Source organism: Polaromonas sp. (assembly GCF_029945895.1).
Lineage (GTDB): Bacteria > Pseudomonadota > Gammaproteobacteria > Burkholderiales > Burkholderiaceae_C > Polaromonas.
Genome location: NZ_JAQSDL010000090.1, coordinates 113,916 through 157,338, shown reverse-complemented (window position 1 = coordinate 157,338; position 43,423 = coordinate 113,916). Strand labels below are relative to the sequence as shown.

Genomic DNA, 43,423 nt, shown 5'->3' with positions numbered 1-43,423 from the left:
CCAGCCCGCCGCCCAGCACCGGCAGGCTGCGCACGCTGGCCGGGTAATTCGAATAACGGTCCACACCGACCAAGCGCTGGCACTGGTCCATCGCGCAGACACTCTCCGTCAGGGAAGGCAGCAGGCTGACAATGCGCTGCGGGCTTTGCACGAAGCTCACGCTGACACCGCGGTCATCGGTCAGCTGCAGGGCGCGGACTGGCGCCACGGCGGCGCAAGCCGTCAGTAGCAGAAACAACAGGGCCTGTTTCATGGCGAGCCCTTGAGCGTCAGCGGCAAACCGGCGGCCATCAGGGTGACTCGCTCACAGGCCTGCGCCATCTCCTGGTTGAGCCGGCCCAGCGCATCGACAAAGGCGCGCACCTCGCGCCCGAGCGGAATCACACCCAGCCCGATCTCGTTGCCGACCAGCACAAGCGGCCCGGGGCAGCTTTCGATTGCTTCCAAAAGCATAGCTGTCTGCGCTTGTGGGTATTGGGCTGCAACCATATTTTCCTTTGAAATGTCGGCCGGCATGAGCCAGTTGGTGAGCCACAATGTCAGGCAGTCCACCACCAGCAAGGTCTGCGGGTTGCTGTGCGTCGTGATGGCCTGCGCAAGCTGCAGCGGCTCCTCGACGGTGGACATGCCGGGTACCCGCTCGGCCCTGTCCTGCTGATGGCGCGCAATGCGTTCACGCATTTCCTCGTCCCAGGGCTGGCCGGTGGCGATCAGCACCGCACAGTGTGCGGGGGACTGCGCGAGCCAGCCCTGCGCCAGCCTTTCGGCACGGCGCGACTTGCCGCTGCGCTGGCCGCCGAGGATCAGTTCGCTGCGAACCATGGAGACGTTATTCATGGGTCGCACTCCAGTCCAGAACGATGCGGTGCAGCTGCTCCACCCCGTCGGTCAGCGCGGCCGGCCCGGGCTGCAGGATGTCCGCCGACTTGATCTCGAACAGCTGCCCGTTTTTGACGGCGTTGATATTTTCCCAACCGGGGCGCGCCGCAACTTTTTCGGGCCTGAACTTCTTGCCGCACCAGGAGCCGATGATGATGTCCGGGTTGCGCGCAACGATCTGCGCGCCATCGGCAATGATGCGGTCCCTGCCCATGGGCATGCGCGCCAGTTCCGGAAAACAGTCGTCGCCACCGGCCACACCCAGCAGCGCGGAGACCCAGGCGATGGCGCTGATGTGCGGCTCGTCCCACTCTTCAAAAAACACGCGGGGCCGCCGCCTGAGGCCGGCCGCCACCTGGGCGATGGCGGCCAGCCTGTCCTGCATGGCCTGCATCAGCTGCAGGCCGCGCTCGCCCTGCCCGACCATGGCCGCGACCTGGTACATCATCGAGAAAATTTCCGCGATGCTGCGCTGGTTGAACACTGTGACCTGCACGCCCTTGCGGATCAGCTCAGCCGCAATGTCGGCCTGCAGGTCCGAAAAGCCGAACACGCAGTCGGGTTGGAGCGCCAGGATCTTGTCGATTTTGGCGCTGGTGAAAGCGCTGACGCGGGGCTTCTCGGCACGGGCTCGCGGCGGCCGCACTGTATAGCCCGAGATGCCGACGATGCGGCTCTCTTCCCCGAGCAAGTACAGCCACTCGGTGGTTTCCTCGGTCATGCAGACAATGCGCTGCGGGCCGTAGTTCATGGCTGCGGCTCTGCTGAAAAAAGCCGGGCGGTCGCGGCCGGGCAGGAGGCGAACCAGGCGTGGAAATAACTGGCCCGCACAGACCCCGTGACATACAGCGCCTCCCCCTCGCCGCGCAACTGGCGCCCCGGCGCCGCTTCGGTGCGGGTGGCGGGCTGCAGCGGTGTGGTGCAGGTCGAGTAGTGGAAGGTGTGGCCGCGCAGGGTGCCGCCGGCCACACCCAGCTGCTGCGGGCCCAGCGCGGCCAGGCGTTTTTGCATGCTGACGCTGCCGGGCAGCACACCCCACATCGCGTGGCGTTGGCCATCGACGGTGTGCAATGCCTCAAACAGCGCCATCATGCCGCCGCACTCGGCCCAGACAGGCTTGCCGGAGCGCACATGCGCAGCCAGGCTGTCCTTCATGGCGCTGTTGACCGCCAAGGCCTCCAGATGCAGTTCGGGGTAACCGCCGGGCAGCCAGAGCGCGTCGCAGTCCGGCAGGGCGGCGTCGGCCAGCGGTGAAAAAAACACCAGTTGCGCGCCGAGCTCGCGCAGGCAATCGAGATTGGCCGCGTAGATGAAGCAGAACGCCGCATCACGCGCCACGGCCACCGTGCGGCCCTCCAGTGCACCGGCCGGAAACCCCGACAGATCCGGTGCCTTGAAGGGAACCGCCCAGGCCTGCAGGTCGTCCCCGTTCATCTGCCCCAACGGGGTGGCGGCCAGCGCATCGGCCGCTGCGTCCAGACGCTGCATGGCGTCGCCGAGTTCATCGGACATCACCAGGCCCAGGTGCCGCTCGGGCAGCGTCATGGCGCTGCTGCGCATCAGGGCGCCCAGCCAGTGATCCGGCTCACGCAGGCTTTCCTCGAGCATCAGGGCATGGCCGTCGGAGGCCACCCGGTTGGCCAGCACGCCGGCAAAACGCAGGCCGTCCCGGTAGTGCTGCAGGCCCCAGGCCAGCGCACCGAAGGTGCCGGCCATGGCGCCGGCGTCGATGACGGCCAGCACCGGTAGGCCGAAACGCTGCGCCAGATCGGCCGCGCTCGGCTGCCCGTCGAACAACCCCATCACGCCTTCGACAATGATGAGGTCGGCCTCCTGGGCAGCGCTCTGCAGGCGCCGGGCGCAGTCGTCCTCGCCGGTCATCCACAGGTCGAGCTGGTGCACCGGCGCGCCGCTGGCCAGCGCCAGCCAGTAGGGGTCGAGAAAATCCGGCCCACACTTGAAGACCCGCACCCGCCGTCCCTGGCGCGTGTGCAGGCGCGCCAGCGCGCAGGCGACCGTGGTCTTGCCCTGGCCGGAAGCGGGGGCGGCGATGAGGACCGCGGGACAGCGGACGGGTTCGGTCATGGGCGGCCCTTCAAGTTGTTTACAGGGGGGCCCATTTCAGCCCGACGTACAGCGTACGGCCTCCGGTCGCGTAGGCCTGGGCCAGCTCATAGGATTTGTCGGCCAGATTATCGACGCGGGCCAGGAAGGTCCAGTCGCGGGCCACCAGGGTGCTCGCGCTCAGGTTGATCAGGCCGTAGCCCCCCAGCACCACGGTATTGGTGGCACTGTCATTGCGACGTCCCGAGAGCTGCGCCTCCGCGCCCAGCGACCAGGGCCCCACACGCGTGTCGGCCGCCAGCACGGCATGCTGGCGGGCACGCCGCGCCAGGGTCCGGCCGGTACCGAGATCACGCGGGTTCTGCAGATCAAGCGACGCCGACAGGCGGGTGTTGCCGAGCTTGTAGCCGCCCGTCAAGGTGACCCCGGAATACTCTGCCTGCGCGGTGTTGCTGTAGCAGGCCCGGTTCGCCAGCGCCACCGGCGCGCGGCCGTTGGTACAGGGGCCGGAGCCGGTGGTGAACGTGATCAGGTTGGACACCTTGTTCTGGTAGGCCACGATGCCAAAGCTGCTGGCGCCGTCCTCATAACGCAAGCCGAGCTCCTGGTTGCGGCTGCTTTCAGGCTGCAGCGTGGAAACGCCATAGATGCTGAAGCGGTGGTACAGCGTGGGCGCACGGAAAGCCGTGGCGGTTGATGCCGTGACGCGCCACTGCGGCGTGATGGCAAATCCGTAGCCGGCGCTGCCGGTGTTCTTCACGCCGAACTCGCTGTCGTCGTCGTGCCGCACATTGAGCTGGACCGCGTGCGGCCCGCTTTTCCAGCCATAGCCCAGTGCCAGCGCGTCCTGCGAGCGGCCGCGGTCTATCGGCGCGTTCTGCAGGTGGTCTTCCTTGCGCTCCAGAGCCGCCGTGAACAGATGGGTACCCAGGCGCAGCTCGTTGTGCAGCAGGTAGCTGCGCAGGTCGGTCACCGTCAGGTACGGCGAGGGTGTCGTCTGGTAACGGTCGCGCGAATCGGAAATGCTCAGCCGGGTGCTGTAGGCTTCTGTCCAGCGTGCCTGCCAGTTCAGGCCCAGCGTGTTCAGTTCGCGCAGGTTGCGGTCGTCGCGCGTGCTGGCGCTGTCGTACTGGGAGTTGACATCGTTGGACAGCACGGAGGCCTCCAGCCGGTGCGCGCGGTTGAGCTGGAAACCCAGCTTGGCGTTGGCCGAGCGGCTGCGGTAACCGTCGAGATCGGGGTTCTGCCCGGCGGCTGTGCGCGAATTGAAGCCATCACTGCTTTCATCGGCCAGACCGATCGAATAGTCAAAGGCGCCTTGCGAACCACTGAAGCCGGCGTCGGCCTTGCGTGTGCCGTGCGAGCCAAACCCGATGCCGACAAAGGGCGCAAACGGGCCCTCCCCGCGTTTCGTGAAGATCTGCACGACGCCGCCCAGTGCATCGGAGCCGTATACCGCGGCCGCCGGCCCGCGCAGGACTTCAATGCGGTCGATCTGGCCGAGCGGAATGCTTTCCCAGGCCGCGCCGCCGGTGGCCTGCGAGTCGATGCGCACGCCGTCGATGTACACCGCCGTGAAGCGCGATTCCGAACCGCGCAGGAACACGCCGGTGGTGGTGCCGGGTCCGCCGTTGCGCTGGAACTCGACGCCCGGCAAACGCGCCAGCACATCGGCCAGCCCGGCGGCGCCGCTGCGTTCGATGGTGTCGCGGTCGACCACCGTCACGTCGGCGAGCAGGTCGGACAGCGGTTGCGCCGTGCGTGTCGCGGTGACCACGGTCTCCCGCAGTTGCGGGGATGAAGCGGTTTGGGAAAAAGCAGGCCATGCGGCAGCGACCATCAGCGAAAGCGTGGCGGAGCGTGCATGTAATACACAGGTTTTCATGAGGAGAAACATTCAACAAAAGGCCCTCACCGGCTTCCCCGCCAGTGCATGAGCGTTAAAAACGCCCGGTCCAATGAAGGACGCGCGCGTTCACCTTGTTGGCCGGTATCCGGGCTGACGGAACTGCTCTCATCGCCTTCCCAAGCGCGTGTTCAGAACGCTCAGTGGCTGATGATGAAAGCTGAATGTGCCCGAGTCTGAATCAGGGGGCAGGCATTCGTCCGTTTTACCGTTGCGGGGGCAGCGCAGGTTAAAAATCTCGGCGCAATCGGCCCGGGCTGACCCGGTGCGGATGGCCTTGATTCCCTCCTGCTTCCCGTTGAACTGCAGCGTGTGAACCACACCGCGAGCACCAACAGGCAAGATTCTACGCGCCAGAACTGTGCAAACCCTACAATCGGCGCTGACATGTCGAACCCTACCCACATCGACCAGATCGCCGAACGCGTCGAGCGGCTCCTCCTGCGCTACGAGGAGTTGCAGCGCACCAATGCCCTGCTCACCGAGCAGGTGCATGAGTTGACGCAAGAGCGCGATTCGCTGCGCTCGCGCCTGAGTGCCGCCCGCGCCCGGGTTGATGCCCTGCTCGAACGCCTGCCGGATTCCTCGGCCCCGATGTCGGCGGCCGGTCCGGCCCATGGCAGGACACCCGTGGGATCGGATTCATGAAACAGCTTGACGTACAGATCATGGGCCAGAGCTACCTGCTCGGCTGCCCCGAGGGCGGCGAGGCCAGGCTGCTCGACGCGGTGGAAAAGGTCGATGCGGCGATGTGCAAGATCCGCGACGCCGGAAAAATCAAGGCACGTGACCGCATCGCCGTGCTGGCCGCGCTGAACCTGGCTTTCGAACTGTCCGAGCTGGAGGCCAATGCGCTGAAGGCGGCGCACAGCGCGCCGGCCACCGCCCCGGTCAGAGCGAGCGGCGCGGCCGTGTCGGCGGCCGAAGCCGAAGCGCAGCCGCAGCTCACGGCCCTGCTGCAACGCCTGGACAACGCGCTGGGCGTGGACGGCCGCCTGCTGTAAAGCGGTCCATCAGCGGCGGGCGATCGTCGCCCCCACGCCAGCGCGGCGCGCGCCAAACGCCTACAATCAAAGCGTCTGCGGTACGCACCGGGCTTTATATTTCCTTGTACCAATGCTCTTAGAGCACGGGCTTGGTAAATTGTCAGGCAGGCGTGATCGTCTCGCGTCAGACGAACCCGAAACCTGACTGCCCTCGCCCACCTGAACCCTGGTTCAGGATGACGGTCCGGTGGTATTCGCAGACACCTCTTTTTACCCGTTGCCACGCCCGCCGTCCACCCGTCCAACCCGCTTGCCCCGGCGAGCGCCTGCCCTTACCCCGCATGACCTTCGAACCCCTGCTCATTCTTGAACTTGCCCTGCTGGGCGTCGGCACCGGCTTTCTCGCGGGCCTGCTGGGCATAGGCGGCGGGATGCTAATGGTGCCCTTCATCACCATCATCATGGCGCAGCGCGGCGTGACGCCAGACCTGGCCGTCAAGATGGCGATCGCCACCTCGATGGCCACCATCATCTTCACCTCCATCTCCAGCGTGCGAGCCCACCACAAACGCGGCGCGGTGCGCTGGGACATCGTCAGGCGCCTGGCCCCGGGCATCGTGGTGGGCAGCATCATCGGCAGCCTGGGCGTGTTTGCCCTGCTCAAGGGCTCCTACCTGGCCATCTTCTTCGGCCTGTTTGTGAGCTTCTCGGCGACCCAGATGTTTCTGGACAAGAAGCCCAAGCCCACACGCCAGATGCCGGGCGCGGCCGGCCAGTTTGCAGCCGGCGGCGGCATCGGTTTCCTGTCGGGGCTGGTGGGCGCCGGCGGCGGCTTCATCAGCGTGCCGTTCATGACCTGGTGCAACGTCGCCATCCACAACGCGGTGGCCACCTCGGCCGCGCTGGGCTTTCCGATTGCCGTGGCCAATGTGCTCGGTTACGTGATCAGCGGGCAGTCGGTGCAGGGCCTGCCCCCCGCTTCCTTCGGCTACATCTGGCTGCCGGCGCTGGTGGTGATTGCGATCAGCAGCTTTTTCGTCGCACCGGTGGGCGCCAGGCTCGCGCACAAGCTGCCCGTGAGCAAGCTCAAGCGCGTGTTTGCCAGCATCCTGTATGTGCTGGCAGCCTACATGCTCTGGAAGGGCCTGAGCAGCCTGTAGCCCCACAGGCCATCAGCCATGCGCCTGGCGTGAATCGGCCGGCGCTTCGTCCCGCTCCTTCAAGCCGTAGTCGCGGATCACCTCGGCAATCCGCAGCCGGTAGTCCCTGAACATGGTGGACCTTCCGGCCGCCTGCGCGGCGCGGTGCGCCTCCAGGTTGCGCCAGGCCTGCAGGCAGGCTTCGTCGCGCCAGAACTGCAGCGACAGCAGCTTGTCGGGCTCGCTCAGGCTCTGGAAGCGTTCGATCGAGATGAACCCCTCCATCTTCAGCAACTCTGCCTTGAGCTCGGCGGCCCAGTTCAGGTAACCCTCGCGGTGCGCCGGATCGGGCCAGACTTCAAAAATAACCGACACCATGGAACGTCTCCTTCATTGTTCAAAAACAGGAATGCGGGCATTGGGCAGCGGCCGGAACCCGGTGCAGCGCCCGAAATAAGCATCAAATTGGCCAGAAGCCCTTAGCCAACGTGCGCTGGCAGCTACGATTTCAATAGCAATTGCAGCGCCGGGGCAGGCATGAGGACCGGCGCCGAAACCGACGCTCCGGCCGCCCTCACGGTGTACATCAAAACGGTCGGGCTGCGTGTTGAAGGTTTCGTCGCGGTTGGCGCTGGCCAGCACCAGCAGCAGGGCCTGGCCCGCCGCTATCGGCTGGCCCAGCAGTGTCAGCGCTTCGGCCGCGAAACGTCGGGTGTTCTGGATGGGCGCGGCCCAGCGCTCGACCTCGCACACCAGGGCGCGCATGGCTTCTGGTGATGCGTCGGCGGTGGCCGCCTGTTGCGCGTCCCGCGCGAGCTGCAGCGCCACATGGCCGAGCAGGCCCCTGCCCGCATCGAGGGCCTGCTGCATGAAGGCGATGCGATTGGCAGCCTGCGCCGCAGGCAGGCCCAGCGCCCGGCCCTGCGCCATGAGAGCCGCGGCCGCCTCGTCGGCCAACGCCACGGTCTGCGTATCGGCGCCGGGCGCAATGCCCTGCGTGAACTGCGCGGCCCAGCGACAGGTCGCCTCGCGTTGTCCTTCTGGCACACCGATCAGCCGTGCCATGGTCTGCACCGGCAAAGCGGCAGTGAAATCATTGACCGGCAGGCGTGGCCGCAGGTCGCGTGCGGCGTCTTCTGCAGCGCATGCCACGTCGGCCAGCGTCCAGCGCCGGGCCGCCCGCTCCACCTCGGGCTTGTGGACCGCGTGGAAGTCACCGTCCGTCATGCGCACCAGTTGCGCGAAGACCGCGCCGGCTGCCCCGCCTTGCAGTGCCCGCGGCACCGGCTCGGCCGGCGGGCGCACACGCAGCGCCGGATGGACCAATGCCGCGCTGACGGCGGCATGGCTGCTGGCCACCCAGAGGCCGAGGCGGGTGTCGAAAAACAGCGGGCGCTCCTGCCGCAGGTGGCGGTAGAAGGGATAGGGGTCGGGGTGGGTTACCGCCTCCACGGCGTCACGGGGAAAGGCGGACTCAGCGGCGGCATCATGGGAAAAAGACATGGCCCCAGTGTCCCCAGCGGCGCCGTCCTTGTCCAGCGCCAACAGTTTGGCTAACATCGAACCATGCCCGCTGAACCCGACATCACCCGCATCGCCGCCACCATCGGCGACGCCAGCCGCATCCGCATGCTGGTGCTGCTGATGGAAGGCCGCGCGCTGACAGCCAAGGAACTCGCACTGGGCGCAGGCATCGCGCCAGGGACGGCCACCACTCACCTGCAGCGCCTGCTCGATGACGGCCTGCTGGCCGCCACCGCGCAGGGCCGCCACAAGTATTTCCGCTTTGCCTCCGAAGAGGTGGCGCAGCTGGTCGAGTCGCTGATGCGTGTGGCGCCGAAACGAAAAAGCGACAAGCCCGAGGCGGGGGTTGAACCGATACGCCATGCCCGCTTCTGCTACGACCACCTCGCCGGCAGCCTGGGCACCGGCTTGCTGGCCATGCTGCTGCGCAGGCGCTGGCTGGAGGGCGACACCGGTGATGCGCGGAAGTTGCTGGTGACGGCAGCGGGCGAAAAAGCCCTGCGGACCCTGGGTCTGGACCTGCCCGAGCTGCGCAGCAGGCGCCGCCAGTTCGCCTGCACCTGCCTGGACTGGTCGGAACGCCGGGACCACCTGGGCGGCGCGCTCGGAGCGGCGCTGGCAAGCCACTTCACGCAGCAAGGCTGGATCACGCGAAAAAAACATTCGCGCGTGGTGCAGGTCACGACGGAGGGCGTCGCGCGCTTCAGCCGCCTGGGCCTCAAGCTGCCCGGCTGAAACTACTTCCCGAACGCTCAGGCCTGCAGCGGCGTCGGCATCACGACGATGCCGTCCTCGTCGGCGTACAGCCAGTCGCCGGGGTACACCCACACGCCCTGGATCTGGACCGCCACGCCGGCCTGCCCTTCATTACGTTTTTCAGTAGGCAGGGGTATCGAAGCCAGCGCGCGTATGCCGACCTGGCACTGCGCGAGTTCGGCGACATCGCGCACACAGCCGTCGATCACCACCCCCGCCCAGCCGTTTTTTGCAGCCGCGGCACCAAGGTTGCCACCCAGCAGCGCGCGGCGCAGCGAGGCGCCTCCATCAACCACCAGCACGGCGGGCACGCGGCCCAAGGGTGTTTCCACCAGACCGCTGCCATCGACTGCGGCCTTGACGAGTGAGTTGTCTTCAAAACACTTGATAGTGACGACCGGTCCACAGAAGCGGGAAACACCGCCAAAAGGCCGGAACACCGGGGGCAGGACGCGAAATCGCCCCGAGCTGTCGTTTTTATGAGCGTCGCACAAATCGCAGGTGGCAAAGCGCGGCGTGGTGGTGGAGCTGGTCATGGCGGTGTCCTTTCAGGGAGCGGGCGACGGCGAACATGCGGAAGGAAAACTGCCGCAAGCATACCGTGCAGCCGGGAACCTTGCGGGGCAAATGCTGTGTGCTGGCGCGGTGTTAAGCCAGCTTCCTCCGGTGCTGGGTGAGCACGTTCCGCGCCTCGCAGCGCAGCCTTTTCTGCCCGCTTTTTCACCCTCAACAAGCGCCGCGGCATGAGCTCGCGCGTGCACAGCGTCGCCCGGGGTGCGATGTTTTGGATCCTGTCGAAGTAAATCTGCAACATCCAGACCCAAAAAAATTGCGTTTTCCCTATGAAACCGCTGTTTTCTCCAGTAGCATCCCCCTTGCCAGTGAAGAGTAGTTATCTGCATTGGTGATTTATCAACTTCTAGAAGGAAAATCAATCATGGCAACTGCAAAAAAAGCACCGGCAAAAAAAGCAGCCGCAAAAAAAGCTGCACCGGCAAAGAAAGTAGCTGCGAAAAAAGCAGCTCCAGCGAAAAAAGCCCCTGCGAAGAAAGCACCGGCTAAAAAAGTAGTGGCGAAAAAAGCCCCTGCAAAAAAGGTCGTGGCCAAGAAAGCCCCTGCAAAAAAAGCGCCCGCCAAAAAGCGTACGCCCAATGCAGCTTTCATGAAGCCACTGACGCTGAGCCCCGCCTTGTCGGCCGTGGTTGGCGCTGCTGCGCTGCCCCGCACCGAGATCGTGCGCAAGCTCTGGGTCTACATCAAGGCCAAGGGTCTGCAGGACAAGATCAACAAGCGCATGGTCAACGCCGACGAAAAATTGCGTGCCGTTTTCGGCAAGGCGCAAGTGTCGATGTTCGAGATGGCTGGCCTGATCGGCAAGCACGTCAAGTAACTCGACGCAAAGGGTTTGACCTGCCTTCGGGCGGACCCGACCCGACAAAAAGGCCACGTGAGTGGCCCTTTTTTTTTGCCCGATTCAGAATCAAAACGGGTCGCACCCCTTATGGGACCTGCGCATCCAGCTACTTTTTCTGTAGCGCCACACGGGTGATGCCGCTCAAGGTGCCGCGCGTGCTGATGACTTCCGGATCCAGCATGATCTCGATCAGTGCGCCTTCCTTGCCCTGCAGCGCCTGACGCAGCGCGGCTTCGAACTCGTCGGTGCGCGTGATGCGTGTGGCGCTGTAACCGTAGGCGCGCGCGAGTGCGCAGAAGTCGGGGTTCTGCAGATGCGAGCCGCTGACGTGGCGCGGGTACTCGCGCTCCTGGTGCATGCGGATGGTGCCGTACATGCCGTTGTTGAGCAGCACGATGATGCTTTTGGCGCCATGCTGCACCGCTGTCGCGAGTTCCTGACCGTTCATGAGGAAGTCGCCGTCGCCGGCAATCGTGAAGGCCGTGCGACCCGACACGATGTTGGCCGCGATGCCGGCCGGCACGCCGTAACCCATGGCGCCCACGGTGGGTGCGAGTTGCGTTTTCAGACCCTTGACCAGTCCGTGGTGCGGGAAGAAACGGTGCACCCAGCTCGCAAAATTTCCAGCGCCGTTGGTCAGCACGGCGTCTTCCGGCAGCAGCTTCTTGAGGGTGGCGACGATGGCCGGCATGTCGATGCTGCCGGGCAGCACCACGCCGCCATTGGCCGGATCGATGTTGGCGAGATAGTCCGCGTTGGCGGACTCGGCCCAGGCCTGCCAGGGCACGGCGACGGGCGCGGTCAGGACTTCCAGCGAACGCGCTGCGGCGTTCATGGTGGCGTTGATCGCCAGGTCGGCCTGGAACACGCGATTGAGCTCCTCCGCGCTGGCGTGGATATGCACCAGCTTCTGCCTGGGCCGCGGCGCTTCGATCAGCGTGTAGCCACCGGTAGTCATTTCGCCCAGGCGCGGACCAATGGCCAGGATCAGGTCGGCCTCCTTGACGCGCGCGGCGAGCTTGGGGTTCAGCCCGATACCGACGTCACCGGCATACAGCGGGTGGTGGTTGTCGAAGGTGTCCTGGAAACGAAAGGCATTGCCCACCGGAAGCGACCAGTTCTCGGCAAACCGCTGCAGCGCCTGCGCGGCCTGCGGCGTCCAGCCCCCACCGCCGGCGATCACCAGGGGGCGCTCGGACTGCAGCAGCATTTCACGCAGCGTGCGCAGCGAGCCGGGGTCGCTCCAGGCTTCGACCGCTTCCACACGCGGCAGCGGCTGGGCGTCCACACTCTGCGTCAGCATGTCTTCGGGCAGCACCAGCACCACCGGGCCAGGCCGCCCGTTCATCGCGGTTGCAAACGCACGCGCCACGTACTCGGGGATGCGCCTCGCGTCGTCAATGCGCTCCACACGTTTGGCCATGCCTTTGGTCGAAGGTCCGAAGAAGCTGCTGTAGTCGAGCTCCTGGAAAGCTTCGCGGTCGCGCGTGTCGCTGGCCACGTCGCCGACAAACAGGATCATCGGCGTGGAATCCTGGAAGGCCGTGTGCACGCCAATCGACGCGTTGGTGGCGCCGGGACCGCGCGTCACGAAGCAGATGCCGGGGCGCCCGGTCAGCTTGCCATGGGCTTCGGCCATGAAGGCGGCACCGCCCTCCTGCCGGTTGGTGATGAAGCTGATCTGGTCACGACAGGCATGAAAGCCGTCGAGCACCGCGAGGTAACTTTCACCCGGTACGCCGAAAGCATGGGTGACGCCCTGGGCCACAAGGCATTGAACAAGAAGATGGCCGGCAAGTTGTTGTGTCATCTGGATATTGTGCCGCCTGAATAGGCCCCCACGGTCGCTCACTGCGTGTGGCTCCCTGCCCCCCGAGGGGGCCGCTGCGCCTGCGGACTGGCGGAGCCAGATCCGCGGCCCCTGCTTGAACTAAGAGCCAGCCACGGTTATTGGCCGGCGTGCTCCGCACCTCTCGCGGCCTGGCAGCTATTCCGGTGTTTTGTTGTCGCCGTCGGCGCCGCCGGCTTCGAGCGCCTGGCGGGCCAGCTCTTCCTCGCTCAGCGGCGGCGCCTCTTCCAGCGCTCTCAGTTCCTCCAGGAACTCCGGCGTGGGCTGCTCGTGCTCGAGCAGCACTTCTTCCAGCTTCTGCCGGCCGGTCTCCACATGCACGGAGGGTGAATGCAGTTCGGTCGGGGGCACCGGAAATTTTTCGCCCAGCGTGAATTTCAGCGCCTCGGCCTTCTCATCAACCCAGTGTGTGAAGTCACCGTCTTTGGGGGTGTCCGAATTTGTCATGACCATCTCCTTGCATGTCGGCACCGGCGCGGCTGGCCGGTCCCTGCTTCATTATGGAGGTACGCTTGGCGCAGTGCTGTCAGCCCATGAGCTCCGCAGCCGAAATTCTTGCCTTAATTAACCAAACAGTTAAATTAACCGCCATGCCAAGCCCCAAAAGCAAAACCGTCAAACCCGCCGAACCCCGCTCGCGCGACGCCGACCGTTCCCAGCAGGCGATCCTGCTGGCCGCCCGCGACGAGTTTGCGCAGCACGGCCTGGGCGGCGCGCGGGTGGACCGCATTGCCGAACGCGCTGACGTCAACAAGCGCCTGATCTACTACTACTTCAAGAGCAAGGATGAGCTGTTCCTGGCGGTGCTGGAGCAGGCCTACGCCCACATCCGCGAGGCGGAAACCAGACTGCACCTGCAGGGCATGCCGCCGGCCCAGGCGATCCGCCGGCTCACCGAATTCACCTGGGAGTATTACCTCGAACATCCGGAGTTCCTGACGCTGCTCAACAGTGAAAACCTGCACCAGGGCCGGCATCTGGCGATGTCCAGCCGGGCCCGGGAAACCAACTCGCCGCTGATCGAGACGCTCGCCGACATCCTGGAGCGCGGGCGCGCCGAAGGCCTGTTTCGCGGCGGCATCGACCCGCTGCAGCTCTACGTGTCGATTGCCGGCATGGCGTATTTCTACCTCTCCAACAACCACACGCTGTCGGCCATTTTCGGGCGCGACCTGATGGCACCCAAGGCCCGCCATGAACGCCTGTCGCACATGTGTGAAGTGATCCTCGGGTATGTCCTTAGAAACTGAAGCGGCACCGCGTTGACGCGCGCTCGCCATTGTTCTTACAATTCTTAATTCACTTAATGGTGAATTAGGCGTAAACTCCGGCCTGTTTGAGTCGCCGGACTTCCGTTTCTTCCAAATGCCCTTCAGGAGACAACCATGACTTTTGCACGCCGCGCCGCGCTGGCTTCGCTCGCTTCCCTTACCGTCCTGGCCGCGTTCTCGCCCCTGGCCGCCAGTGCCCAAGGCGCCTACCCGACCAAGCCGATCCGGGTCATCGTGCCCTTTGCCGCCGGCAGCACGACCGACATCATTGCCCGCGCCATCGCCGACAAGATGAGCCAGAGCATGGGCCAGACCCTGGTGATCGACAACCGCGGCGGCGCCAGCGGCACCATCGGCCAGCAGGCGGTGGCCACGGCGGCACCGGACGGCTACACCATCATGATCCATTCGTCCTCGCACACGGTCAGCCCCTCCACCTTCGCCAAGCTGCCCTTTGACACACTGGGTGACTTCGCCGGCGTGACGCCGATTTCCAGCACCCCCAATGTGCTGGTGATGTCGCCGTCCAAGAACATCAAGACGCTGCAGGAACTGCTGGTCGCCGCGCGCGCCAAGCCCGGCAGCATGAACTTCGCTTCCGCCGGCCAGGGCAGCGCCACCCACCTGAATGCCGAGAAATTCAAGCTTGCGGCCAAAATCGAAGCCACCAACATCCCGTTCAAGGGATCCGGTGAAGCCGTGACGGAAGTCATGTCCGGCCGCGTTGACTACTACTTCTCGCCGATTGCGCCGGTGATCGGGCAGATCAAAAACGGCCAGCTGGTGGCCCTGGCCGTCGGTTCGCCCAAACGCGCCAGTGCCCTGCCCCAGGTGCCGACCACCGCCGAAGCCGGCGTGCCTGGCTCCGAGTTCAATTTCTGGATCGGCATGATGGCACCCGCCAAGACGCCGCGCGACATCGTCAACCGCCTGCACGACGAAGTGGTCAAAGCCCTGGCCACCCCCGAGGTCAAGGAGCGTTTTGCCGCACTGGGTGCCGAGGCCTGGACCATGAAGCCCGAGCAGTTCGACAGCTACATCAAAGACGAAATCAAGAGCAACGCCGTGCTGGTCAAGGCCGCCGGCCTCACCCCCGCGCCCTGAGTTTTAACCCCCGCTACTGCCACGCCCGACCCTGCGCCGGGCCCGCCCTGAATCCTCACCGGGCCCAGGGTGCGGCCGCCGCATTTTTTACCGCCACCACAAGGACCCCCATGGCCACCCAACGACTAGGAATCATCATGCACGGCGTCACCGGACGCATGGGCATGAACCAGCACCTGATCCGCTCCATCGTCGCGATCCGCAAACAGGGTGGCGTCACGCTCTCCAACGGCGACAAGGTGATGCCCGACCCGATCCTGATCGGCCGCAACGCCGAAAAAATCGAGGCCCTGGCCAAGACCTGGAACATCGAACGCTGGGGCACCGACCTCGACCAGGCGCTGGCCAACCCGGACGACAGCATCTTCTTCGACGCCGGCACCACGCAGATGCGCCCGACCCTGCTGGCCAAGGCGATCCGTGCCGGCAAACATGTGTACTGCGAAAAGCCGATTGCCACCAACCTCAACGAAGCCGTCGAGATCGCGCGCCTGGCCGAAAAATCCGGCCTGAAACATGGCGCGGTGCAGGACAAACTCTTCCTGCCCGGCCTGCGCAAGCTCGACATGCTGCGCCGCGCCGGCTTCTTCGGCAAGATGCTGTCGGTGCGCCTGGAGTTCGGCTACTGGGTGTTTGAAGGCGACCTGCAGCCCATCCAGCGCCCGAGCTGGAACTACCGCACCGAAGACGGTGGCGGCATGATCCTGGACATGATGTGTCACTGGCGTTATGTGCTGGACAACCTGTTCGGCGAGGTCAAATCCATCTCCTGCATTGGCGCGACCCACATCCCCGAGCGCTGGGACGAGGCCGGCAAGCCCTACAAGGCGACGGCCGACGACGCCGCCTACGCCACCGCCGAGCTGATCGGCCACAACGGGGAGAACGTGATCGCGCAGATGAACATGTCCTGGGCCACCCGCGTGCGCCGTGATGACCTGGTCACCTTCCACGTCGACGGTACGCATGGCTCGGCGGTTGCCGGTTTGAGCTCCTGCCGCGCGCAGAGCCGCGTCACCACGCCGCGCCCGGTGTGGAACCCGGACGAGAAGCAGATGATGAATTTCTTCGACCAATGGCAGGAAGTGCCGGACTCGCAGACCTACGACAACGGATTCAAGATCCAGTGGGAGCATTTCATCCGCCACGTGGTCGAAAACGAGCCCTACAAGTGGACCCTGCCCGAAGGCGCCAAGGGCGTGCAGCTGGTCGAGGCCGCGCTCGAAAGCTGGAAGGAACGCCGCTGGGTGGACGTTCCCGCGCTACAGGTTTGATAGCTGCTTGCGCATACTCAGCAAGGGCTTGGGCCCGATTTGATACATAAAAGGTGATTTCATGGCGTTAACCCTTCAGTTGCCCGTTGCCGCGGGCGGCCTGCAGCCCTACACGCTGCAAGGCACCCCACCCGTTCATCCTCCTGCAGGCGTCAAGTTCAACCGCATCGCCTACTCGGCCGCGCACGTCGTCGCCGACCCGCTGGCAGTTAGCGACCCCTGGGTGAACTGCGCCATCGACTGGGATAGCACCATCGCCTACCGCCGCCATCTGTGGTCGCTGGGCCTGGGTGTGGCCGAAGCCATGGACACCGCCCAGCGTGGCATGGGCCTGGACTGGCCGACCTCGCTGGAGCTGATCCGCCGCTCGCTGGAAGCCGCGAAAGACATGCCCGGTGCACTCGTGGCTTCGGGCTGCGGCACCGACCACCTGGTGCTGGAAAACGTGAAGACCGTCGATGAAGTCATCGCCGGTTACGAAGAACAGATGGCCGCCATTGAAAAGCTGGGCGGCAAACTCATTGTGATGGCCAGCCGGGCGCTGGCGCGCGTCGCCCAATCACCGGCCGACTACGAACGGGTCTACGACCGCATCCTGAGCCAGGCCAAACAACCCGTGGTGCTGCACTGGCTGGGCGACATGTTCGACCCGGCCCTTGCGGGCTACTGGGGCAGCAACCATGTCGAACAAGCCATGGACACCGCGCTGGGCATCATCAACGCCCATGCCGACAAGGTTGATGGCATCAAGATCTCCCTGCTAGCCAAGGACAAGGAAATCGCCATGCGACGGCGCCTGCCCGCCGGCGTGCGCATGTACACCGGCGACGACTTCAACTACGCCGAGCTGATTGCCGGCGATGGCTTTGGCAGCGAGCTGTTTCACGGCCAGAGCGATGCGCTGCTGGGCATCTTCGACGCCATTGCGCCGGCCGCGAGTGCCGCGCTGGGGGAGCTGGCGCAGGGCAACGTGGAGAAATTCCACGCCATCCTCGGCCCCACGGTGCCACTGTCGCGCCACATCTTTGCCGCGCCTACCCGCTTCTACAAAACCGGTGTGGTGTTCATGGCCTGGCTCAACGGCCACCAAAGCCACTTCACCATGGTCGGTGGGCAGCAAAGCACGCGTTCGCTGCAGCACTTCGCCGAGCTGTTCCGGCTGGCCGATGCGGCGAATCTGCTGGAACACCCCGAACTCGCCGTGCAACGCATGAAAACGCTGCTGGCGCTGCACGGAATCGAATGATGGCTCACCCCCATTGCCGACTTACTTCGTATAGCGGCCTCCCCCCTCAAGAGGCGACGCTGGCGGCCCGGCAAAGCCGGTTCCGCCGTGTCCGCTGAAAAAATCCCCGGTTTCCACGGTACCCATCTCATGCGCGATTTCTCCACTGACCACCGCTGGCTCTCCATCAACACCGCGACCATCCGCAAAAGCCGCGGTGTCGAGCAGCCGTTGCCCAGCATCATCGAAGCCTGCGCGCAGCGCGGCATCCGGGCGATCTCGCCCTGGCGCGACCAGGTGGCCGCCGCCGGCCTGCCGGTCATCTCGAAACTGGTCAATGACCACGGACTGGAACTGTCGGGCTACTGCCGCGGCGGCATGTTCCCGGCCGTGGATGCGGTTGGCATGAAAGCCGCACGCGACGACAACCGCCGCGCGGTCGACGAAGCCTGTGAGCTCAACGCCGCATGCCTGGTGCTGGTGGTGGGCGGTCTGCCCGGCGCGCTGGCCGGAAAAGCCGCGCACAAGGACATCGCACTGTCGCGCCATCAGGTCAGCGACGGTATCGCCGAACTGCTGGAATACGCCAAGGCCGCCAACATGCCGCTGGCCATCGAACCGCTGCACCCGATGTACGCGGCCGACCGCGCCTGCATCAACACCCTGGAGCAGGCGCTCGACGTCTGCGACGCACTCGATCCATCACGAAGCGGCGCGCTCGGGGTGGCGGTGGACGTGTACCACGTCTGGTGGGACCCGAAACTTGAAGCGCAGATCCAGCGCGCGGGCAAGGACCGGCTGATGGCCTTCCACGTCTGCGACTGGATGACGCCGACCACGGATCTGCTGGAAGACCGCGGCATGATGGGCGACGGTGTCATCGACATCCCGAAGATCCGCGGCTGGGTCGAGGCCCAGGGCTTCGCCGGCTACAGCGAAGTGGAAATATTTTCCACCGGCAACTGGTGGCAACGCGATTCAGCCGAGGTGCTGGACACCTGCATCGCCCGCCACCGCAGCGCGGTCTAGCTGCATGGTCGGGGTATAAGCAGGGCATGAGCCTGTCCCACGCCGCCGCCAACCGCCGCGGCATTGTCTGCATGGTGGGCGCCATGGGCTGCTTCGTGACCAATGACGCTCTCGTGAAGTTCGCCAGCCAGAGCATGCCCGGCGCGCAGCTGATCTTCATCCGCGGCTTCATGTCGGTGCTGCTGGTGCTGGCCGTCGCCCACGCGCTGGGCGCCACCCCCCGCCTGCGCGAAGCCACGCGCGGCTGGGTCGCGGGCCGGGCTCTGGTCGATGCGACCGCCACCATGCTTTACCTGGGGTCGCTGTTTCACCTGCCCATCGCCAACGCCACTGCCATCAACCTGGCGGCGCCGCTGTTCATGACGGTGTTTGCCGCCCTGTTCATGGCCGAGCGTGTGCGCGGCGCACGCTGGCTGGCCGTTGGTGCCGGGTTTCTCGGTGTGCTGCTGGTGATCCAGCCGCGTGCGCAAGGCTTCAACAGCTGGGCGCTGGTCTGCCTGCTGGGCACGCTGTTTCATGCCGCGCGCGACCTGATGACGCGCCGCATTCACGCCGGCATTCCGTCCATCCTGATCACGCTGGCTACCGCAGTGGCAGTCACCGTGGTGTCCGGCGTGGGTTCGCTGCTGCAGGGCTGGCAGCCCTTTGGCCTGTTCGAGCTCGGGCTCCTGGGCCTGGCCTCGGTATTCCTGACCGGCGGCTACTACTTCATCATCAGCAGCATGCGGCACGGCGAGATGACGCTGGTGGCACCGTTTCGCTACAGCGGCCTGCTGTTTGCGCTGGTGCTGGGCTACGCGGTGTGGGGCGAGGTGCCCAACACCGTGGCCTGGAGCGGCATCGCGCTGCTGATCGCCTCGGGCCTGTATGTGCTGCACAGCGAGAAACGGCGCAGCCGGGTCGGCGGTGCAAAATAGGCGCTCCCGCCTGAACAGCTGCCGTGCCGATCGCATCCATTGATTTCTCCCTGACCTCACCGGCCGTCGCGCGCCGGCTGATAGGCGCCACGCTGCTGGTTGATGGCGTGGGCGGGATCATCGTCGAGACCGAGGCCTACGACCGCGACGACCCGGCCTCGCACAGCTTTGCCGGCCCGACAGCGCGCAACGCCGCCATGTTCGGCCCGCCCGGCCATGCCTATGTGTACCGCTCCTACGGCATCCACTGGTGCCTGAACCTGGTCTGCCGCGAGGAAGGCCACGGCGCGGGGGTGCTGATACGCGCCATCGAACCGGTGGCCGGGCTGGACACCATGCGTGCGCGGCGCGGGCTGGACGATGTGCGGCTGCTCTGCGCCGGGCCCGGCCGCGTGGGCCAGGCCCTGGGCATCACCCACGCGCACAACGGCCTGCCGGTAGCCGCACCGCCTTTCGAGTTGTTGCCCGCGTCCCTGAAGCTCAGGGTCGTCAGCGGCCCGCGCATCGGCATTTCCAAAGCGGTGGACCAGCCCTGGCGTTTCGGCCTGGCCGGCTCGCGTTTTCTGAGCCGGCCGTTTCGCTAGAACGACCCGACAAGCCCTACACTCGCGCAGCCAATGCCCGGCCCGACCTGCACCAGGAGACGACATGAGATTCCAGCGTTTTTCACCCCACGCCTGCACCCGCGTCGGCACCGTCCTGCTGGCGCTGCTGGCTGGCCTGTGCCTGCCGGCCGCCACGATGGCCCAGCCTGCAGAGCGCACCATCGACGTGCAGGGCCACCGCGGCGCGCGCGCCCTGGCGCCGGAAAACACCCTCGAGTCCTTTGCGCTGGCGCTGAGCCTGGGCGTGACCACGCTGGAGCTGGACATTGCGATCACGCGCGACGGCGTCCTGGTGATCTCGCACGACCCCCGGCTGAACCCGGACATCACCCGCGGCCCGGACGGCAACTTCCTTGCCTCGCACGGCCCGGCAATTTCCAGCCTCAGTTTTGAAGAGCTGGGCCGCTACGACGTGGGGCGCATCAAGCCGGGCTCGGCGTATGCGAAGCTCTATCCGGCGCAGCGTCCTGTCGACGGCGCGCGGATTCCGCGCCTGTCCGACCTGTTTGAGATGGTGAAGAAGTCGGGCAACACGCAGGTGCGTTTCGCAATTGAAACCAAGGTGTCGCCGCTGGCCCCCGAGCTCACATCCAGCCCCGAGGTGTTTGCGCGCGCCGTGGTGGCTGCTGTGCGGGACGCGAAGCTGGCCGCGCGCGCCTCCATCCTCTCCTTCGACTGGCGCACCCTGAAAACCGTGCAGCAGGAAGCGCCCGACATTCCCACCGTGTACCTCAGCATGCAGCAGCGCGGCTTTGACAACATCGGTGCCGACCAGGCAGAGGCGTCGCCCTGGACCGCCGGGCTGCGTTACCGGGACCACGGGTCGGTTCCAAAAATGATCAAGGCGGCCGGCGGCCACACCTGGTCTGCGTTTCACCGCGACCTCACCGCCGCCAAGGTGAAAGAGGCGCAGGAACTGGGCCTGAAGGTCCTGGCCTGGACGGTCAATGAGCCGTCCGACATCGCCAACATGCTGGATCTGGGTGTGGACGGCATCGTCAGCGATCGGCCGGACCGGGTGTTTCAAGCCCTCGGACCCAAAGGCCTCAAGCCACTGTGGCTGCCGCAACCGGCGCCAGCGACGCGTTAGCCGGCTACGGTCCCGGGCGCCTGCCCGAGCGGCGTGCGGCGCACGCGCCGCACATTGAAGGCGCTGGCAATCAGCACGCCCTGCATCAACGCCAGGCCCAGCAACACGCCGCGGAACTGGCCATGGTCCATCATCACGCCGAAGATCAGCGGCGAGACCGCCTGACCGATGTCCAGGCCCGCGTAAACCACGCCGTAGACGCGGCCCGATGCGTTGTCGGGTGTCGAACGTTTGACCAGCAGGTCGCGCGAGGGCCCGGCGATGCCCGAGGCAAAACCCATGGCACCAAACAGCACCGGCACCATCCACGCCGGAAAACTGCCCAGGGCCAGCAACAGCGCCACCACCGCCGCCAACCCGAAGCCGGCGCCCACAATGCGCTCGCAGCGCGCCGGGTCCGACGCGAGGAAACCGCCCAGCACCATGCCGCCCGCGCTGCACACCATGTAAGTCGTCAGGCACATGGCCACCAGGGCCAGCGGCACGGCGTGCAGCTGCCGCGCGGCTTCGGGTGCGAAGGCCTGCACCACGCTGAGCACAATCGCGTACCAGAAGAAGAAGGCAAAACACATCCACACCGCCGGGATCTTCAGAAAACCCAGCGAGCTGTCGGCCGCCGGCGCGCCCTTGACGGGCGGTGCCATCCTGATCGTCAGCTTGTCACGATGGAGCACCAGCACGGCCAGCACGGCAAACGCCAGCACGCCGGCCGTCGCCAGCGCCACCCGCCACGAATACGCAAACGTCAGCGTCACCACCAGCGCCGGCGCCAGCGCCCAGCCCAGGCTGCCGGTGATGCCGTGCACGCTGTAGGCGTGGCCCAGGCGCGGCGCACTGACTTTCCGGTTGAGCAGCGTGTAGTCCACCGGGTGGAACACGCCATTGCCGACACCGGCCAGCGCCGCAAAGCCGGCCATCATCCAGTAGCTGGTGCTGACCGAATAACCAAAGGCCGCGATGCCCAGCAGGCTCAGTCCCGCGAACAGAATCGGCCGTGGACCGAGGCGATCCACCCAGAACCCGGACAGGGCCTGGACAGCGCAGGACACCACGAAAAAAATCGTCATCAAAAACCCGAGCTCGGCATAACTGACGCCGAACTCGTCCTTGAGCCAGGGGAACAGCGGCGCCAGCAACAGCTGGCTGAAATGGCTGATCAGGTGCGCCAGCCCGACCAGGCCAATCACGCTGGCGTCGCTGCGCAAGGGAACAACGCCGGGGCCCGGGAGGGTGCTTGATGTATTCATGGCGCCATCGTAGTATCGGCGCAGGCTTCTGGAATGCGACAGAAAGCCATGTTTCAGCGATTTTCAGACAAACCAGCACCAGCCAAACCCATGGCCCGTACCTCCCGGCTCCACTTCATGCCGGTCGGCGACACCGACCCCTTCACGCCCAGCCGCGAGCGGCCGGTGCGCGTGCGCGCGCGCGCCATGCCGGTGGATACGCACTTCGAGCCGCATGCGCATGCCTGGGCGCAACTGGCCTACTGCGCCAGCGGCATCGTGCAGGTCACGTCGGAACAGGGCCGCCACAGGACTGATGAAGTCACCTACATCGTGCCGCCCTCGCGCGCGGTCTGGATTGCACCGGGCGCGCGCCACCACATCACCGTCCTGGAAGCCGCTGAATTCCGTACGCTCTATATCGATGCGAGCGTGACACCCCAGAACTGGAACGCTTGCCGCGTGATGGTGGTGTCGCCGCTGCTGCGTGAAACCATCCACGCGCTCGACGCCGGACCGGTGGACCAGAACCGCGAGCACTTGCTGACCCGCCTGGTGCTGGACGAACTGATACACGCCGACACCCAGGCGCTGGGCGTGCCCCTGCCGAATGCGCAGACCGGCGACAAACGCCTGCGCGCCCTGTGCGAGGCGGTGCTGCGCGCACCGTCCGAACGCGCCACGCTGACCGAGTGGGCCGCAGACATTGGCGCCAGCGAACGCACGGTGGCGCGGCTGTTTCGCGATGAACTGGGCCTGAGTTACCAGCAGTGGCGCCAGCAGGCCGTGCTGGCCCACGCCCTGCCCCTGCTGGCGCGCGGCCAGTCCGTCAGCCAGGTGGCCGCCGCCAGCGGTTACGCCAGCGACAGCGCGTTTTCGGCCATGTTCAAGGCCGCCATGGGCCAGTCCCCGAGTCATTTTCAGAACAAAAACTGACTCCAGACCTTACCAAACTTGCGCCAGCAGCTATGGATTCAATAGCAAACTGAAGCAGGAGCGGTCACACGCAACGTCCTTGACCTGTATCAAGCCAGTGCCGCAACCAGGGCGTAGCCTGAATCCTTTCCCCGCCAACACAACACACGACACAAAAGGCAGGACACCATGGATTTGCTCGACTGGGCGCGCGGCCCCTTGCTCGCGATCGCGCTGGCCGTTTTTGCGGTCGGCGTGGCATGGCGGCTTTTTTCGCTGTGGCGCCTGCCCGTGCCCGCAGGCCGGCCAGCGCCGGCGCGCGAGGCTTTTGGCACCACCGACGCACTCAAGGCCAGTCTGTTGCGCATGGCGCCGCACCGCGGCTTTCATCCCAGCGCCACGCTGGTGACGGTCAACCCCTACGTTTTTCACATCGGCCTGGCGCTGGTTTTTTTCGGCTACGCGCCACACATCGCCTTCATCCGCCGCCTGACCGGGCTGGGCTGGCCGGCCCTGCCCGACATGGTGATGTACATCGCCGCGGCGGCCACCATCGCGTCGCTGCTCCTGGCCCTGCTGTTCCGGCTCACCGACCCGGTGCTCAAAAAAATATCCCGCGCCGACGACATGCTGACCTGGGCGCTGACCATGCTGCCCCTGATGACCGGCATGGCGGTGGTGGGTGAACCCTCGTCGGCGCTGCTGGCGCACGCCAGCCCGCTGTACCGCGGCCCGCTGGCCGTGCACCTGCTGAGTCTGGAGCTGCTGCTGGTGTGGTTTCCCTTCGGCAAATTGATGCACGCCTTTCTGGTGTTTCCCAACCGCATGCAGCTGGCCCGCTTTCTCGGGCGCCGTGGAGTACGCACATGATCGACATGGCCGTTTTCAAACAGTTCCAGGAGGCAATTCGCCACCTGGGCGAGATGGCGCAGCCGGAAGAACTCACTGACGCCGCCCGACTGTCGCGGGCCAAGGCGGTGATGCACCGCAAGACCGACCGCGCGCTGGCCATGGACCTGGAGTCCTGCGTCAACTGCGGTTACTGCTCCGAGGCCTGCCACTTCTACCAGAGCACCCAGGACCCGAAATACACGCCGACCCGCAAGCTCGACCTGCTGCGGCGCGTGCACATGCGCGAGACCTCGGCGTTTGCGCCCCTGCATCGCCTGTTCAAGCCCGACATCACCGTCGCCGACCTGCAGGAATGGCAGGAGCTGGTGTACGACTCATGCACCGAATGCGGCCGCTGCAGCATGGTCTGCCCCATGGGCATCAACATCGCGCGCGGTGTCAACGTCATGCGCGAGGCCCTGTCCGAAGCCGGCCTGGTGCCGCTGGAGCTGATGGCGGTGGCGCAGGAGCAGGCCGGACGCGGCACCGTGTTCGGCGTCGGCCCGGCCGAACTCGCCCAGACCGTGGAAGCGCTGCGCGCGCAGGGCATCCCCATTCCCCTGGACGAACCCGCTGCCGACGTGATGCTGGTCACCACCGTCATCGACGCGCTGCTGTACCAGGACGCGCTGGCGGCCACGGCGCGCATTCTCAACCACCTGGGCCTGCGCTGGACGCTGCGCAGCGCCGGCTTCGAGGCGGCCAACTTCGGCCTGCTGTCGGGCAACGAAGCCCTGCAGAAAACAGCCAGCCAACGGCTGATCAACGAGGCGCTGGCCATTGGCGCACACACCGTCATCCTGCCCGAGTGCGGCCACGCCTACCCGGCGCTGCGCTGGGAAGCGCGCCTGCCCGACGGCGAACCGCTGCCCTTCGAGGTGCTGGCTGCTTCCGAGTTTGTCGGCCGCGAAATCCAGAACGGCCGGTTGCAGCTCCAGCCCGGCGATGCCGGCCAGACCTACACCTACCACGATGCCTGCAAACTCGCGCGGCACGGCGGCGTGATCGACGAGCCGCGTGCCGCCATCCGCGCGCTGGGCGGTGAGTTCCGCGAGACCGCGCCGACGGCCGAACTCAACTGGTGCTGCGGCGGCGGCGCCGGCGCCTTTTTGATCAACCGGGCCGCCCCGCTGCGGCACAAGGCCTGGGAGATCAAGCGTCAGCAGATTGACGCCACCGGCGCTGCCACGGTGGTGGTGTCCTGCGCCAGCTGCCGCCTCAACTTCATGGCCGGCGCGGAAACCGACCAATGGCCCACGCGCATTGCCAGTCTGGTGGAGCTGGTGGCCGACCACCTGCCGGGCGACACATCGCAGGGGGCGCAACCCTGAGAGGGGGTCTTGTCGGCAGAGGTCACGCCAGCTTCAGGCCAGCCTCAGGCGATCTGCGGGTCATCTGCGGGTCATCTGCGGCCCGTCTTTCGGTATAAAAACAGCCCGAGACCAATAGCAGCGTGCGCTGGCAGCTATCAAATCAGGAGTTGGCCCGGGCTGCAGCAGCCCTGCGGCCTGCCCGGCAGCCCGAAGCCGATACCATGGGCCATGAACCCAGCAAACACCCGGATGAACATGAGCGGCCCATGGCGCCGCGCAGCAGGCATTGCGATGCTGGCCCTGCTGGCCGCCACGGCACAGGTCCGCGCCCAGGCAAACACATCCACCCAACCGGGTCTGCTGCGCGACATCAATGCCGTGCGCCAGCAAGGCTGCGAAGGGCAGCCCGGCAAGGCCGCGCCCCTGCGCGAGAACGCCGCCCTGTCGGCCGCCGCCGCCCGCCTGGCCGGCGGTGACAGGCTGGATGAAGCGCTGAAAGCCGCCGGTTACCGTGCGGTCAGCGGGGCGCAGATCATCCTGCGCGGCGCCGGCGCCACCCTGCTGACACGGGCCAGCCTGGGCAGTTCATGCAGCGTGCTTACCCAGGCCGATCTGACCGAAGCCGGCTTTTACCCGCAAGCCGCCCAAACCTGGATCGTGGTGGCCGCACCCTTCACGCCCCCCGGCGCAGCGCAGGCAGATGAGCTGCAGGCGCGTGTGCTGGCCCTGGTCAACGAGGCCCGCGCCAAACCACGCCGCTGCGGCAACGAGACTTTCGCCGCAACGCGCCCGCTTCATTTCAACGCAAAACTCCAGGCCACCGCTGCCGCTCACGCCAGCGACATGGCGCGCTACAACTACTTTGACCACGCCGGCCGCGATGGCAGCCACGTGGAAGAACGCGCCAGCAGCAGCGGCTACCGCTGGCGCGCCATCGGCGAGAACATCGCCGCCGGCCACACCATGGCCGAAGCCGCCATGCAGGACTGGCTGGGCAGCGCAGAACATTGCGCCAACGTGATGTCGCCGGCCTTCACCGAGATGGGCGCCGCCTTTGCGGTGAACAACAACAGCAGCGCGGGCATTTACTGGGTGAAGGTGTTCGGGTCGGCCAGGTAGCCGACGGGTCCGCCACCGCCAGCGGCGCTTGCCCGGCATTGCGAAGCAAAAGCGCCTTCAGCCCTTATGCAGTAAGCGCGAACAGCTATTAAAAAAAGAGCAGGATCGCTTTTTTCCTGCTACTTTCCGGGTGGAAAGCGAACCCACGCAGCGACAACCAGCAGGCCGAACAGCGAATAGGCGACGGCAAACACCCACCACGGCGCCTCGTAGTACAGGACGCGCTGCAACCAGTGCTCAATGAAGCCGCCGCCGTAGCCGGCCACCCCGGCCTGGGCACGCAGCCACAGTTCCAGCGTGGTCAGCGGGCACAACATGCCCAGCCAGGTTTGCACCACCACGAACACAATCGCGCCCACGTGCGCGAGCCGGAACCAGAGGGCGTTGACCCAGCGCCAGCCCCACAGGTTGCCGGCCAGGACCAGCAGCAGGCCGCCCACCACAAAGGCCACGACGGCGACATGCAGCGCGAGCACGATGTCGGCGAGCCATTGCCAGACCTGGGCATCCGGCCCGACGCCCGCCGCGGTGAAGGTGCCCGCCAGGGGCTGCTTGTAGGGCATGGCGTCCTTTCAGGTGTGTGCCAAATCCAAGCGTAGCAGCCGGTGGGCCGCCTCGCACCGTGACGGCGCTTACCCGGCGTTGCGCACCGGCATCACATGCACCAGCGCCATGTCCAGGCGCACACAGATGCGCTGCCCGGGCGACAGCGGCGCGGGTTGCGGCCCGGACAGGGTGAGCCGCAGCGACGCGCCGGGGGACTGCTCCAGCCGCAGTGTCACCAGCGTGATTTCCCCCAGGTGGCGCAGCTCGGCCACCCTGGCACAGAAGTCGCCGGGCGCCTGGGACGGCGCGTCAAGCAGGTGAATGCCTTCGCCGTGAATCACCCAGCTCACGGTCTGGCCCGGCGCCAGACGGCCCTTGTCGCGCACGCGCAGCACGGTGCTGCGCCCTTCATCGGCGGCGCCGCCTGGCGCGCCGTCCGTCCAGCGCAGCAGGCCCCAGCCTCCCTCGCCCGATGTTTCGCCCGATGCCTCGTCCGGCCCCAGCCACACGCCGTCAAAGCGGTTCTGGATACCCACCAGGTCGGCCACCCGGGCGTTGCGCGGCGCGCGGTGGATGCTGGCCGGCGCGCCCTGCTGCAACACGCGCCCGGCGTCGATCACCACCAGCTGGTCGCACAGCAGGCGCGCCTCGTTGAGGTCGTGCGTGACCAGCACGATGGGGATGTCCAGCTCGCGCCGCAGTTCGGCCAGCAAGGCATACAGGCCATGACGGCTCATCTGGTCAACTGCGGAAAAAGGCTCGTCCAGCAGCAGCAGCGCCGGCTCGCGCGCCAGTGCCCGCGCCACCGCCACACGCTGCTGTTCACCGCCCGACAGGTGCGCGGGCCGGCGCGCCTGCTGGCCGGGTGTCAGGCGCACATGGTCGAGCCAGTGGCGTGCGCGCTCGTGGCGCTGCGCGCGCGGCAGTTGCATCAGGGCCAGCGCCACGTTGTCCAGCGCGCTCAGGTGCGGCATTAGCGCGTAGTTCTGGAACACCAGGCCAACATGGCGTTCCTGCGGCGGCACAAACACGCCGGCGGCGGTGTCGCACCAGACCTGCTCGCCCACCAGCACGCGCCCCTGCGCCGGGCGCATGAGCCCGGCCATGATGCGCAGCATGGATGTTTTTCCCGCACCCGACGGCCCCACCAGGGCCAGCATCTCGCCGGGCGAGCAGCGAAACTGCGCCGACAGGACCATGGGCTGGGCCTGCTCGACCTCGACCACCAGCGCCCTGCCCACTGAACTGCTCACAGGTGCATTCATGGACGACGCACCAGCCGGGCCGACGCGACAAAGGAAAAGCCGACCGCCAGCAGCGACAGCAGCAACAAGGCCAGCGACATCTGGTTGGCCGCCGCCAGGTTGAAGCCCTGCACCTGGTCGTAGATCGCAATGGCGATCGTGCGGGTTTCGCCCGGAATGCTGCCGCCCACCATCAGCACCACGCCGAACTCGCCGAGCGTGTGCACAAAGGTCAGCACCATGGCCGACAACACACCCGGCCAGACCAGCGGCAACTCCACCAGGCGAAAGGTCTGCCAGCCGCCCAGGCCGCTGACGGCGGCGGCTTCGGCCAGGTTGCGGGGCACGGCCTCAAAGGCGCGCTGCACCGGCTGCACCATGAAGGGAATGTTGAACACGAGGGAGGCGATCAGCAGGCCCAGGAAGTTGAAGCTCAGTTCCACACCGAGCCACTGCCGCGCCCACTGCCCGATGGGCGAGCCGCCGCCCAGCGACACCAGCAGGTAATAACCCAGCACGGTGGGCGGCAGCACCAGCGGCAAGACCACCACCGCCTCGACCCAGGCCTTGCCGCGAAAACCGGTGTAGGCCAGCCAGCGCCCGGTCAGCACACCAACGGGCAGCAGGATCACCAGCGTGGCGGCGGCGAGTTTGAGCGAGAGAAAAAGGGCGGACCAGTCCATGGTGGCTGCCTGTGCCTATTCCTGTTCTTTCGGCATCACGAAGCCGTAGCGGCCCATCACCGCCTGCGCGGCCGGCGTGCTGATGAAGTCGTAAAACGCCTGCGCAGCGGGCCCGGCATTTTTCAGCAGCACCATGCGCTGGCGCAGCGGCTGGTGCCAGCTGTCGGGAATCAGCGCAAACGTGCCGAGCCGGCCCACGCTGGGCGCCAGCGCCAGCGACTGCGCAATGATGCCGCCCTGGGTGGAACCGGAGACGGCGAACTGTGCGGTTTGCGAGATGTTTTCACCGAGCACCACGCGCGGCTGCAACGGCCCCCACAGGCCGGCATGTTGCAGGGCCTCTTTGGCCCGGGCGCCGTAAGGGGCGTGATCGGGGTTGGCGATGGCGAACTTCTGCAGCCGCCCGTCTTTCAGGGCCGCCGCCAGGTCCTTCAGTTCACCATCAGCCTTCAGGGCCGAGCCGTGCGGCACCAGGATGCCGATGCGGCCCAGCGCATACAGCCGGCCGCGGTCGCGCGTCCTGCCGGCGTCTGCCAGTTTGAAGACAAAATCTTCGTCGGCCGAGAGAAACATCTGGAAGGGCGCACCCTGCAGGATCTGCGAATAGAAGTTGCCCGACGAGCCGAACACCAGGCGAAGCCTCTGCCCTTTTTCCCTCTCGAACAGGGCGGCCACTTCCTCCAGCGCGAACTTCAGGTCCGACGCTGCGACGATCACCGGCTGCGCCTGCACCCGGCCCGGCAGGCTGCCCAGGCCCAGGGCGGCACACAGCCACAGGGTCGTGATGAACGTTTTCAGAAACATCGTTTCATTATCCCTTTCCCGCCCGCCGGAAAAGACCGCTGCGGGGACGACCGCCCTGCAGCCTTATAGCCAGCGTTTGAGCAGCCCCATGATCTGGTCGAAACGTTTGCCATACGGCGGGTAGAACAGGTCGCCGCGTGCCCACTTCGACGACACCAGCACCGGCTTTTGCTGCGTGAAACGCAGGAAGCCGGTTTCGCCGTGGTAGGCGCCCCAGCCGCTGTCGCCCACACCACCAAAGGGCAGGTTGTCGTGGGCGATGTGCATGAGCGTGTCGTTGACCGTCACGCCGCCGCTCACGGTGCGTGCCAGCACCGCGTCGCGCGCGTCCGTGTCGGTGCCGAACCAGTACAGCGCCAGCGGACGCGGCCGGTCGTTGATGAAGCGGATGGCTTCGTCCAGCGTGGCATACGGCAGCACCGGCAGGATGGGTCCGAAAATTTCCTCGTCCATCAGTTTCATGGCCGGGGTGGCGCCGAACACCAGCACCGGCGCCATCTGCCTTGAAGTGTCGAGCGCCGCCCCGCCCGGATTGACCACCTGCAGGCTCGCGCCCTGCCCTTCAGCCTGCGCCAGCAAGGCCTGCAGCCGCTCGTGGTGGCGCGGGCTGATGATGGCCGCGTAATCAGGGTTGCCGGCAATCGTCGGAAAGAGTTTCGCCACCGCCCGCGTGAAGGCTTCGCCAAACGCGGCTTCGCGGCCGGCGGGCACCAGCACATAGTCGGGCGCAATGCAGGTCTGCCCGGCGTTGAGCAGCTTGCCGTGCGCAATTTTCAGGGCCACCCCGTCAAGGTCGCTGGACGCGTCAACAATACACGGCGACTTGCCGCCCAGCTCCAGCGTGGTGGGCGTCAGGTTGGCGGCGGCGGCCTCGGCCACCTTGCGCCCGGTGGCGGTGGAGCCGGTGAACACCAGGTGGTCAAAAGGCAGGTGGGTGAAGGCCGCCGCCAGCGCTGCATCACCCTCGACCACGCAGAACTCGTCGGCGGCAAAGGCCTGGCCGATCAGCTGCGCCATCAGCGCCGAGGTGCGCGGTGTCAATTCGCTCGGCTTGAGCATGACGCGGTTGCCCGCCGCCAGCGCCGTGATGGCCGGCGCCAGCGCCAGCTGCACCGGGTAGTTCCAGGGCGATATCACCCCGACCACGCCCAGGGGTTGGCGCTGCAGATAGGCGCTCGACGGCTGCAGGTAGATCGGCGTGGACACCTTCACCGGCTTGACCCATTTGGGCAGGTGTTTGAGCGTGTGCGACAGCAAGGTGCGCAGCACAAACATGTCGGCAATGTCGGTCAGCTGCGGCGAGCGCACACCGAAGTCGGCCTGCACGGCCAGCGCCAGCGCCGCGCCGTGTTCGTCGAGCAGTCGCCGCATGCGCTGCAGCCGGTCCCGGCGCAGGGCCAGCGGCACCTCGACCTGGGCGCGGCTGGCGCGGTGCTGGGCGTCGAACAGGGAACGAAGGGAAAGTTCGGTGGTGCTGGCGGCGGGGGGGGTGGCGGGGGTGGGGGTGGCGTTCATCCGGCGATGATAGGCCGCAATACGCCCTCCGGGGCGGCCAGCCAGCGCCCCGTCCCGGCCGCCAGCCTGTTTCTACAAGAAAAATACGCCCCCAGCCCTTTCTGGTCAAGCGCCAGCAGCTATCAACTTCATAGCGCCTCCCGGCGCTCGCCGGTGCGCTTCGCGCGACAGGAGCCAGCGCAATGGGTTAAGGTAAGGCCCCATGAACACCCCCTCTTCCACCCAGAAACTTGAGGCGGCGCTGGCCGCAATGGCAGCTGCCGGCGATGAAGGCCGGCGCATCTTCACGCGGCTCTACCTTGAGGCCGCCCGCACGGCCGCGCAGGCCGCCGACCAGCGCGCCGCGAGCGGCCAGTCGCTGGGCGCGCTGGACGGCCGCATTGTCTCGATCAAAGACCTGTTCGACGTGGCCGGCGAAACCACCACCGCCGGCTCGGCCCTGCTGCGCGAGGCCGCGCCGGCGGCCACAGATGCCGCGGTGGTCAGCCGCCTGCGGGCTGCCGGCGCCGTCATCATCGGCAAAACCAACATGACCGAGTTCGCCTTCTCGGGCATCGGCATCAACCCGCACTACGGCACGCCCGGCAACGCGCTGGACATCAGCCGCATCCCGGGCGGCTCGTCCTCGGGCGCGGGCGTGTCGGTGGCGCGCGGCATGTGTGAGATCGCCATCGGCTCGGACACCGGCGGCTCGGTGCGTATTCCCTCGGCGCTCAACGGCCTGGTGGGCTTCAAGCCGACGCAGGCGCGGGTCACGCGCGAAGGCGCTTTTCCGCTGTCCTTCACCCTGGACACCCTGGGCCCCCTGTGCCGCAGCGTGGCTGACGCCGCCGCCACCGACAGCGTGCTGGCCGGCATCGACCATGAACCCCTGCCGCCGCGCGCCGTGCGCGGCCTGCGCCTGGGCGTGCCGCGCGGCCTGCTGTTCAGCCAGGCACAGGACGAGGTGCTGGCCGCGATCGAGCAGGCCCTGGCGCAGCTCGCGGCGGCCGGTGCCGAGGTCCGGGATGAAGCCCTTGACGAGCTGCTAAGTCAACCCTTTCACCTGCAGGAGCGCGGCACCCTGGTGGCCGCCGAAGCGGCGTGGATACACCGCGACTGGGCCGATAGCCAGCCCGACGCCTACGACCCCATCGTGCTCGGCCGCATACGCCGCGGCCAGACGCTGGACGCCGCGAGTTATGTCGGCATCCAGCAGGGCCGCGCCGCGCTGCTGCCGGCATTCGATGCGCGTTTGACAGATCTCGACGCCCTGGTGCTGCCCACCGTGCCGCTGCTCGCGCCGCGCATCGCCGATGTGCAGGCCGAAGATGTGTTCTTGCGCACCAACACCCTGCTGCTGCGCAACCCCTCGGTCTTCAACTTCCTTGACCTGCCGGCGTTGAGCCTGCCACTGCCGCGCGGCGGCGGGCTGGCGGTCGGGCTGATGTTGGTGGGCAAGCGGGGGCAGGACAGGGAACTGCTGGCACTGGGTGCCGCGGTGGAGGCGCTGCTCCACCCGGTCTGACCTGGCAGTGCGGCCTGGTACCGAAATCCATGTCAACACACTCACGGCGGTAGTCAAAAAACCAGGGGTTTTGACGCCAGACTGACCGAGGAGATCCGCGTCGAGGAGAATCGCGTCGAAGTGCGGCGTGCCACCGGTCTGCTGACCGGGGTCGTTTGAAAATTCTCAGGCAAAAAGCGGCTTCAGCCCTTTATCTGCTTGCGCCAGCAGCTATTACTTTCGTAGCAAAAATGGGTCGTGGTCCTTGCCATCGCCGATCAGCGGGCCCTGTTTGAAAATGCCGCTGATGCGCAGGGCCGGCTCGCCGTCGGCCGTCACCAGGCCCTGGATGAAGATCATGTTGCGCGTGCTGCGCAGAATGTCGGCCTGGCCCTGCACCCAGGCGCCCAGCCTGGCCGGCGCCAGGTAATCAATCTGCAGGCTGATGGTTGGCAGAAAACGCCTGTCGCTGTCGCTCTGGTACATCGCGGCGCAGGGCAGCATCATGTCCGCAAACGAGGCCAGCATGCCGCCGTGGCACATCTGCAGCGGGTTGCTGTGCCTTTCCTCGACACGAAAGCCCAGCAGCAGGCGCTGACCTTGCAGCCGCGCGTAGAACGGGCCATTGGCCGCGATGAACGGGCCGCCAACGGTGACGGGAACAAAACCATCGGGGATGGCGGACGAAGAGGCAGGGGTGGCAGAGGAGGTGATTTCGGTCATTCTTCATGCTAACCGGCGCGTGGCTGGCGGCCCGTCCGTTCGGTGACTCATGGATGTTTTCGCAATTCGTGACACCACACCGTTCGGGCTGAGCCTGTCGAAGCCTGTCCTGAGCCCGACGAACGGCCCTTCGACAAGCTCAGGGCGAACGGCGGTAAGCAGCCTGTACGCAGGCCGCGGGCTTGGGCTACAGTTACCTTTCAAACAACCGCCTGCTCCGCACAGCATCACACTGCCATGAACGATCTCTCTGCCTTCCCCATCACCCGTAAATGGCCTGCACAACACCCCGAGCGCATCCAGCTTTATTCACTGCCCACGCCCAACGGCGTCAAGGTCTCGATCATGCTGGAAGAAACCGGCCTGCCCTACGAACCGCACCTGGTGGATTTTGCGACCAACGACCAGCTCACGCCCGAGTTCATCTCGCTGAGCCCCAACAACAAGATCCCGGCCATCCTTGACCCGGATGGCCCGGGCGGCAAGCCGCTCGCCCTGTTCGAGTCGGGCGCCATCCTGATCTACCTGGCCGAAAAAACCGGCAAATTCATGCCGCTTGATGCCGCCGGCCGTTATGAAACCATCCAGTGGCTGATGTTCCAGATGGGCGGCATCGGCCCCATGTTCGGCCAGCTCGGCTTCTTCCACAAGTTCGCCGGCAAGGACTACGAGGACAAGCGCCCGCGCGACCGCTACGTCGCCGAATCGAAACGCCTGCTCGGTGTGCTGGACAAGCGCCTCGAAGGCCGTGAATGGATCATGGGCGACACCTACACCATCGCCGACATTGCGACCTTCGGCTGGGTACGCAACCTGAACGGGTTTTACGAGGCGGGCGAGCTGGTTGGTTTCAACGACTTTGCCAACGTCAAACGCGTGGTGGAAAGTTTTGTGGCGCGCCCCGCCGTCGCCAAGGGCCTGGCCATTCCGGCGCGCGCCTGACCAGCCCGGCCCTTGGGGGTCAGGCGGCCCGCAACATCGCCTCCGGCGTGTCGTTGACCGTGGTCCGGCGCAGTTCACGCCGCTCATTGATGTCGTAACGGCGCCCGCGGTGCAGGGTGGCGCGGTTGTCCCACATCACCAGGTCGCCGACCTGCCACGCGTGGCTGTAAACGCGCTCGCGCTGGGTCGCGTGTTCCAGCAGGTCCTGCAGGTACATGCGGCTTTCCGCCGTCGGCCAGCCCAGGATCTGGTGCGCGTGCACGCCGACATACAGCACCTTGCGACCCGAACCCGGGTGGGTATCAGCCAGCGGCCAGACCGCCGGCGGGATTTCCTTTTTCTGGTCATCGGTGTAGGCGTCGTCGCCCAGCAAAATGCGCGTATGCAGCGCGTAGTGCTCGGCTTTCAGATCCTGAATCTCGGCCCGGGTGCGTTCATCGAGGGTGTCATAGGCATCGCGCAAGTCGGCGAACTCGGTGGTTCCGCCCCAACTCGGGGTGACCACACAATGCAGCATCGAATAAGCCGCACGCGGGTTCATGAAGGAGCTGTCGCTGTGCCACAACTGATTGGCAAAGTTCGACAGGTTCTTGGGCGAGTCGCGCTTGGCTACATTGCCCTGCGCATCGACGTTGGAGATGTCGATCAGGCGCTCGTCCTCCAGCCGCTCGGGCCGCTTGAAGACGCGCTTGAGGCCAATGTCCAGCGGTCCAAAGTTTTTGGCGAAATTGAGCTGCTGCTGTGCGGTCAGCGGCTGGCCGCGCCAGAGCAGCACGGCATATTCGTTCATCGCCGCATTGATGGCGCGCACGTCCTCTCCCGTCAGCGGCTGGGTCAGGTCCAGGCCGCTGGCCTCGGCGAAAAAGACAGGGTGAAGGGGTTTGAGTTGAAGGCTCATGGGGTACTCACTCGATCTGGATTTTGGCTTCGGTGATGACCTTGCCCCATTTTTTCATCTCGGCGGCAAGAAAGGTGTCGAACTGATCCGGCGTCGAGCCGACGACTTTGAGGCCGTACTCCTTTGCGCGCGCCTGGACTTCCGGGCTGGCCAGCGCCTTGACGGTATCGGCCTGGATCTTGCGGACCACAGACTTGGGCGTGCCCGAGGGCACCACAAAACCCAGCAGCGCGCCGACGTTGAAGCCGGGAATGGTCTCGGCGACGGTGGGGTAGTCGTGGCCGGCGACACGTTTGTCACCCATGGTGGCGATGATCTTCATCCGGCCGCCCTGTACATAAGGCAGGATGGACAGGAACGGATCGACCACCAGGTCCAGCCGGCCGCCCATGAGTTCGGTGTGCGCGGGTGCGCTGCCTTTCATGGCGATGTGCTGCATGGTGAAGCCGGCCTCACGCTGCAGCAACTCGGCACCCAGGTGGGTGGTGCTGCCGGCGCCCGGCGTGCCGTAGTTGAGCTTGCCCGGGTTCTTCTTGCCGTATTCGATCAATTCTTTCAGGGTGTTGAAAGGCGCGTCCGGACGGGCGACGATGGCGAGCTGCATGTCGAACAGCTGGGTGACGCCCGAGAGGTCTTTCAAGGTGTCATAAGGCAGTTGTTTGCGCAGCGAGGGATTCACCGCCAGCGATGAATTCACCATGCCGATGGTCATGCCGTCCGCCGCCGACTTGGCAACGAAGTCGGCGCCGATGGCGGTGCCCGCACCCGGCTTGTAATCGATGATCACCGGCTGCCCCCAGGTGTCCTGCAGGTTTTTGGCCAGAATGCGGCCGACGGTGTCGGTAGGGCCGCCGGGCGGAAACGGAATGATGATCTTGACCGGAGCGGTCGGCCAGGTCTGGGCCATGGCGGGGGCGCCTAAAGTGAAAGCAAGGGCGGCCATCGCCATACCGGTGAAAAGCTTGATCAAGCGCATGTTTGTCTCCTGTAATTCATGAAATAATGGAATACTGTTTCACAATAATATGATAAAAATCAATAAAATGAAACATTGTTTCAAAATAACATGGAATTTTGAGCTATGAGCGAGCTCCCTGCCAGGGATGAAGTCAGCGCGCTGGCCCGCGGCCTGGCCTTGCTGCGCGTGGTCGCCGACGCCAGCGAGCCGCTGTCCAACCGTGACATGGCGGACCGCACGGGGCTGCCCAAGGCCACCGTGTCGCGGCTGGCAGCCACCTTGCAATCGGCCGGCTTTCTGCGCGCGATGGCCGGCGAGCGTTATGCGCTCGGCCCCGCTGCCCTGCACCTGGGCAATGCCTACCTGCGCAGCTTTGACTTCCGCCAGCAGGCGCGGCTGCACCTCGCCGGGCTGGCTGAAGCAGCCGGCGCCAATGTGCATCTTGGCGTGCGCGATGGGCTGGACATCCTGCTGATCGACACCCTGCGTCCGCAGTCGGCCCTGATCCTGTCGCGCATGGATGTGGGCTCGCGCATGACGATCGCCACCTCGGCAGCGGGCCGTGCCTATCTGGCGGCCTTGCCGGCCACGGAGCGCAGCGCCTTGCTGGCGGACATCCGGGCGGCCAGCGGCGACGCCTGGCCGGACGTTGAAAAACGCCTTGAGGCGGCCTTTGCGGAATATGCGCAGGCGGGCTACTGCAGCTCCTTCGGCGAATGGCATCCCGACATCCACGCGCTGGGGTTTGTGATGCATGGTCCGCAAGGCGAGCTGTACGCAGCCAGCGTGGGCGGGCCGGCCTATATGCTGAGCAAGCAGATGCTGCTGGACAAGGTCGGGCCCCAGCTACTGCAGGTGCAGCGCGCCATCGAACACGAAGCCGGCCTGGTCTGACGCGGCGCTACTTTGCGGCGCCGTCAGCGCTGCGTCCCAGCCGTTCCAGCAACACATACAGGCAGATCCCGCCGGCCAGCGGCAGCAGGTAATACAGTGCGCGATAAGCCAGCACCGCACCCATCAGCGCACCCTGGCGCACGCTGCCGCCCAACAGCACCAGGTACACCGCTTCCAGCACGCCCAGCCCGCCCGGGATCGGAATCACCACGCCAATCACCGAAGCCGCCATCAGCACACTCAGCGCCGTGCCGTAGGGCACCTGGCGATTGAGCAGCAAATACATGGCCGCCCCCATCAGGGCCCAGTTGGTCGCCGAAACGGCAAGCTGCACCAGGGCGATCCGGGGTGAAGGCAAATGCAGGCGTTTGCCGCGCACCTTCCACTCGCGCCCCTTTGTCAGGGCGCAGGCCACTACGTAGGCAATCACCAGCAGCACCATCACGCCGCCCAGCGCGCGCAGGGTTCCGCTGGCCATGTGCGCCTGTGCCGGGGGCTCGATGACGCCAGCCGCAAACAGGCTGCCCGCCAGCAGGCCGTAGCCCAGCCAGTTGGTGGCCAGGCTGATGCCGACCACCTGCGCAATCGTGGCTTCATCCAGACCGGCACGTGCATAAAGGCGCGCACGCAAGGCCATGCCGCCGACGAGGGAGCCGAGGTTGAGATTGAAGGCGTAGCTGGCGACCGCTATAGCCCAAGTCCGCCAGCGCGAAAGGTGATGCCGGGTGTGGTGGCGACCAATCAGGTCAAAGCAGCCATACAGCACATGGCTGGCTGTGGCCAGGCCCAGCACCGCCAGCAACAGCCAGGGGGAATACTGCTTGAGCGCGTGCCAGGCGCCGGCCCAGTCCACCTTGTGGGCATGCGAAATCAGCAGACCCAGGACCAGCACCCCGAACAGCGGCACCAGCCAGCGCCGCAACCGCGGCCAGAGGCGTGAAGCGGCCGCAGGAAGCGTATCGAGGCTTGGGGCGGCATCACTGACCATGGCGCTTATTGTTGCCGCGCCCGGACGGCGGCCGCGAGCGCCCGCTGCGCTTGTTTTTGTAGGCCTAAACGTACGGGTGGGGAACGGATGGGGCTTGGCTGCGCGCGCGGCCGCCGCTGTCCCGGTGTATAAACAGGACCCCCGGTGCCGCGCGCTGCTGTCAGCAGCCCCGGCCCCTCGACACAACAGCAAGGATTTCAAGCATGGGCGCGCAGTGGAAAGCAAAAGGCAAGGAACTGGCAGCCAATGCCAAGGGCAAACTCTTTGGCAGGCTGGCCAAGGACATCATGATCGCGGCGCGCAACGGCGCCGACCCGGCGTCCAACGCCCGCCTGCGGCTGGTGGTCGAGCAGGCCCGCAAGGTCTCCATGCCCAAGGACACGCTGGAGCGCGCCATCAAGAAGGGCGCCGGCCTCACGGGAGATGTGGTTCACTACGAACACGTGATCTATGAAGGTTTCGCACCCCACCGCGTGCCCGTCATGGTCGAATGCCTGACCGACAACCTGAACCGCACCGCGCCTGAAATGCGCGTATTGTTCCGCAAGGGACAGCTGGGCACCTCGGGCTCCGTGTCCTGGGATTTCGACCACGTCGGCATGATCGAGGCCGAGCCCGCGGCAGCCGGCGCCGACCCCGAGCTGGCCGCGATTGAAGCCGGCGCCCAGGACTTCGAGCCCGGCGATGAAGACGGCACCACGCTGTTTCTGACCGACGCGACCGACCTCGACCTGGTCAGCCGCGCGCTGCCGGCCCAGGGCTTTACCGTCCTGTCGGCCAAACTCGGCTACAAGGCCAAAAATCCTGTAGACCCGGCCAGCCTGAGCGCTGCGGACCTGGAAGAAGTGGAAGCCTTCCTGGCCGCCATCGACGCCAACGACGATGTGCAGAACGTGTTTGCGGGCCTGGGGGGTTGAAGCGGGTGCCCGGCCCAAATCAGGGAAAATGGCTGACGATTCGCGCTAACCCAAAAAACACCCATGACCGACACGATTGAACGCCCCCTTCTCCCCGACCACCTGTCCGCAGACCCGCGCAGTCCGCACCACGTCGCCGCCGTTTTCGAGCACGACATCGGCATCCGCTTCAACGACAAGGAGCGCTCGGATGTGGAGGAGTACTGCATCAGCGAACGCTGGATCAAGGTGCCCGCCGGCAAGGCACTGGACCGCAAAGGCCAGCCGCTGATGATCAAGCTCAAGGGCAAGGTCGAGGCGTTTTACAAATAGACCTTCAAGGGTGTCGGTTCATGGGACCCGGCCAGCGGGCCAGCGCCCTGCCCTGTTCACGCGCCGCACTTTAGCCGGCTTGCGCGCCCCATCCCTTCGAGCCCATGATTCCACCGAGCAGGCCTGAGCCCGGCCATCTGCGAGCCTCCAGCCCCAGGATCTTCAGCCGCATCTGGTGGCTGGCTTTCCTGCCCGCCAGAACCGGCATCGACCTGCGCGAGCGCATGCGCCTGGTGGTCGGCGCCCTGCTGGGCATGCTGCTGACCGGCCTGGCTTGCCACCTCGCGGGGGCAGGCATGCCGCCCGGCCTGCCCTGGCTGGTGGCGCCGCTGGGCGCAAGCGCCGTGCTGATCTTCGCCGTTCCGGCGAGTCCGATGGCGCAACCCTGGCCCGTGATCGGTGGCAACACCGTGTCGGCCCTGGTGGGCATTGCGGGCGTTCATGGCATGCATCTGCTGGGCGCACCGGAGCTGGCGGCGGCGCTCGCAGTGGCCACGGCGATTGCCGTGATGCTGGCCTTGCGCTGCCTGCATCCGCCGGGGGGCGCCACCGCACTGATGATGGTGCTGGGCGGCATTTCAGACCCGCTGTTCCCGCTGTTTCCGATCATGCTCAATTCGGCCTTGCTGGTGCTCGCCGGTATTGCCTTCAACAATGCCACCCGCAGGCCCTACCCACACATGCAGGTATCGCCCCCCGGCGGCGCCATCTCCCGGGAGGAGCGGCAGCTCGATGCTGACCTGGATGCGGTCATTGGCCACTACAACCAGGTTCTGGACGTCAGCCGTGACGACCTGCGCACCCTGCTGGCGCAGGCCCAGATGCGTGCCTATGACCGCAAGCTGGCCGAGATCCGCTGCGCGGACATCATGTCCCGTGAGCTGGTGACGGTGGAGTCCGGCACGCCGCTGCAGCAAGCCTGGGCGCTGCTGCGCGATCGCCGGATCAAGGCTCTGCCCGTGGTCGACAAAAGCTTTCGCATCGCCGGCATCATCACGCTGGCAGATTTTCTGCGTGCGGCCGAGCTGGACGTCTACGACGGATTTGACGAGAAGCTGCGCAAGCTGGTGCGCCTGACCCGCAGCGCCTATGCCGCCAAACCGGAAGTGGTGGGCCAGATCATGACCCGCAACGTGCGGGTGGCCGCCATGGAACGGCACCTGATCGACCTGCTGCCGCTGTTTGCCAGCACCGGCCACCACCACATTCCGATCATCGGCAACGGCGAGCAGCTGGTGGGCATGATCACCCAGTCGGACCTGGTGGCCGCACTCGGCCGCGCGGCGGACCCCACCGCCTGATTTTTCTGGCGAATTCGCCATAGCTACCGCTGACTCCACGTGTCCAGAACTGTCATGGATGGATCGCACGCATTCCATTCATGACAACGAGCGGCGGCGTTGATTGACAGGAGCCCACCCGGCAAGCCTGATTCGTTTTTTTGCGAATACATCACATCATGATATAAAACGCTAAACTGGATGAAATCCAGCCACGTCCGCCAACGTCTGCCATCTGGCGGGCAGATGTCATTTATGAAACTCAATATTCTGTCTGATCTGCATCTCAGCCGCGGTGCATTGGATGTACCGCGCAACGATGCCGATGTCGTCATTCTGGCAGGGGACATCGCCCGCCCGAAGGAAGCGGTTTCATGGGCCTTGGAGTTTGCCAAACCAGTGCTTTACGTTCCCGGGAACCACGAGTTCTACGACGGCAGCATTGTGGGGGCCGCAGCTGAACTCAAAAAACTGTGCGCCGGAACGGCTATTCACGTACTCGACAATGACCAGGTCATTCTCGAAGGGGTGCGCTTTCTGGGGACCACGCTGTGGACTGATTTCATGCTCCGGCCTGACGGCGAGGAACGTACGCTGGCAATGCAGGAAGCGCAACGTTTCATGCGTGATTTCAACAAAATTCATATCGACGAGGCCGCGCCGAGACTGTTCACGCCTGATGACGCCGCCGCCCTGTGTCGCGCTGACGTCCACTGGCTTGAAAGCCGGCTGGCCGAGCCCCATGCGGGGCCGACAGTCGTCATCACGCACCATGCACCTTCGCGCCAAAGCATTCATTCGCGGTTTGCCGGCTCACTGCTCAATGGATGTTTTGTATCCGATCTGCAGCATCTGGCTGACGTTCAGCGCACTCAATTGTGGGTGCACGGTCACACCCACGACAGTTTTGACTATCTGCTCAACGGTACGCGGGTGGTCTGCAACCCGCGGGGCTATGCGACAGACGGGGTGAATGAAAACCCCTTGTTTGACAGCAATTTCATGGTTCAAATCGGGCCTCTGAAGCAAAGCGAGCAGGAGTAGATCGGATGCGCACATGGTTCTCAAAGCGACTCGGTGATGGGGTTCTGGCTTACGCCCCGAAGGATCAGATCCAGGACATGTTCCCGGCTGTGTTCGCCGCAGCCGGCCGACCTGCGGACATGGCTGTTTTTACGCGGCATGAATTGGAAGGACGCCTGCAATGCGAGGTACTGGCGTATTTCTCGCCAGCGGCCGAAGGGATTGCCCGGCAACTGGGCGCGCAAGCGTGCGAAAAACCTTTTCGTACCGAACTTGACTTGCTGGCCGGCGAGCCGGGCTGCTGGTCGGTGTTGTTTCCTGAAGGGCAATAGCCATGAGCGATAAGCGTTTCCAGGACTGGGATCCGAAGTCAGCCGCGGTGCTGCGCGATCAGCGCGCTGCCTTTGACGAGATGCGTGAGCGCTGCCCGGTGGCCTACAGTGACTTGCTGGGCTGGTCGCTCTTTCGGCACGAGGACATTGTCCGCGTCCTGAATGACCCCATCACGTTCAGCAGCGTGGTCTCCCGAAATCTCTCGGTTCCCAACGGCATGGACCCCCCCGAACACGGCCAATACCGCCGCCTGATTGAGCCCTATTTCGCGCCGCATGCCATGCAGACGTTCGAGCCCCAATGCCGCAGCCTCGCCGCCGATCTGGTGCGCTCGCTGCAGGGGCGCGCAGGGCTGGATCTGATGGCTGATTTTGCCCAGCCATTTGCGGTCCGGGTGCAATGCGCGTTTCTCGGCTGGCCAGCCAGCATGCACGAGCCACTGCGCTCGTGGGCGCAAAAGAACCACGCTGCCACCTTTGCCCAGGACCGGCCGGCCATGGCCGATCTTGCCCAGGAATTCGCCGGTTATGTCATGGGGTTGCTGAAATTGCGCCGCGACGCCGGTATCCCTGGCAACCAGGATGTCATCACCCGCTTGACCAGCCAACCCGTCAAGGGCCGACAGTTAAATGACGAAGAGATCATCAGCATCTTGCGCAACTGGACGGTCGGCGAGATCAGCACGATCGCGGCGGCGGTCGGCGTTGTGGCGCAGTATCTGGCGGAGCACACCGATGTGCAGCAACAACTGCGCACGCAGCCAACCTTGCTGCCCGACGCCATTGAAGAGATTTTGCGGATGTACGGCCCGCTGCTGGCGAACCGGCGCGTCACCACGCGCGCCGTTGAGATCGGCGGGCGCACCATCAACGCCGGGGAGCGGATTTCCCTGAACTGGGTTGCGGCCAATCGGGATGGCCGTGTCTTCACCGATCCACAGTCATTCCGGCTGGACCGCGAGGCAAGCGCCAATCTGCTGTACGGCGCGGGTATCCACGTCTGTCCCGGGGCGCCACTGGCACGCATGGAGTTGCAGGTAGCGGTGCGGTCACTGCTTGACGGCACCACCGGCATCGACCCGATTGCAGAGCGCCCGCCAACCAACGCGGTTTATCCGGCGTCCGGCTTTGCCACCTTACCCCTCCGCATCACGTTTCCATCGCCACCCGCCGCCCACCAGCGATGACTTCGCCAGGCACCGATAGCGCACCAGGCGCGCGCCCGGTCAGGCCCGGACTGCAAACGCGCCTGCGGACTGATCTGGCCGGCATGGCACCGGCGTATTTCGGGCTGGTGATGGCCACCGGCATCGTCTCCATTGCTGCCCATCTAAAGGGCTGGCCACAGCTTGCGCGTACGCTTTTTTACCTGAACAACGTGA

The 43,423-nt window shown here is 65.7% G+C and carries 46 protein-coding genes, 1 pseudogene and 1 riboswitch (1 of these 48 running past the window's edge); of the genes and pseudogenes, 27 read left to right on the top strand and 20 right to left on the bottom strand.

Going from position 1 to position 43,423, the window contains the following annotated elements; all coding sequences use genetic code 11:
• From PSV33_RS13310 to PSV33_RS13290, 5 genes and pseudogenes are all read right to left on the bottom strand, one after another.
• A pseudogene (locus tag PSV33_RS13310) lies at positions 1–253 on the bottom strand (ABC transporter substrate-binding protein); the annotation flags it as partial.
• Positions 250–837, bottom strand: a complete 588-nt coding sequence (gene cobU, locus PSV33_RS13305; protein WP_300562556.1) for a bifunctional adenosylcobinamide kinase/adenosylcobinamide-phosphate guanylyltransferase — start codon at positions 835–837, stop codon at positions 250–252. The pseudogene PSV33_RS13310 and the gene cobU, both read right to left, overlap by 4 nt.
• Entirely contained in the window at positions 830–1,630 is an 801-nt protein-coding gene (locus PSV33_RS13300) for a cobalamin-binding protein (protein ID WP_300562554.1), read from the bottom strand. Before PSV33_RS13300 ends, cobU begins: the two co-directional genes overlap by 8 nt.
• Positions 1,627–2,964 carry a cobyrinate a,c-diamide synthase gene (locus PSV33_RS13295; protein WP_300562553.1) on the bottom strand — a complete coding sequence of 446 codons (1,338 nt, stop codon included), beginning with the start codon at positions 2,962–2,964 and terminating at the stop codon, positions 1,627–1,629. Before PSV33_RS13295 ends, PSV33_RS13300 begins: the two co-directional genes overlap by 4 nt.
• A gap of 19 nt (positions 2,965–2,983) precedes the next feature.
• Positions 2,984–4,828: a TonB-dependent receptor gene (locus PSV33_RS13290; protein WP_300562551.1), complete on the bottom strand. Its 1,845-nt coding sequence runs from the start codon at positions 4,826–4,828 to the stop codon at positions 2,984–2,986.
• Between the two features lie 82 nt (positions 4,829–4,910).
• Positions 4,911–5,200: riboswitch (cobalamin riboswitch) on the bottom strand.
• A 36-nt stretch (positions 5,201–5,236) separates the two neighbouring features.
• Between PSV33_RS13290 and PSV33_RS13285 the strand changes: the two genes are divergently transcribed.
• The 3 genes from PSV33_RS13285 (at position 5,237) to PSV33_RS13275 (ending at position 6,995) form a co-directional block, all read left to right on the top strand.
• Positions 5,237–5,497 carry a cell division protein ZapB gene (locus PSV33_RS13285; RefSeq protein WP_096669070.1) on the top strand — a complete coding sequence of 87 codons (261 nt, stop codon included), beginning with the start codon at positions 5,237–5,239 and terminating at the stop codon, positions 5,495–5,497.
• Entirely contained in the window at positions 5,494–5,853 is a 360-nt protein-coding gene (locus PSV33_RS13280) for a cell division protein ZapA (protein WP_300562550.1), read from the top strand. Before PSV33_RS13285 ends, PSV33_RS13280 begins: the two co-directional genes overlap by 4 nt.
• Positions 5,854–6,176: 323 nt before the next feature.
• Entirely contained in the window at positions 6,177–6,995 is an 819-nt protein-coding gene (locus tag PSV33_RS13275) for a sulfite exporter TauE/SafE family protein (protein ID WP_300562548.1), read from the top strand.
• Positions 6,996–7,007: 12 nt separating this feature from the next.
• Here PSV33_RS13275 and PSV33_RS13270 read toward each other — a convergent pair whose 3' ends face one another.
• Together PSV33_RS13270 and PSV33_RS13265 are read right to left on the bottom strand one after the other, a co-directional pair.
• On the bottom strand, positions 7,008–7,352 hold the full coding sequence (locus PSV33_RS13270) for an antibiotic biosynthesis monooxygenase (protein ID WP_300562546.1): 345 nt from the start codon (positions 7,350–7,352) through the stop codon (positions 7,008–7,010).
• Between the two features lie 12 nt (positions 7,353–7,364).
• Complete coding sequence (locus tag PSV33_RS13265) at positions 7,365–8,477, bottom strand: cytochrome P450 (protein ID WP_300562544.1); 1,113 nt, start codon at positions 8,475–8,477, stop codon at positions 7,365–7,367.
• A gap of 63 nt (positions 8,478–8,540) precedes the next feature.
• Between PSV33_RS13265 and PSV33_RS13260 the strand changes: the two genes are divergently transcribed.
• Positions 8,541–9,233, top strand: a complete 693-nt coding sequence (locus PSV33_RS13260) for a winged helix-turn-helix domain-containing protein (protein WP_300562542.1) — start codon at positions 8,541–8,543, stop codon at positions 9,231–9,233.
• Positions 9,234–9,250: 17 nt separating this feature from the next.
• Here PSV33_RS13260 and rraA read toward each other — a convergent pair whose 3' ends face one another.
• Complete coding sequence (gene rraA, locus PSV33_RS13255) at positions 9,251–9,790, bottom strand: ribonuclease E activity regulator RraA (RefSeq protein WP_300562540.1); 540 nt, start codon at positions 9,788–9,790, stop codon at positions 9,251–9,253.
• Between the two features lie 401 nt (positions 9,791–10,191).
• Here rraA and PSV33_RS13250 point away from each other — a divergent pair, with 401 nt between their 5' ends.
• A complete protein-coding gene (locus PSV33_RS13250; RefSeq protein ID WP_293594691.1) occupies positions 10,192–10,644 on the top strand; it encodes an SWIB/MDM2 domain-containing protein in 453 nt (150 codons plus the stop codon).
• 130 nt (positions 10,645–10,774) lie between these two features.
• Here PSV33_RS13250 and PSV33_RS13245 read toward each other — a convergent pair whose 3' ends face one another.
• Both PSV33_RS13245 and PSV33_RS13240 read right to left on the bottom strand, forming a co-directional pair.
• Entirely contained in the window at positions 10,775–12,478 is a 1,704-nt protein-coding gene (locus PSV33_RS13245) for a thiamine pyrophosphate-binding protein (RefSeq protein ID WP_300562538.1), read from the bottom strand.
• 177 nt (positions 12,479–12,655) lie between these two features.
• On the bottom strand, positions 12,656–12,964 hold the full coding sequence (locus tag PSV33_RS13240) for a hypothetical protein (RefSeq protein WP_300562537.1): 309 nt from the start codon (positions 12,962–12,964) through the stop codon (positions 12,656–12,658).
• A 143-nt stretch (positions 12,965–13,107) separates the two neighbouring features.
• Between PSV33_RS13240 and PSV33_RS13235 the strand changes: the two genes are divergently transcribed.
• From PSV33_RS13235 to PSV33_RS13200, 8 genes are all read left to right on the top strand, one after another.
• Positions 13,108–13,767 carry a TetR family transcriptional regulator gene (locus PSV33_RS13235; RefSeq protein ID WP_300562535.1) on the top strand — a complete coding sequence of 220 codons (660 nt, stop codon included), beginning with the start codon at positions 13,108–13,110 and terminating at the stop codon, positions 13,765–13,767.
• A gap of 135 nt (positions 13,768–13,902) precedes the next feature.
• Positions 13,903–14,892 (top strand): tripartite tricarboxylate transporter substrate binding protein, encoded by a 990-nt coding sequence (locus PSV33_RS13230; protein WP_300562533.1) that lies wholly within the window; start codon positions 13,903–13,905, stop codon positions 14,890–14,892.
• Positions 14,893–15,002: 110 nt separating this feature from the next.
• On the top strand, positions 15,003–16,166 hold the full coding sequence (locus PSV33_RS13225; RefSeq protein ID WP_300562531.1) for a Gfo/Idh/MocA family oxidoreductase: 1,164 nt from the start codon (positions 15,003–15,005) through the stop codon (positions 16,164–16,166).
• A 61-nt stretch (positions 16,167–16,227) separates the two neighbouring features.
• Positions 16,228–17,412, top strand: a complete 1,185-nt coding sequence (locus PSV33_RS13220) for a dihydrodipicolinate synthase family protein (RefSeq protein ID WP_300562529.1) — start codon at positions 16,228–16,230, stop codon at positions 17,410–17,412.
• A gap of 129 nt (positions 17,413–17,541) precedes the next feature.
• Complete coding sequence (locus PSV33_RS13215) at positions 17,542–18,420, top strand: sugar phosphate isomerase/epimerase (protein ID WP_300562563.1); 879 nt, start codon at positions 17,542–17,544, stop codon at positions 18,418–18,420.
• 26 nt (positions 18,421–18,446) lie between these two features.
• On the top strand, positions 18,447–19,337 hold the full coding sequence (locus tag PSV33_RS13210) for a DMT family transporter (protein WP_300562528.1): 891 nt from the start codon (positions 18,447–18,449) through the stop codon (positions 19,335–19,337).
• Between the two features lie 23 nt (positions 19,338–19,360).
• Positions 19,361–19,921, top strand: a complete 561-nt coding sequence (locus tag PSV33_RS13205; protein ID WP_300562526.1) for a DNA-3-methyladenine glycosylase — start codon at positions 19,361–19,363, stop codon at positions 19,919–19,921.
• 64 nt (positions 19,922–19,985) lie between these two features.
• Entirely contained in the window at positions 19,986–21,032 is a 1,047-nt protein-coding gene (locus PSV33_RS13200) for a glycerophosphodiester phosphodiesterase (protein WP_300562524.1), read from the top strand.
• On the opposite strand, the gene PSV33_RS13195 is transcribed toward PSV33_RS13200, so the two are convergent.
• Entirely contained in the window at positions 21,029–22,279 is a 1,251-nt protein-coding gene (locus PSV33_RS13195) for an MFS transporter (protein WP_300562522.1), read from the bottom strand. The two genes, PSV33_RS13200 and PSV33_RS13195, sit on opposite strands and share 4 nt — an antisense overlap.
• A gap of 90 nt (positions 22,280–22,369) precedes the next feature.
• Between PSV33_RS13195 and PSV33_RS13190 the strand changes: the two genes are divergently transcribed.
• From PSV33_RS13190 to PSV33_RS13175, 4 genes are all read left to right on the top strand, one after another.
• Complete coding sequence (locus PSV33_RS13190) at positions 22,370–23,194, top strand: helix-turn-helix transcriptional regulator (RefSeq protein ID WP_300562520.1); 825 nt, start codon at positions 22,370–22,372, stop codon at positions 23,192–23,194.
• Between the two features lie 168 nt (positions 23,195–23,362).
• Positions 23,363–24,043: a hypothetical protein gene (locus tag PSV33_RS13185; protein WP_300562518.1), complete on the top strand. Its 681-nt coding sequence runs from the start codon at positions 23,363–23,365 to the stop codon at positions 24,041–24,043.
• Positions 24,040–25,395 carry a (Fe-S)-binding protein gene (locus PSV33_RS13180; protein ID WP_300562517.1) on the top strand — a complete coding sequence of 452 codons (1,356 nt, stop codon included), beginning with the start codon at positions 24,040–24,042 and terminating at the stop codon, positions 25,393–25,395. The genes PSV33_RS13185 and PSV33_RS13180 overlap by 4 nt, the downstream gene beginning before the upstream one ends.
• Positions 25,396–25,605: 210 nt before the next feature.
• Positions 25,606–26,496, top strand: a complete 891-nt coding sequence (locus PSV33_RS13175) for a CAP domain-containing protein (RefSeq protein ID WP_300562515.1) — start codon at positions 25,606–25,608, stop codon at positions 26,494–26,496.
• A 119-nt stretch (positions 26,497–26,615) separates the two neighbouring features.
• Here the strand turns inward: PSV33_RS13175 and PSV33_RS13170 are convergent, their stop codons facing one another.
• From PSV33_RS13170 to PSV33_RS13150, 5 genes are all read right to left on the bottom strand, one after another.
• Positions 26,616–27,059, bottom strand: a complete 444-nt coding sequence (locus tag PSV33_RS13170) for a DUF2784 domain-containing protein (protein ID WP_300562513.1) — start codon at positions 27,057–27,059, stop codon at positions 26,616–26,618.
• Positions 27,060–27,128: 69 nt separating this feature from the next.
• Positions 27,129–28,307: an ABC transporter ATP-binding protein gene (locus tag PSV33_RS13165; protein WP_300562511.1), complete on the bottom strand. Its 1,179-nt coding sequence runs from the start codon at positions 28,305–28,307 to the stop codon at positions 27,129–27,131.
• Positions 28,304–28,969: a molybdate ABC transporter permease subunit gene (modB, locus tag PSV33_RS13160; protein ID WP_300562509.1), complete on the bottom strand. Its 666-nt coding sequence runs from the start codon at positions 28,967–28,969 to the stop codon at positions 28,304–28,306. The genes PSV33_RS13165 and modB overlap by 4 nt, the downstream gene beginning before the upstream one ends.
• A gap of 15 nt (positions 28,970–28,984) precedes the next feature.
• Complete coding sequence (modA, locus tag PSV33_RS13155; RefSeq protein WP_300562507.1) at positions 28,985–29,773, bottom strand: molybdate ABC transporter substrate-binding protein; 789 nt, start codon at positions 29,771–29,773, stop codon at positions 28,985–28,987.
• 63 nt (positions 29,774–29,836) lie between these two features.
• Complete coding sequence (locus PSV33_RS13150) at positions 29,837–31,288, bottom strand: coniferyl aldehyde dehydrogenase (RefSeq protein ID WP_300562506.1); 1,452 nt, start codon at positions 31,286–31,288, stop codon at positions 29,837–29,839.
• A 202-nt stretch (positions 31,289–31,490) separates the two neighbouring features.
• On the opposite strand from PSV33_RS13150, the gene PSV33_RS13145 reads away from it, so the two are divergent.
• Positions 31,491–32,795 (top strand): amidase, encoded by a 1,305-nt coding sequence (locus PSV33_RS13145; protein ID WP_300562505.1) that lies wholly within the window; start codon positions 31,491–31,493, stop codon positions 32,793–32,795.
• A 213-nt stretch (positions 32,796–33,008) separates the two neighbouring features.
• Here the strand turns inward: PSV33_RS13145 and PSV33_RS13140 are convergent, their stop codons facing one another.
• Entirely contained in the window at positions 33,009–33,497 is a 489-nt protein-coding gene (locus PSV33_RS13140) for a PaaI family thioesterase (RefSeq protein WP_300562503.1), read from the bottom strand.
• 237 nt (positions 33,498–33,734) lie between these two features.
• Between PSV33_RS13140 and PSV33_RS13135 the strand changes: the two genes are divergently transcribed.
• A complete protein-coding gene (locus PSV33_RS13135; RefSeq protein ID WP_300562501.1) occupies positions 33,735–34,439 on the top strand; it encodes a glutathione binding-like protein in 705 nt (234 codons plus the stop codon).
• A gap of 19 nt (positions 34,440–34,458) precedes the next feature.
• On the opposite strand, the gene PSV33_RS13130 is transcribed toward PSV33_RS13135, so the two are convergent.
• Entirely contained in the window at positions 34,459–35,337 is an 879-nt protein-coding gene (locus PSV33_RS13130) for a TauD/TfdA family dioxygenase (protein ID WP_300562500.1), read from the bottom strand.
• A 7-nt stretch (positions 35,338–35,344) separates the two neighbouring features.
• Complete coding sequence (locus PSV33_RS13125) at positions 35,345–36,313, bottom strand: tripartite tricarboxylate transporter substrate binding protein (protein ID WP_300562497.1); 969 nt, start codon at positions 36,311–36,313, stop codon at positions 35,345–35,347.
• A 105-nt stretch (positions 36,314–36,418) separates the two neighbouring features.
• On the opposite strand from PSV33_RS13125, the gene PSV33_RS13120 reads away from it, so the two are divergent.
• A complete protein-coding gene (locus PSV33_RS13120; RefSeq protein WP_300562495.1) occupies positions 36,419–37,189 on the top strand; it encodes an IclR family transcriptional regulator in 771 nt (256 codons plus the stop codon).
• A 7-nt stretch (positions 37,190–37,196) separates the two neighbouring features.
• On the opposite strand, the gene PSV33_RS13115 is transcribed toward PSV33_RS13120, so the two are convergent.
• Positions 37,197–38,177, bottom strand: coding sequence for a lysylphosphatidylglycerol synthase domain-containing protein (locus PSV33_RS13115; RefSeq protein WP_300562494.1), 981 nt, complete (start codon positions 38,175–38,177; stop codon positions 37,197–37,199).
• A 203-nt stretch (positions 38,178–38,380) separates the two neighbouring features.
• On the opposite strand from PSV33_RS13115, the gene PSV33_RS13110 reads away from it, so the two are divergent.
• The 7 genes from PSV33_RS13110 to PSV33_RS13080 form a co-directional block, all read left to right on the top strand.
• Entirely contained in the window at positions 38,381–39,094 is a 714-nt protein-coding gene (locus tag PSV33_RS13110; protein WP_300562492.1) for a YebC/PmpR family DNA-binding transcriptional regulator, read from the top strand.
• 63 nt (positions 39,095–39,157) lie between these two features.
• Entirely contained in the window at positions 39,158–39,406 is a 249-nt protein-coding gene (locus PSV33_RS13105; protein WP_300562490.1) for a DUF3297 family protein, read from the top strand.
• Positions 39,407–39,510: 104 nt separating this feature from the next.
• On the top strand, positions 39,511–40,707 hold the full coding sequence (locus tag PSV33_RS13100; RefSeq protein ID WP_300562488.1) for an HPP family protein: 1,197 nt from the start codon (positions 39,511–39,513) through the stop codon (positions 40,705–40,707).
• 234 nt (positions 40,708–40,941) lie between these two features.
• Positions 40,942–41,730, top strand: coding sequence for a metallophosphoesterase (locus PSV33_RS13095; RefSeq protein WP_300562486.1), 789 nt, complete (start codon positions 40,942–40,944; stop codon positions 41,728–41,730).
• A gap of 5 nt (positions 41,731–41,735) precedes the next feature.
• On the top strand, positions 41,736–42,041 hold the full coding sequence (locus PSV33_RS13090) for a hypothetical protein (RefSeq protein WP_300562484.1): 306 nt from the start codon (positions 41,736–41,738) through the stop codon (positions 42,039–42,041).
• 2 nt (positions 42,042–42,043) lie between these two features.
• A complete protein-coding gene (locus tag PSV33_RS13085) occupies positions 42,044–43,228 on the top strand; it encodes a cytochrome P450 (protein ID WP_300562482.1) in 1,185 nt (394 codons plus the stop codon).
• Positions 43,225–43,423 carry the 5' portion of a tellurite resistance/C4-dicarboxylate transporter family protein gene (locus tag PSV33_RS13080; RefSeq protein ID WP_300562480.1) on the top strand. Its footprint extends 926 nt past the window's final position, so 199 of the gene's 1,125 nt are visible here — the first part of the coding sequence; its start codon is at positions 43,225–43,227; the stop codon falls past the right edge of the window. The genes PSV33_RS13085 and PSV33_RS13080 overlap by 4 nt, the downstream gene beginning before the upstream one ends.

What these genes read in the sequence shown, in the direction of transcription:
- cobU (WP_300562556.1), bottom strand. Translation starts at nt 837, where the DNA reads ATGAATAACGTCTCCATGGTTCGCAGCGAACTGATCCTCGGCGGCCAG.
- PSV33_RS13300 (WP_300562554.1), bottom strand. Translation starts at nt 1,630, where the DNA reads ATGAACTACGGCCCGCAGCGCATTGTCTGCATGACCGAGGAAACCACC.
- PSV33_RS13295 (WP_300562553.1), bottom strand. Translation starts at nt 2,964, where the DNA reads ATGACCGAACCCGTCCGCTGTCCCGCGGTCCTCATCGCCGCCCCCGCT.
- PSV33_RS13290 (WP_300562551.1), bottom strand. Translation starts at nt 4,828, where the DNA reads ATGAAAACCTGTGTATTACATGCACGCTCCGCCACGCTTTCGCTGATG.
- PSV33_RS13285 (WP_096669070.1), top strand. Translation starts at nt 5,237, where the DNA reads ATGTCGAACCCTACCCACATCGACCAGATCGCCGAACGCGTCGAGCGG.
- PSV33_RS13280 (WP_300562550.1), top strand. Translation starts at nt 5,494, where the DNA reads ATGAAACAGCTTGACGTACAGATCATGGGCCAGAGCTACCTGCTCGGC.
- PSV33_RS13275 (WP_300562548.1), top strand. Translation starts at nt 6,177, where the DNA reads ATGACCTTCGAACCCCTGCTCATTCTTGAACTTGCCCTGCTGGGCGTC.
- PSV33_RS13270 (WP_300562546.1), bottom strand. Translation starts at nt 7,352, where the DNA reads ATGGTGTCGGTTATTTTTGAAGTCTGGCCCGATCCGGCGCACCGCGAG.
- PSV33_RS13265 (WP_300562544.1), bottom strand. Translation starts at nt 8,477, where the DNA reads ATGTCTTTTTCCCATGATGCCGCCGCTGAGTCCGCCTTTCCCCGTGAC.
- PSV33_RS13260 (WP_300562542.1), top strand. Translation starts at nt 8,541, where the DNA reads ATGCCCGCTGAACCCGACATCACCCGCATCGCCGCCACCATCGGCGAC.
- rraA (WP_300562540.1), bottom strand. Translation starts at nt 9,790, where the DNA reads ATGACCAGCTCCACCACCACGCCGCGCTTTGCCACCTGCGATTTGTGC.
- PSV33_RS13250 (WP_293594691.1), top strand. Translation starts at nt 10,192, where the DNA reads ATGGCAACTGCAAAAAAAGCACCGGCAAAAAAAGCAGCCGCAAAAAAA.
- PSV33_RS13245 (WP_300562538.1), bottom strand. Translation starts at nt 12,478, where the DNA reads ATGACACAACAACTTGCCGGCCATCTTCTTGTTCAATGCCTTGTGGCC.
- PSV33_RS13240 (WP_300562537.1), bottom strand. Translation starts at nt 12,964, where the DNA reads ATGACAAATTCGGACACCCCCAAAGACGGTGACTTCACACACTGGGTT.
- PSV33_RS13235 (WP_300562535.1), top strand. Translation starts at nt 13,108, where the DNA reads ATGCCAAGCCCCAAAAGCAAAACCGTCAAACCCGCCGAACCCCGCTCG.
- PSV33_RS13230 (WP_300562533.1), top strand. Translation starts at nt 13,903, where the DNA reads ATGACTTTTGCACGCCGCGCCGCGCTGGCTTCGCTCGCTTCCCTTACC.
- PSV33_RS13225 (WP_300562531.1), top strand. Translation starts at nt 15,003, where the DNA reads ATGGCCACCCAACGACTAGGAATCATCATGCACGGCGTCACCGGACGC.
- PSV33_RS13220 (WP_300562529.1), top strand. Translation starts at nt 16,228, where the DNA reads ATGGCGTTAACCCTTCAGTTGCCCGTTGCCGCGGGCGGCCTGCAGCCC.
- PSV33_RS13215 (WP_300562563.1), top strand. Translation starts at nt 17,542, where the DNA reads ATGCGCGATTTCTCCACTGACCACCGCTGGCTCTCCATCAACACCGCG.
- PSV33_RS13210 (WP_300562528.1), top strand. Translation starts at nt 18,447, where the DNA reads ATGAGCCTGTCCCACGCCGCCGCCAACCGCCGCGGCATTGTCTGCATG.
- PSV33_RS13200 (WP_300562524.1), top strand. Translation starts at nt 19,986, where the DNA reads ATGAGATTCCAGCGTTTTTCACCCCACGCCTGCACCCGCGTCGGCACC.
- PSV33_RS13195 (WP_300562522.1), bottom strand. Translation starts at nt 22,279, where the DNA reads ATGAATACATCAAGCACCCTCCCGGGCCCCGGCGTTGTTCCCTTGCGC.
- PSV33_RS13190 (WP_300562520.1), top strand. Translation starts at nt 22,370, where the DNA reads ATGGCCCGTACCTCCCGGCTCCACTTCATGCCGGTCGGCGACACCGAC.
- PSV33_RS13185 (WP_300562518.1), top strand. Translation starts at nt 23,363, where the DNA reads ATGGATTTGCTCGACTGGGCGCGCGGCCCCTTGCTCGCGATCGCGCTG.
- PSV33_RS13180 (WP_300562517.1), top strand. Translation starts at nt 24,040, where the DNA reads ATGATCGACATGGCCGTTTTCAAACAGTTCCAGGAGGCAATTCGCCAC.
- PSV33_RS13175 (WP_300562515.1), top strand. Translation starts at nt 25,606, where the DNA reads ATGAACCCAGCAAACACCCGGATGAACATGAGCGGCCCATGGCGCCGC.
- PSV33_RS13170 (WP_300562513.1), bottom strand. Translation starts at nt 27,059, where the DNA reads ATGCCCTACAAGCAGCCCCTGGCGGGCACCTTCACCGCGGCGGGCGTC.
- PSV33_RS13165 (WP_300562511.1), bottom strand. Translation starts at nt 28,307, where the DNA reads ATGAATGCACCTGTGAGCAGTTCAGTGGGCAGGGCGCTGGTGGTCGAG.
- modB (WP_300562509.1), bottom strand. Translation starts at nt 28,969, where the DNA reads ATGGACTGGTCCGCCCTTTTTCTCTCGCTCAAACTCGCCGCCGCCACG.
- modA (WP_300562507.1), bottom strand. Translation starts at nt 29,773, where the DNA reads ATGTTTCTGAAAACGTTCATCACGACCCTGTGGCTGTGTGCCGCCCTG.
- PSV33_RS13150 (WP_300562506.1), bottom strand. Translation starts at nt 31,288, where the DNA reads ATGAACGCCACCCCCACCCCCGCCACCCCCCCCGCCGCCAGCACCACC.
- PSV33_RS13145 (WP_300562505.1), top strand. Translation starts at nt 31,491, where the DNA reads ATGAACACCCCCTCTTCCACCCAGAAACTTGAGGCGGCGCTGGCCGCA.
- PSV33_RS13140 (WP_300562503.1), bottom strand. Translation starts at nt 33,497, where the DNA reads ATGACCGAAATCACCTCCTCTGCCACCCCTGCCTCTTCGTCCGCCATC.
- PSV33_RS13135 (WP_300562501.1), top strand. Translation starts at nt 33,735, where the DNA reads ATGAACGATCTCTCTGCCTTCCCCATCACCCGTAAATGGCCTGCACAA.
- PSV33_RS13130 (WP_300562500.1), bottom strand. Translation starts at nt 35,337, where the DNA reads ATGAGCCTTCAACTCAAACCCCTTCACCCTGTCTTTTTCGCCGAGGCC.
- PSV33_RS13125 (WP_300562497.1), bottom strand. Translation starts at nt 36,313, where the DNA reads ATGCGCTTGATCAAGCTTTTCACCGGTATGGCGATGGCCGCCCTTGCT.
- PSV33_RS13120 (WP_300562495.1), top strand. Translation starts at nt 36,419, where the DNA reads ATGAGCGAGCTCCCTGCCAGGGATGAAGTCAGCGCGCTGGCCCGCGGC.
- PSV33_RS13115 (WP_300562494.1), bottom strand. Translation starts at nt 38,177, where the DNA reads ATGGTCAGTGATGCCGCCCCAAGCCTCGATACGCTTCCTGCGGCCGCT.
- PSV33_RS13110 (WP_300562492.1), top strand. Translation starts at nt 38,381, where the DNA reads ATGGGCGCGCAGTGGAAAGCAAAAGGCAAGGAACTGGCAGCCAATGCC.
- PSV33_RS13105 (WP_300562490.1), top strand. Translation starts at nt 39,158, where the DNA reads ATGACCGACACGATTGAACGCCCCCTTCTCCCCGACCACCTGTCCGCA.
- PSV33_RS13100 (WP_300562488.1), top strand. Translation starts at nt 39,511, where the DNA reads ATGATTCCACCGAGCAGGCCTGAGCCCGGCCATCTGCGAGCCTCCAGC.
- PSV33_RS13095 (WP_300562486.1), top strand. Translation starts at nt 40,942, where the DNA reads ATGAAACTCAATATTCTGTCTGATCTGCATCTCAGCCGCGGTGCATTG.
- PSV33_RS13090 (WP_300562484.1), top strand. Translation starts at nt 41,736, where the DNA reads ATGCGCACATGGTTCTCAAAGCGACTCGGTGATGGGGTTCTGGCTTAC.
- PSV33_RS13085 (WP_300562482.1), top strand. Translation starts at nt 42,044, where the DNA reads ATGAGCGATAAGCGTTTCCAGGACTGGGATCCGAAGTCAGCCGCGGTG.